The sequence below is a fragment of the Arthrobacter sp. E44 genome, assembly GCF_041877125.1.
GTDB lineage: Bacteria > Actinomycetota > Actinomycetes > Actinomycetales > Micrococcaceae > Arthrobacter.
Genome location: NZ_JBHDJA010000030.1, coordinates 1 through 42,991 on the forward strand (window position 1 = coordinate 1; position 42,991 = coordinate 42,991).

At 68.0% G+C, this 42,991-nt stretch carries 37 protein-coding genes; 13 read left to right on the plus strand and 24 right to left on the minus strand.

The features are described 5' to 3' along the window. Nucleotides 1-178: 178 nt before the first annotated feature. The 3 genes from ACETK3_RS19320 to ACETK3_RS19330 all read right to left on the minus strand — a co-directional run bounded on the left by ACETK3_RS19320 (nt 179) and on the right by ACETK3_RS19330 (nt 3,370). Nucleotides 179-1,036, minus strand: a complete 858-nt coding sequence (locus ACETK3_RS19320; protein ID WP_237429985.1) for a DUF1524 domain-containing protein — start codon at nt 1,034-1,036, stop codon at nt 179-181. Between the two features lie 211 nt (nt 1,037-1,247). Continuing rightward, nucleotides 1,248-2,282 carry a TerC family protein gene (locus ACETK3_RS19325; RefSeq protein WP_237429984.1) on the minus strand — a complete coding sequence of 345 codons (1,035 nt, stop codon included), beginning with the start codon at nt 2,280-2,282 and terminating at the stop codon, nt 1,248-1,250. 218 nt (nt 2,283-2,500) lie between these two features. Beyond that, nucleotides 2,501-3,370, minus strand: a complete 870-nt coding sequence (locus ACETK3_RS19330) for a DUF1295 domain-containing protein (RefSeq protein WP_237429983.1) — start codon at nt 3,368-3,370, stop codon at nt 2,501-2,503. A 136-nt stretch (nt 3,371-3,506) separates the two neighbouring features. Between ACETK3_RS19330 and ACETK3_RS19335 the strand changes: the two genes are divergently transcribed. Genes ACETK3_RS19335 through ACETK3_RS19345 form a run of 3 tightly spaced genes read left to right on the plus strand, consistent with a single transcriptional unit; the run spans nt 3,507 to nt 6,261 of the window. After that, on the plus strand, nt 3,507-3,968 hold the full coding sequence (locus ACETK3_RS19335) for a MarR family winged helix-turn-helix transcriptional regulator (RefSeq protein ID WP_237429982.1): 462 nt from the start codon (nt 3,507-3,509) through the stop codon (nt 3,966-3,968). Continuing rightward, nucleotides 3,965-5,833 carry a long-chain fatty acid--CoA ligase gene (locus ACETK3_RS19340; RefSeq protein WP_237429981.1) on the plus strand — a complete coding sequence of 623 codons (1,869 nt, stop codon included), beginning with the start codon at nt 3,965-3,967 and terminating at the stop codon, nt 5,831-5,833. The genes ACETK3_RS19335 and ACETK3_RS19340 overlap by 4 nt, the downstream gene beginning before the upstream one ends. Next, nucleotides 5,830-6,261 carry a DUF2177 family protein gene (locus ACETK3_RS19345; protein WP_237429980.1) on the plus strand — a complete coding sequence of 144 codons (432 nt, stop codon included), beginning with the start codon at nt 5,830-5,832 and terminating at the stop codon, nt 6,259-6,261. Before ACETK3_RS19340 ends, ACETK3_RS19345 begins: the two co-directional genes overlap by 4 nt. Here the strand turns inward: ACETK3_RS19345 and fdhF are convergent. The 5 genes from fdhF to ACETK3_RS19370 form a co-directional block, all read right to left on the minus strand. Continuing rightward, on the minus strand, nt 6,212-9,010 hold the full coding sequence (fdhF, locus tag ACETK3_RS19350) for a formate dehydrogenase subunit alpha (RefSeq protein WP_373993419.1): 2,799 nt from the start codon (nt 9,008-9,010) through the stop codon (nt 6,212-6,214). The two genes, ACETK3_RS19345 and fdhF, sit on opposite strands and share 50 nt — an antisense overlap. Beyond that, entirely contained in the window at nt 8,967-10,727 is a 1,761-nt protein-coding gene (locus ACETK3_RS19355; protein WP_373993420.1) for an NAD(P)H-dependent oxidoreductase subunit E, read from the minus strand. The genes fdhF and ACETK3_RS19355 overlap by 44 nt, the downstream gene beginning before the upstream one ends. 223 nt (nt 10,728-10,950) lie before the next feature. Beyond that, nucleotides 10,951-11,094, minus strand: a complete 144-nt coding sequence (locus tag ACETK3_RS19360; protein WP_236801333.1) for a hypothetical protein — start codon at nt 11,092-11,094, stop codon at nt 10,951-10,953. Between the two features lies 1 nt (nt 11,095). Continuing rightward, nucleotides 11,096-12,481, minus strand: coding sequence for an OFA family MFS transporter (locus ACETK3_RS19365; RefSeq protein ID WP_236801332.1), 1,386 nt, complete (start codon nt 12,479-12,481; stop codon nt 11,096-11,098). Between the two features lie 173 nt (nt 12,482-12,654). After that, a complete protein-coding gene (locus tag ACETK3_RS19370; RefSeq protein WP_237429977.1) occupies nt 12,655-13,464 on the minus strand; it encodes a slipin family protein in 810 nt (269 codons plus the stop codon). Nucleotides 13,465-13,625: 161 nt separating this feature from the next. On the opposite strand from ACETK3_RS19370, the gene ACETK3_RS19375 reads away from it, so the two are divergent. Next, nucleotides 13,626-15,302, plus strand: coding sequence for an FAD-binding dehydrogenase (locus ACETK3_RS19375; protein WP_237429976.1), 1,677 nt, complete (start codon nt 13,626-13,628; stop codon nt 15,300-15,302). 215 nt (nt 15,303-15,517) lie between these two features. Here ACETK3_RS19375 and ACETK3_RS19380 read toward each other — a convergent pair whose 3' ends face one another. Next, nucleotides 15,518-16,018, minus strand: a complete 501-nt coding sequence (locus ACETK3_RS19380; RefSeq protein ID WP_237429975.1) for a GNAT family N-acetyltransferase — start codon at nt 16,016-16,018, stop codon at nt 15,518-15,520. A 60-nt stretch (nt 16,019-16,078) separates the two neighbouring features. Here ACETK3_RS19380 and ACETK3_RS19385 point away from each other — a divergent pair, with 60 nt between their 5' ends. Then, on the plus strand, nt 16,079-16,969 hold the full coding sequence (locus ACETK3_RS19385) for a potassium channel family protein (RefSeq protein ID WP_236821431.1): 891 nt from the start codon (nt 16,079-16,081) through the stop codon (nt 16,967-16,969). Between the two features lie 44 nt (nt 16,970-17,013). Further along, nucleotides 17,014-17,520, plus strand: coding sequence for a DinB family protein (locus ACETK3_RS19390; RefSeq protein ID WP_237429974.1), 507 nt, complete (start codon nt 17,014-17,016; stop codon nt 17,518-17,520). 38 nt (nt 17,521-17,558) lie between these two features. Here the strand turns inward: ACETK3_RS19390 and ACETK3_RS19395 are convergent, their stop codons facing one another. Together ACETK3_RS19395 and ACETK3_RS19400 are read right to left on the minus strand one after the other, a co-directional pair. Next, nucleotides 17,559-18,476, minus strand: coding sequence for a CPBP family intramembrane glutamic endopeptidase (locus tag ACETK3_RS19395; RefSeq protein ID WP_373993421.1), 918 nt, complete (start codon nt 18,474-18,476; stop codon nt 17,559-17,561). A 16-nt stretch (nt 18,477-18,492) separates the two neighbouring features. Then, on the minus strand, nt 18,493-19,542 hold the full coding sequence (locus ACETK3_RS19400) for a LuxR C-terminal-related transcriptional regulator (RefSeq protein ID WP_236801324.1): 1,050 nt from the start codon (nt 19,540-19,542) through the stop codon (nt 18,493-18,495). A 181-nt stretch (nt 19,543-19,723) separates the two neighbouring features. Between ACETK3_RS19400 and ACETK3_RS19405 the strand changes: the two genes are divergently transcribed. Then, the gene (locus ACETK3_RS19405; protein ID WP_373993422.1) at nt 19,724-20,158 is read left to right on the plus strand and encodes an ester cyclase; all 435 of its coding nucleotides are present in this window, start codon (nt 19,724-19,726) and stop codon (nt 20,156-20,158) included. A gap of 84 nt (nt 20,159-20,242) precedes the next feature. Here the strand turns inward: ACETK3_RS19405 and ppsA are convergent, their stop codons facing one another. The 5 genes from ppsA to ACETK3_RS19430 all read right to left on the minus strand — a co-directional run bounded on the left by ppsA (nt 20,243) and on the right by ACETK3_RS19430 (nt 26,608). Further along, on the minus strand, nt 20,243-22,672 hold the full coding sequence (gene ppsA, locus ACETK3_RS19410; RefSeq protein WP_373993423.1) for a phosphoenolpyruvate synthase: 2,430 nt from the start codon (nt 22,670-22,672) through the stop codon (nt 20,243-20,245). Between the two features lie 146 nt (nt 22,673-22,818). Further along, nucleotides 22,819-23,652, minus strand: coding sequence for a pyruvate, water dikinase regulatory protein (locus ACETK3_RS19415; RefSeq protein WP_236801321.1), 834 nt, complete (start codon nt 23,650-23,652; stop codon nt 22,819-22,821). 9 nt (nt 23,653-23,661) lie between these two features. Then, entirely contained in the window at nt 23,662-24,300 is a 639-nt protein-coding gene (locus tag ACETK3_RS19420; RefSeq protein WP_373993424.1) for a lactate utilization protein C, read from the minus strand. Next, complete coding sequence (locus ACETK3_RS19425; protein ID WP_236821424.1) at nt 24,300-25,808, minus strand: LutB/LldF family L-lactate oxidation iron-sulfur protein; 1,509 nt, start codon at nt 25,806-25,808, stop codon at nt 24,300-24,302. Before ACETK3_RS19425 ends, ACETK3_RS19420 begins: the two co-directional genes overlap by 1 nt. Beyond that, nucleotides 25,805-26,608 carry a (Fe-S)-binding protein gene (locus ACETK3_RS19430; RefSeq protein WP_236821423.1) on the minus strand — a complete coding sequence of 268 codons (804 nt, stop codon included), beginning with the start codon at nt 26,606-26,608 and terminating at the stop codon, nt 25,805-25,807. Before ACETK3_RS19430 ends, ACETK3_RS19425 begins: the two co-directional genes overlap by 4 nt. Before the next feature lie 196 nt (nt 26,609-26,804). On the opposite strand from ACETK3_RS19430, the gene ACETK3_RS19435 reads away from it, so the two are divergent. From ACETK3_RS19435 to ACETK3_RS19455, 5 genes are all read left to right on the plus strand, one after another. Further along, on the plus strand, nt 26,805-28,553 hold the full coding sequence (locus tag ACETK3_RS19435) for an L-lactate permease (protein ID WP_373993425.1): 1,749 nt from the start codon (nt 26,805-26,807) through the stop codon (nt 28,551-28,553). An 82-nt stretch (nt 28,554-28,635) separates the two neighbouring features. Beyond that, the gene (locus tag ACETK3_RS19440) at nt 28,636-29,388 is read left to right on the plus strand and encodes a FadR/GntR family transcriptional regulator (protein WP_373993426.1); all 753 of its coding nucleotides are present in this window, start codon (nt 28,636-28,638) and stop codon (nt 29,386-29,388) included. 17 nt (nt 29,389-29,405) lie between these two features. Beyond that, nucleotides 29,406-32,234 (plus strand): FAD-binding and (Fe-S)-binding domain-containing protein, encoded by a 2,829-nt coding sequence (locus tag ACETK3_RS19445; RefSeq protein WP_373993427.1) that lies wholly within the window; start codon nt 29,406-29,408, stop codon nt 32,232-32,234. A gap of 105 nt (nt 32,235-32,339) precedes the next feature. After that, nucleotides 32,340-32,978 carry a hypothetical protein gene (locus ACETK3_RS19450; RefSeq protein ID WP_236801314.1) on the plus strand — a complete coding sequence of 213 codons (639 nt, stop codon included), beginning with the start codon at nt 32,340-32,342 and terminating at the stop codon, nt 32,976-32,978. Continuing rightward, nucleotides 32,971-33,132: a hypothetical protein gene (locus ACETK3_RS19455; protein WP_236821420.1), complete on the plus strand. Its 162-nt coding sequence runs from the start codon at nt 32,971-32,973 to the stop codon at nt 33,130-33,132. The genes ACETK3_RS19450 and ACETK3_RS19455 overlap by 8 nt, the downstream gene beginning before the upstream one ends. 4 nt (nt 33,133-33,136) lie before the next feature. Here the strand turns inward: ACETK3_RS19455 and ACETK3_RS19460 are convergent, their stop codons facing one another. From ACETK3_RS19460 to ACETK3_RS19480, 5 genes are all read right to left on the minus strand, one after another. Next, on the minus strand, nt 33,137-33,439 hold the full coding sequence (locus tag ACETK3_RS19460; protein ID WP_236801312.1) for a hypothetical protein: 303 nt from the start codon (nt 33,437-33,439) through the stop codon (nt 33,137-33,139). Between the two features lie 208 nt (nt 33,440-33,647). Next, nucleotides 33,648-34,748 (minus strand): DUF2891 family protein, encoded by a 1,101-nt coding sequence (locus ACETK3_RS19465; RefSeq protein WP_373993428.1) that lies wholly within the window; start codon nt 34,746-34,748, stop codon nt 33,648-33,650. 32 nt (nt 34,749-34,780) lie between these two features. Next, nucleotides 34,781-35,752, minus strand: coding sequence for a DUF979 domain-containing protein (locus ACETK3_RS19470; RefSeq protein WP_373993429.1), 972 nt, complete (start codon nt 35,750-35,752; stop codon nt 34,781-34,783). Next, nucleotides 35,749-36,462, minus strand: coding sequence for a DUF969 domain-containing protein (locus tag ACETK3_RS19475; protein WP_373993430.1), 714 nt, complete (start codon nt 36,460-36,462; stop codon nt 35,749-35,751). The genes ACETK3_RS19470 and ACETK3_RS19475 overlap by 4 nt, the downstream gene beginning before the upstream one ends. Before the next feature lie 210 nt (nt 36,463-36,672). Continuing rightward, a complete protein-coding gene (locus tag ACETK3_RS19480) occupies nt 36,673-37,350 on the minus strand; it encodes a GntR family transcriptional regulator (RefSeq protein WP_237429960.1) in 678 nt (225 codons plus the stop codon). Nucleotides 37,351-37,418: 68 nt separating this feature from the next. Here ACETK3_RS19480 and ACETK3_RS19485 point away from each other — a divergent pair, with 68 nt between their 5' ends. Then, the gene (locus tag ACETK3_RS19485) at nt 37,419-38,402 is read left to right on the plus strand and encodes a prenyltransferase/squalene oxidase repeat-containing protein (protein ID WP_237429959.1); all 984 of its coding nucleotides are present in this window, start codon (nt 37,419-37,421) and stop codon (nt 38,400-38,402) included. A gap of 6 nt (nt 38,403-38,408) precedes the next feature. Here ACETK3_RS19485 and ACETK3_RS19490 read toward each other — a convergent pair whose 3' ends face one another. Genes ACETK3_RS19490 through ACETK3_RS19500 form a run of 3 tightly spaced genes read right to left on the minus strand, consistent with a single transcriptional unit; the run spans nt 38,409 to nt 42,590 of the window. After that, nucleotides 38,409-40,157, minus strand: coding sequence for a biotin carboxylase N-terminal domain-containing protein (locus ACETK3_RS19490; protein ID WP_237429958.1), 1,749 nt, complete (start codon nt 40,155-40,157; stop codon nt 38,409-38,411). Further along, nucleotides 40,150-41,829, minus strand: coding sequence for a 5-oxoprolinase/urea amidolyase family protein (locus ACETK3_RS19495; RefSeq protein WP_237429957.1), 1,680 nt, complete (start codon nt 41,827-41,829; stop codon nt 40,150-40,152). The genes ACETK3_RS19490 and ACETK3_RS19495 overlap by 8 nt, the downstream gene beginning before the upstream one ends. 2 nt (nt 41,830-41,831) lie before the next feature. After that, nucleotides 41,832-42,590: a LamB/YcsF family protein gene (locus ACETK3_RS19500; protein WP_237429956.1), complete on the minus strand. Its 759-nt coding sequence runs from the start codon at nt 42,588-42,590 to the stop codon at nt 41,832-41,834. Nucleotides 42,591-42,991: the final 401 nt, after the last annotated feature.

Here is a 42,991-nt window from a genome sequence, read left to right on the forward strand (position 1 = left end):
CCCAAGAACTCAACAGCCGACCACGCAAAACGCTCGGCTGGGACACCCCAGCCGAGCGTCTGCGTGATCTACTAATGACCACATAACACCAGCAGTGTTGCAACGACCCCTAGAAACCGCCGGCCGGGTGCCGCCGTCGGCCGTTGCGCACACCGGACGGTAGTGGTTACCAGGCCGCTTATCCCTCGCAGGCCACCCCGTCGCCGTCGCCGTCCAGCCCCGAGCGGTACCCCGGGGAACCCGCATAGAGCGGGGCTGCTCCCGCTGCCACCGCCTCGGCACAGTTGGCGTAGTAGACGGTGGTGGATGCAGAGGCGGGCGCGACGGTGGTCGGTGCCGGCTGGCCGGGGCAGCCGGCCAGGATGCCGGCGATTGCGTCGTGCTCGGCCTGCGTCACCCACAGGCTGTAACGCGCTTTCACGGAAACCTGCCGCGCCACGTACTCGCACCGGAAGGCCTTGGCGGGCGGCAGCCACGTGGCGGCGTCGCCGTCGCCCTTTTGCTGGTTGGTGGACCCATCCGTTGCCTGCAGGTTCAGCGGGTCGTTCGCAAACGCCGTCCGCTGCTCCGTGGTCAGCTGCTGGGCGCCCTTCTGCCAGGCGTCGCTGAGGGCCACCACGTGGTCGATCTGCACAGCGCTGCTGGTGGTGGTGCCACGGACGAAGTTGATGACGGTGCCCGTGTAGGGATCCGCGAGTACCCCGGCCTTGACCGTGCAGGGGACGCTGTTGACGTAGGTGATGTCGGTAAGGTCCCGGTTGAGGATGTCGTTCCGGGTGTCGCAGCCGTTCTGGTCCACGTCCGCCCATGTGGGCCCGAACAGCGACCGCTCATACCCCGTCTTGGGCGCGCGGCCCTTGACGGGGAGGGTCTGCAGCAGGTCCACGGCCTGGACCGTTGCGGCGGTGGTGCTGTCCGCGGCAACAGCAGGCAGGTGTCCGCCGAAAAGGGCCAGCAACGCGGAAAGGACGACGGCGGCGCTCCAGCGGGTGCCGGACGCAGGCGCGGTGGTGGGCAAGGACGCGTGGCTGGACATGCAGTTCCCCCGGATTGTGCACGAAAAGTTTGGTGCGTCAGCCCCGATTACGCTGACGCCACGAAAGAGCCTAGCGGCCAGAATCCGCTGAGGTTGACGGTTTCAGCGCAACTGGGGCAATCCTTCCCGACTCCTGCGCTTAAGCTGCGACGGCGGCACCCAACCCGGGTGCCGCCGTCGTCCGTCCTGCATAGTTAGAGCCAGCCAGTGGCTACCGCGGCGTGCGAGCCGTGGAGTCGGTGTCCTCCTGAGTTACCTCAGGGTGGACAGCTTCGCTGGCGCCCAGCCCGCCGCGGGTCTTGGCCAGGCTGGCCACCGTGGCCACCAGGATGGTTGCGCCGATGAAGAGCAGCGAGAGCCAGATGGGGATCTCCGGCACCCACAGGAGCGGCTGGCCGCCGTTGATGAACGGGAGCTCGTTGACGTGCAGGGCGTGGAAGAGCAGCTTCACGCCGATGAACGCGAGGATCACGGCCAGGCCCTGGGCCAGGTACACCAGGCGCTCCAGCAGTCCGCCGATGAGGAAGAACAGCTGGCGCAGGCCCATCAGGGCGAAGGCGTTGGCGGTGAAGACGATGTAGGCCTCGCTGGTGAGGCCGTAGATCGCGGGGATCGAGTCGACGGCGAAGATCAGGTCCACGAACCCGATGGCGATGATGGTGAGCATCATCGGCGTCACGAAGCGCTTGCCGTCCAGCTTCACGGTGAGCCGGTCCCGGTGGTAGTCCGGAGTGACAGGGAGGACGCGGCGGACCAGCTGCATGAATTTGCCGTCGGCCGGGTTGGCGTCGTGGCCGCCGAAGGCCTGCTTGTAGGCGAGGAAGAGCAGCAGGGCGCCGAAGATGTAGAACACCCAGGAGAAGTTTTCGATCAGCGTGGCCCCGATGGCGATGAACCCGCCGCGCAGGACCAGGGCGATGATGATGCCCACCATCAGCACTTTTTGCTGGTACTTCTTGGGAACAGCGAAGCCCGTCATCACGATGAGGAAGACGAAGAGGTTATCGACTGACAGGGCTTTCTCGGTGAGGTAGCCGGCGAAGTACTCGCCGCCGAACGTCCATCCCGAGACCACGCCGATGCCGACGCCGAACAAAAGGGCGAGTCCGATGTAGAACGCGGACCAGCGGGCGGATTCGCCGATGGACGGCTCATGCGGCTTGCGGACGTGGGCGAAGAACTCGTAAACGAAGAACAGAATGGTCACCGCGAGGGTGATGATCCAGACCAGGGGTGTTACCTGCATGTGGGTACTCCAAGGGTAGGCGCTGACATTGACGCCAAGGTCTCCTCCGCCCGGTGAAAACCGGAGCCGGTGGCCCGGGATGCATCGCTGCATCCGTATTGACGGGCCAACCACAGACGGGAGTACTCCCCTTGATGGGTTAAATCGTACCTGAACAACGGGCGACGGCGGCACCCGGTTCCGGAGTCCGCCGTCGTCAATCCCTGTTTGGGAAAGCCCTACTTCAGTTTTGGTACCAGCACAGGGGTGTTCTTCTTGTAGGCCTCGTAGTCGGCCTGGCCGCCCCACTTCTTGTCCGCCTTTTTCTCAAGGGGCGGCACGCCGCTGCCCTTGATCAGGAGCAGGGCCACGAACACCGGGGAAATCAGTGCCGCCCACTGCCAGCCCTGGAGTACTGGCAGTGCGATGATGGCCACGCCCACCCAGAGCGTGATCTCTCCGAAGTAGTTGGGGTGGCGGGACTTGGACCACAGGCCGGCGTTGATGAACCGGCCCTTGTTCGCGGGGTTGTCCTTGAAGCGGGTCTTCTGCACGTCGGCCACGGTCTCGATGCTGATGCCAACCAGCCACACGAGCAGGCCCACCCAGAAGAAGCCGTCCAGGCCGACTTTCTTGTCCGAGGTGATGGCCACCCAGGCAAGCGCCGCGGTGAGCACCACCCAGAGGCCCTGGAGGGTCCAGGTATTCAGGAAGCGGAAGAAGTCCGGCTTGAGCTCATCGAAGCGGTCGTCCTTGCCGTGCTTGCTGATCCGCAGGAACAGGAAGCTGCCCAGCCGCCCGGCCCACAGCACTACCATGGCCGCCAGCAGCAATCCGCGTGCGTCCACCCCCGGGGACGCCAGCACCAGGAACACAGTGATGGAGATGTAGGTGAGGGCGCCGGTGAGGTCGTAAAACTTCTCCGTCTGCGCCTTGAAGGACGGAATAAACACCAGCCACTGGATGACGAACGCGATGGCAACCCCCAGCGCGAAGACGGGCCACCCGGCGATCCTGGCTCCGCCCTGGCTTCCGGCGAGGGCGATGAGCACCGCCACCACCACGGCGATAACGGTACTGATGAGTGCCTTGCGGCTCTTGTCGTTCACGGACAGGTTCCTTTCCCCTGGCCGGCCGCGCGCTGCTGCACGACCGGTCCCAACCGCGCCTGCTAGTCTTTCTTGTATTCAAATGAATTTGATGACTAGAGGACAATAACTACTATAAGGCTGCTGAGGAGGAACCATGGCCCCGCCGCCCTACCACCCCGCCGCGTCCGCGCTCCAGGCTCTATTCGACCTCGCCAACGAAACCGAGCGGGAAGTGGCCCGCTGCCTGCACCTGAACCTCACCGACTACCGCGCACTCTCGGCGCTGGCCCAGTCAGGGGCAGTCACCGTCGGCACCCTTGCCGAAAAGCTGGGCGCCACCGCTGCCACCACCACCGCCATCGTCGGACGGCTGGAAGCGCGCGGTTACGTCGAACGGCTTCGCTCGGAGGAGGACCGGCGGCACGTGCATGTCAGCGCCACCCCCGCGGCCACCAAGGACATCATGGACCTGATGCGCCCCCTCATGGACGCCACCAACCAGCACCTCGAGGCCCTCCCCCGCGCCCGGCAGGACGCCGTCGGGGACTTCCTCAACATCGCACTGAACCTCATGCAGGACCACCTGCACTCCCTTTCCGAGAAGGACACCCCTTGAGAGAGTTCACCTCCCCGCCGCTGGCCGACCTGTCCGGGCACCGGAACGCCACGGACCTGCTGATGCACCGCTTCCGCATCTCCCCGGACCACGTCGCCTTCGAGGTCCGGGCCGGCGGGGCCCCCGTCACCGATCCCTGGCGACAGGTGACCACCCGGCAGTTCGTGGACGAAGTCCGCGCCCTGGCCAAGGGCCTGATCGCCGCCGGCCTGCAGCCCGGCGATTCGATGGCCATCATGTCCCCCACCCGCTATGAATGGGCGGTGGCGGACATGGCAGCGTGGTTCGCCGCCGCCGTCGCGGTTCCCATCTACGAAACCTCCGCCCAGCCGCAGGTGACCGCCGTCCTGGAAGACGCAGCCGTGCGCCTGGCGATCGCCGGCACCGCCGCGCACGCCGCCCTGCTGGAGCAGGGCTTCGCCGGGAACGGCGCGGCGAACTTGGGCGTCTGGACCATGGATGCACGCCCCGGCGCCGACCTGGCAGCCCTGGTCCAGGGCGGCGCGGACGTGCCGGACGGCGACGTGGAGGAACGCCGCCTGCTGCACGACCTCGATTCGGTGGCCACCATCGTCTACACCTCCGGCACCACCGCAGCCCCCAAGGGCGCCCTGATCACCCACCGCAACTTCGTCGGCCAGATCCTCAACGTGGGCGCCGCCTACACCAGCGTGGTCCGCGAGGACGGCAACACCATCATCTTCCTGCCCATGGCGCACGTCCTGGCCCGCGGCCTGCAGCTGATCTGCGTGGCCAACGGTATGCGCATCGCGCACCTCTCCGACCCCCGCGACGTGGTGCCCGCCCTCGGCGCGCTCAGGCCCACGTTCCTGGTGGTGGTCCCCCGCGTCCTGCAGAAAATCCAGGCCTCCGCAGCCGCCGCCGCGGCGCAGAAACACCTGGGCCGCGTGTGGGCGTTGGCGCCGCGCACGGCCGTGGAGTGGGGCCGGTTTGCCGAAGCGCACGACGCCGATCCCTCCCTGAGTGCCCCGCGCGGCCTGCGGGTGCGGCGCGCGGTGTTCGACCGGCTTTTCTACGCCCGCCTCCGGGCGCTGGTGGGCGGCCGACTGGACTGCCTGCTCTCCGGCGCCGGCGCCCTGGACGCCGACCTGTCCCTCTTCTTCCGCGGCCTGGGCCTGCCCGTCATCGAAGGCTACGGGCTCACGGAGACCACTGCCCCGCTCACCGGCAACCTGCCCGGCGCCATCCATTCCGGAACGGTCGGCGTGCCGATGCCCGGCACCACCGTGCGGATCTCGGACCAGGGCGAAGTGCTGGCCCGCGGCGTGGGAGTCTTCGCCGGATACCGCCGGGCATCAGACAACGACGGCGCTTTTGTGGACGGCTTCTTCCGCACCGGCGATCTGGGCTCCCTGGACTCCGGCGGCCGGCTCACCCTCAAGGGCCGGATCAAGGACGTGATCGTCACCGCGGGCGGCAAAACCGTGACCCCCTCCATCTGGGAAGGCTACGTGGAGGGCGACCCCCTGGTGGCGCACGCCGTCATGGTGGGCGAGGGCAAACCGTACCTGGGCGGGCTGGTGCTGCTGGACCCGGAGTCCGTGGCGGCCTGGGCCGAGCGGGAGGGCATCGCCGACCTTGCCGGGCTGCGGATCCCCGATGACGGCAGCGCGGTCCAGATCGAGGACGAGCGGCTGCTGGGTGTGGTGGGCAAAGTGGTCACTGCCGCGAACGCCCGACTGGCCCGGTCGGAACAGGTGCGAAAGTTCGTGCTGCTGCTGGCTGACCTCAACGAGTCCCACGGGCTGGTCACCCCTACCATGAAGCTCAAACGGGCCGTCTTCACAGAACGCGCCCGCCATTTCGTGGAAAACCTCTACACCGACGCAAGGAGCACAGCGTGAGCCCCCGCACTAGGAACTGGCTGACCGCCTACGCAGTCACCGCCTTGATCTTCGCCGTGCTGGACGTGGCGTGGATCCTGCTGGTGGCCAACCCGTTGTACCAGGGCCAGATCGGCGGCCTGCTGGCGCCCAAGGCGAACCTCCTGGGCGCGGTGCTGTTCTATGTCATTTTCGTGGCGGGGATGGTGCACTACGGCGTCCGTCCAAACGCCCAGGACGTCTCCGTGCGGCAGCGGGTCACGGGGGCGGCACTGTTCGGGTTCTTCACCTACGCCACGTGGGCGCTCACCGGGTTTGCCGTGCTGAAGGACTTCACCGCGCTGGTGGCCGTGACGGACATCCTCTGGGGCGCCGCGGCATGCAGCCTGGTCACGTGGATTACCGCGACGGTCCTCCGCCGGCGGATCGGGAAGACGCAGCCAGCCTGACCGCGGTCACCTTGTACTCCGGGCAGCCGGTGGCCTCATCCCCCACCGGCGAGGTGAGTCCGTTGACCGCGGCGCCGGGGAAGTGGAAACCGGCGAACACCTGGCCCGGTTCCACGTCGTCACTGATCTTCACCTGAAGCACCGCCTCCCCGTGCCTGCTCGCCACCCGGACGGCGTCTCCGTCGCCCACGCCCAGCGCCGCGGCGTCGCCCGGCCCGACGTCCACCGTCTCCCGGCCCAGCAGGCGCAGGTTGGCGGTGCGCCGCGTCATGCTCCCCGAGTTGTAATGCTCCGCCCTGCGCCCCGTAATCAGCAGGAACGGGAACTCCCCGTCGCACTCCTCGCCGGGCGGAAGATAAGGCCTGGCGGCCAAATGGGCCAGCCCGTCCGGCGTCGCGAAGCCGTCCTCGTAAAGCCGGGGCGTACCGGGGGAATCCGGGGATCCGCACGGCCAGTGCAGCGGCCCTTCACGGTCCAGCCGGGAGTGCGTGACACCGCCGAACAGGGGCGCCACGGCGGCGCACTCCGCCATGGCATCCGCGGGCGATTCGCAGCCTAGGCCCGCCCCCATCCGGTCCGCGACGGCGTGCAGCACGGCAAAGTCCGTGCGGACACCTGCAGGGGGTACAACGGCTTCCCGGACCCGCTGGAAGCGCCGGTCAAAGTTGACGAACGTTCCCTCCTTCTCCAGCCATGCCGCCACAGGGAATACGACGTCGGCGGCCGCGGCGGTATCGGACAGGAACAGGTCGTTGCAGATCACCAGCGGGCAGGCCTCCAGCGCGGCGCGGACGGCGGTGCTGTCCGGGTCCGTGGTGAGCACGTCCTCGCCGATGATCCAGAGTGCCTGGAGCGCCCCGGACCGGGCGGCGGCAAACATTTGCGGGGTCCGAAGCCCGGGCCGGGCAGGCACTTCAGCCTGCCAGGCGGCCGCGCACCGGTGCCGCGCGGCAGGGTCGCCGACCTTCTGGTACCCGGGCAGCAGGTCCGGCAGGGCCCCCATGTCCGAAGCACCCTGGACGTTGTTCTGTCCCCGAAGCGGGTTCACACCGCCTCCGCCGCCGGGGCCCACAGCTCCGCGCAGGACTGCGAGGTTGGACAGTGTCCGGACACCGTCCGTGCCGTGCAGGTGTTCGGTCACGCCCAGCCCGTAGAAGATGGCCGGCGCCGCTGCCTGCCCGTAGAGCCGCGCCGCCTGCACCAGGTCCTCCGCCGGCACCCCGCTGATCGCTGCCACCCGGTCCGGTGGGTAGTCCTCCAGCAGCCCCCGCAGTTCCTTATAGCCGGTGGCGTGCGCCGCCAGGAACGCGGAATCAGTCATCCCCTCCCGTACCAGGACGTGCGCCAGTCCGTTGAACACAGCGACGTTGGTTCCCGGCCGGGGCCGGAGATGGACGTCCGCGTGCCGTGCGAGGTACGTCCGCCGGGGATCCACCACCACCAGGCGCGCTCCGCCCATGACCCGTTGGAAGATGCGTGAGCCGACTACGGGGTGTGCCGCCGTCGGGTTCGCACCCACTAGCAGGATCGCGTCACAGGCATCCAGGTCATCGAAGGGGTTGGTCCCGCCGCCCAGGCCGAAGGCGGCAGCCAGGCCGGTGGCCGAGGGGGCGTGGCAGAGACGGGAACAGTTGTCCACGTTGTTGGTTCCCATGACGGCGCGGGCAAACTTCTGGGCCAGGTAGTTCTCCTCATTCGTGGCCCGTGCCGATGAGATCAGGGCGAATCCGTCCGGGTCTGCGTCCCGGACTGCGGTAAGCCTGCCAGCCACGAACCCGATGGCCTCGTCCCAGGTTGCGGGAGTCAGCGTCCCGTTCCGCCGGATCAGGGGCGTGCTGAGCCGCTCCGCTGAGTTGAGGAACCCGTGGGCAAACCGGCCTTTGACGCAGGCATGTCCCCGGTTGAGGGACCCGTTCATGGCCGGCTTGACGGTCATGATGCTGCTGCCCCGGGTGGCCACCTCCAAAGTGCAACCGACGCCGCAATAGCCGCACGTCGTCGTCCGCTGTTCGCTGGGTGCCTGTTCACTGGGTGCTTGTTCGCTGGGTGCTTGTTCGCTGGGTGCTTGTTCGCTGGTTGTCCGCTGCAGGTCCAGCAGCCCGGGCTCCGAGAGGGCCCCCGTGGGGCAGGTGTCCACGCAGGCGCCGCAGGAGACGCAATCGGATTCCGCCCACGGGCCACCCGTCCCCGGCGCCACCACGGTCCCGGCTCCCCTGCCCACCAGGGTGAGGGCGAACGTGCCCTGGATCTCCGCGCAGGCGCGCACGCACCGGCCGCAGGCAATGCAAAGGTCGCGGTCCAGCTTGACGTAGGGGTGGGAGTGGTCGATGCCGCGGACCGGGAGCAGTACGGCCCCCGCCGGGGCGTGCACACCGTACTCCGCACACTCCCGGGCCAGCTCACTCCGGTCCGCCTCCGGCCCACCTTGGTATGCGTCCAGCGCCTTGGGCGGCAGTCCCGCCACAATGGCTTCGAGTGCCGCCCGCCGGTCCGGCCGGGAGGCTTCCACCGCGATGACAAGCCCGTCCTGGGCAGGTGTGCTGCAGGCTGCCGCGAGGCCGCGGCCGGCCACTTCCACCAGGCACGTCCGGCACGAGGCCACAGTGCTGAGCCGGTCATCGTGGCACAAGGTGGGAATCGCCAGGCCGGCGGCGCGCACGGCGTCGAGCAGGGTTGCGCCGTCCGTCACGTCCACCGGGTGCCCGTCAACGGAGAGCCTCTGCCGTCCACCCGGAAAGTCCGTAGACACGGGCGAGGCTTCGCACCGCAGCCGGGACGCGGCGTCCGAATGCGCACAGGCTGCCCACTGCCATGGTGCGCAGCACGTGGTTGCGTTGCGCGCCGCCGTCGTCCCCCTGCTGCGGGTCTTCCGGCAGGCCGGCCAGCGCCCGCCCGCGCCACGTGCCCACCCTGCAGGGCGAACACTGCCCGCAGCTCTCCTCCGCGGCGAAGTCCCAGAGGTTCTGCAGCACCTGGGTGCCGGTCAGCCGGTCATCGAAGGCGACGATTCCCGCGTGGCCCAGGGCTGCCCCATGCCGGGACAGGGCGGCTTCGCTCAGCGGGATATCGAGGTCGTCAGGGCCAAGGAAACCGCCCAACGGACCGCCTATCTGCAGGGAGCGCAGGGTGGCGCCGTCACGCAGTCCGCCCCCGAGGTCCTCCACGATCCTCCGGACGGGCGTGCCGATCTCCACCTCATAGGCGCCGGGCCGGAGGAACCGCTCGGACAGGCATGCCAGCACCGTCCCGGACTCGGTTGCAGTTCCCATCTCCGCGTACGCGGCACCGCCGTGCTGCATGATCCACGGGACGGCGCAGAGTGTCTCCACGTTGTTCACCACGGTGGGCCTGCCGTGCAGCCCGTGTGCTGTGGGGAACGGCGGGCGCGGCCGCACCACGCCGCGCAGTCCCTCAAGCCCGTTCAGCAGGGCGGTTTCCTCGCCGGACACGTAGAACCCGGCGCCAACCGCCACCCGGATGTCCAGCCGCGTTCCACTACCTGCCACGTCGGGGCCAAGGTGGCCGGCTTCCCGAGCCGCAGCCAGCGCCTCCCGCAGCCTGGCCGCGGCACGGGGATACTCGGAGCGGACAAAAACGATTCCCGTGTCCGCGCCGACGGCGTAGCAGGCCAGTGCCAGGCCCTCCAGGACGCGGTGCGGGTCCTCTTCCATCAGGAGCCGGTCGGCAAAGGAGCCCGGGTCCCCCTCGTCACCATTGGCCACAACCACCCGGGGCGCAGGGTGCTCAAGCGCAGCCCGCCATTTCGCGGCGGTACGGAAGCCTGCCCCACCCCGTCCCCGCAGTTGCGCCGCTTCCACTTCTGCCAGCACATCCCCGGGGGCTGCGGAGGCTGCGATGGCCGGCCATACCGACCACGGCTGCGCTTCTCCCAGCACCCCGGCCGTCACCACGGGCACCCGGCTGTTGCTCGCCACCGGGATGGGCGGAGCGGTCCGCGGAGCTTGGTGCGTCAGTTGAGCTGCCAGGTCCGGCCCGGCGTGTGCCTCCGCGCCGTCCAGCGCTGCCGGCCCCGAATAGCAGAAGCCCAGGCAGTGCACCGCCTGGAGCGAGACGGAGCCATCCCTGGCCCGGCTCCCGGCCTCCACTCCGAGTGCCGCCTCCACGGTGGCCAGGTGCGTCCCGCCGGTTGCCGCGAAGCATGCCGCGGCGGAGCACGCCCGCACGTGCCTGTTGCCGTGGGGCACTGCGAAGTCCGCGAAGAAGGACGCCGGGCCTTCCACGGCCGCGGCGGGAAGGCCCAGGGTGCGGGCTATCCCGCTGGCGGTCCCCGGGCCACCCTCGGGGCCGAGCCCGGCAGCGTCCGTGCCGGCCATGGATTGCCGCAATGAGTCCGGGACGCGGGTGATTTCACGCCCAAAGCGGGCGGCATACCGCCGGAACGGATCGTCCGTGGTCCAATCCCCTGTGCCATCGGTTGGGGAGCCCGGCTGCCGGGGTTCCTGCATGACCCCAACCCTCGTCGCTTCGGAGCAGCCCGGGGAAGGGTCCAAAGTCCCCGCCCGCATGTGGAGCGCGGACTGGTGCACCCGGCCCCTGCTGTCGTGCCCGGCGTCACTCCCGCGCACAGACTGGCCCAGTTTTCAGGAGGAAACCGCTGAAATTCAGCGGCCCCACGGACGTTCGTCCCTGAAAACTGGGCCAGTGTGACGCGCAGGCAAGCGTAGCGGGCTATCCGAAGAGTGCCGCCACCTGGGTCAGTGTCTGGAAGACGCCGTAAGCCAGCGGGATCCCTACCAAAGCCCAGCCCAGGATTAGCCGGCCGGTGGACCGCTTGACCGGCTGGGCGCCGGGGGTGTGTGCAGTGCTGCTCATGTCAGGCCTCCATGGAAGATGTGTGCCGCTCGGGGCGGGGTTCGTGGAATCGGGCATCGACGGGTTTGACCAGCAGGTTGGCAATGAAGCCGATCACCAGCAGTGCCACCATGGTCAGCAGCGCGGGCTGGTAGGACGCGGCGTTCAGCTGGCCCGGCTTGCCCTGCGCGTCGAGGATCGAGTTGACGATCAGCGGCCCGGCGACCCCGGCCGCGGACCATGCGGTGAGCAACCGGCCGTGGATGGCGCCCACCTGATAGGTCCCAAACAGGTCCCTCAGGTAAGCAGGGACTGTGGCGAAGCCGCCGCCGTAGAAGGAAATAATGACGAACGCCAGTGCCACGTACAGGAAGGTCGAGGTGGAGCCGGCCAGCGCCAGGATGATGTACAGCACGGCGCCGACGCCCAGGTACATCATGTAGATCCGCTTGCGTCCGGTGACGTCGGAGGTGGCGGACCAGGCGAAGCGTCCGGTCATGTTGCCGATGGACAGCAGCCCCACGAAGCCGGCCGCGACGCTGGCGGTCACCAGGGACTTGCCATCGGACTGCCGGAAAAAGTCCTGGATCATGGGCGCTGCCTGCTCCAGGATGCCGATGCCCGCGGTGACGTTGCAGAACAGCGCCACCCACACCAGCCAGAACTGCCGGGTCTTGATGGCGTTCTTCGCGGACACGTTATCCGTGGTCACCAGCTTTGCCGCCTTGACCTTGGCGGGGTCGAACCCGGCGGGCCGCCACCCCTCCGCAGGCACCCGGATGGTGAACGCACCGAAGAGCATGTACACGAGGTAGACGGCGGCGAGGGTCAGGAAGAGCTTGCCCACGGCATCGCCGCTGGCAACCCAGCCCTGCGCACCGGAGTTGGGGTCGTATGCCTTGAGCAGGGCCTGGGATACCGGGCTGGCGATCAACGCACCGCCGCCGAAGCCCATGATCGCCATGCCGGTGGCCAGGCCGGGCCGGTCCGGGAACCACTTGATCAGCGTGGACACGGGCGAGATGTAGCCGATGCCCAGGCCGATGCCGCCCACCACGCCGTAGCCCAGGTACACCAGCCAGAGCTGGCGGGTGAAGATGCCCAGCGAACCGATCAGGAAGCCGCCCACCCAGAACATGGCGGCGGTGAACATGGCCTTGCGCGGGCCGTTGGTGTCAACCCAGGTGCCCATGATCGCGGCGGAGAGGCCCAGCATCACGATGGCAATGGAGAAGATGACGCCGACCTCGGTGAGGCTGGCGCCGAAGTGCTTGACCAGCGCGGTCTTGTACACGCTGGTGGCGTAGGCCTGCCCGATGCACAGGTGGACGGCGAGCGCGGCGGGCGGCACCAGCCAGCGGTTGAAGCCCGGCGGGGCGATGGAGTGGTCACGGTCCAGGAAGCCCATGGTTTGATTCCCTTTGCTTGTGGAAGACGTCAATGTCTGATCGGGCCAGAGGCCAAAGGCCTTGGTTGAGCCCGGCCCGTTGCCTTCGGCAATCATGATCCAAATCATCAGCAAACGTACTGTTGGCGCGCCGAGCGGCGGGTTTTTTGTGCCGAGCGGCGTGCAGGCGAAAGTCAGGCCGCCTTGACGGGTGACGTGCTGCCGGTGGATGCCGCCTGGCCTTCGCGGGCCAGGAAGGCGGAGAGCTCGCCAATGGTGCTCATCAGCGGGGCGGGGAAGACGACCGTGGTGTTCTTGTCCACGCCGATCTCTACGAGGGACTGCAGGTTTCGAAGCTGCAGTGCCAGCGGGTGGGCCATCATGGTGTCGGAGGCGTCACCGAGGGCTGTTGCGGCGATCGCTTCGCCTTCGGCGGCGATAATCTTTGCCCTTTTTTCGCGTTCCGCTTCGGCCTGGCGGGCCATGGCACGCTTCATACTTTCGGGCAGCTGGATGTCCTTCAGCTCCACCAGCGTGACCTCGACGCCCCATTCGACGGTAAGTACATCAAGGATTTCCCTGATGTCGGCGTTGATCCTCGCGGTCTCCGACAGGGTCTGGTCCAGGGTGTGCTGGCCTACGACTTTCCGCAGCGTGGTCTGGGCGATCTGGTCGATGGCCGCGGCCACGTTCTCGATCGCGACGACCGACTTCACGGCGTCCACCACCCGGTAGTAGGCCACCGCGGAGACGTCCACGCTCACGTTGTCCTGGGTGATGATGCCCTGGGACTGGATGGGCATGGTGACGATCCGCAGGCTGACCAGCTGCAGCCTGTCGATCACCGGGATGATGAACTGCAGGCCAGGTTCCCGAACTCCGATGACTCTGCCAAGCCGGAAGAGCACGCCCTTTTCGAACTGACGCACGATCCGGACCGCCATCCTCGCGACGATGAGCAGCAGGATGACCAGGACGATGACAATCAATGTGGTGGGGTCCATAAGGATCCCCTCCTGAATTGCTGGCGGGACCTGCCGGAACCGGGCGGCGCCGTGACAGATGTCCCGGCTCCATTCTCCCACCAACCTTGAAAGGGAGAGCTTCAAACCTGCTGTAGTTTGATGCTGAACTCTCACTTACCAACAACCGGGGCAGGGATCGCATGGACGCGGACGTCATCATCATCGGCTGCGGCCTGGCGGGGCTGGTGGCCGTTAACGAGCTGGTCCGCGCGGGCAAGCGGGTGGCCGTCGTGGAGCAGGAGAATGAGGCCAACCTGGGTGGGCAGGCGTTCTGGTCCCTGGGCGGGCTCTTCCTGGTGGACACCCTGATGCAGCGCCGCCTGGGCGTGAAGGATTCCTTCGAGCTGGCGTGGCAGGACTGGCAGGGATCGGCACAGTGGGACCGGCTGTCCGGCCGCCTTCCCGAGGACGAGTGGGCCCGCCAGTGGGGCCGCGCGTACGTCGAGTTCGCCGCCGGGGAGAAGCGCGCCTGGCTGCAGCAGCAGGGCATCCGGTTCACGCCGCTGGTGGGCTGGGCCGAGCGCGGAGACGGCAGGGCCGGCGGCCACGGCAACTCAGTCCCCCGCTTCCACGTCCCGTGGGGCACCGGCACCGGCGTCTCCGAGCCGTTCGCTGACAAGGCCCGCGAGGCGGCTTCGTCGGGCAGCGTCCGGTTCTTCTTCCGGCACCGGGTGGACGGTTTAACGTACGACGGCGGCACGGTCACCGGGGTGCGGGGCTCGGTACTGGCACCGGACGCATCCCCGCGCGGGGTGTCCTCCACCCGGGAGGTGGTTGGCGGATTCGAGCTGCAGGCGCAGGCGGTGGTCATCGCATCCGGCGGGATCGGCGGCAACCATGACCAGGTGCGCCGCTGGTGGCCGGAGCGGCTGGGGACGCCGCCGCAGAAGATGGTCACCGGGGTGCCGCAGCACGTGGACGGGCGGATGCTGGACATCGCGGACCAGTCCGGCGTCCGGCTGGTAAACCGGGACCGCATGTGGCACTACACGGAGGGCATCCAGAACTGGAACCCCATCTGGCCGGACCACGCCATCCGGATCCTGCCGGGCCCGTCCTCCCTGTGGTTCGATGCGCTGGGCCGGCGGCTCCCCTCCCCCGGCCTGCCGGGCTACGACACCCTGGGCACCCTGAACCTCCTGCGAACCACCGCCGACATCCAGCAGTACGACCATTCCTGGTTCATCCTCAACCAGCGCATCATCGAGAAGGAGTTCGCCCTCTCCGGCTCCGAGCAGAACCCGGACATCACCAACCGCGACCTCAAGCTGCTGCTCCGGACCCGGCTGGGCCGGGGCGCCGGCGCCCCGATCGAGGCGTTCAAGGAGCACGGCGCGGACTTCGTGGTGGCGGACGACCTGGCGGATCTGGTCCGCGGGATGAACGGGCTGACGGAGGAGCCGCTGCTGGACTACGCGCAGCTCCGGCGGCAGATCGGGGAGCGCGACGCCGAGGTCCGGAACCCCTACTCCAAGGATGCCCAGGTGGCAGGCATCCGCAACAGCCGCCGCTACCTGGGCGACCGGCTCTTCCGGACCGTGAAGCCGCACCGGATCCTGGACCCCGCCGCGGGGCCGCTGATCGCGGTGCGGCTGCATGTGGTCACGCGGAAAACCCTCGGCGGGATCCAGACCAACCTGTTCGGCCAAGCGCTCGGGCACGACGGCGTTGCCATTCCCGGCCTCTACGCGGCAGGTGAGGCAGCCGGCTTCGGCGGCGGCGGCGCCCACGGCTACAACGCGCTTGAAGGCACCTTCCTGGGCGGCTGCATCTTCACCGGCCTCACCGTGGGCCGGAGCCTGGCCGCCGCGCTCTGACCTCACCCCGGCTGGCCTGCCCGGCACCCAGGCCGAACGTCCTCACTTCCCGCGAACTCAACCGCACCTACGGCACGGACGCGGCGCCCGCCGTCGTCCATAACCCGCGAGATGGCAGTTCGCAGCAATGTTCCTGTGAAGCACTGCCGTGAACTGTCATCTCGCGTTGGGCGCGCACTGCCGCCGTCGTACGCTGCTCCCGACGCCTCCTGCTGCTACGGCTGCGCCCGCCGCACCAGCCGGACTTCGGGCAGTTCCTCCCATTCGGGCGGCAGGGTGTTGCGCTTGCCGTCCGGCCGGAACCCCTGCTTCCGGTAGAAGGCCAGGGCGCGGGGATTGTTTTCCAGCACCCACAGGTAGGCCGGGCCGGAGCCGACGGCGGCACTCACCAGGGCTGCCCCCAGCCCCGTTCCGTAGGTGCGCCGGAGGGTGTAGATGGAGTACAGCTCCAGCGCTTCGGGGGCGTCGTCCTCCCGGCCGGGGCCAGCGTCCGCGTAGCCCATAAGCTGGTCGTTGCCGTCGAAGGCAAGGATCCGCGGCTCATCCCTGGCCAGGAACGTCCGCCGCCGCACCACCCGCTCCGGGATGCTGGCCCTGCGCCGCGCGAAGAAATCCGCCGACAGCAGGTGCGGGTAGCACTCCTCGTGCGCCTGCGTCTGCATGAGCACCACTGCCTCGGCGTCCTCCGGCGTGGCCTGGCGAAGTCGAAAGTCCATGGCGCCAGCCTAGCCAGCGGGCCGGCGTTCCCGCGCCATCCTGCGCACTTAGGATGAGGCATGGACTTTGAAGGCGTGCTTTTCACGGTGGTGGGCTTAGCGCTGATTCTGCTGATGATCGCCGATGTCTTCATGACGCTGCTGTACCCGCATGGCTCCGGTCCGGTGGGCCGGACCATCATGCGGGTGTTCTGGCGGGTGTCGAGGAAGGTCCGGGGCGGGGCCTCCTCCGTCGCCGCGCCGATGGCCATGGCAGCCGTCATCGCGGCGTGGGCTGCCCTGGCTGCGGTGGGCTGGGCGCTGCTGTACCTTCCGCACCTGCCGGCCGGTTTCTCCTACTCGGCGGACATTCCCCGGCAGGCCGACTTTGCCGAGGCGCTCTACGTTTCGCTGGTGGCCCTTTCCACCGCGGGGTTCGGCGAAATCGTGGCCATCCATCCGGTCCTTCGGCTGGTGATGGCATTCCAGGCTGTTGCGGGTTTTGGCCTGCTGACCGCCACGGTCTCCTGGATCCTGCAGACCTACCCGGCGCTGAGCAGGCGCCGCGCGCTTGCCCACCAGCTGAACCTGTTCCGCGAGGCAGCCGGTCCGTCCGGCATTGCCTCGCTGGAGGCCCGGCACGCTGCGGGACTGTTGGAGTCGATGGCGGAGAACGTGGCCTCCGTGAGCATTGACCTGTTGTCCTTCAACGAGACCTATTACTTCCATGAGGTGGAGCAACGGGGGTCGCTGCCGGCCACGCTTGCCTACGCCCACCAGCTGGCGTCGGAGGCCCAGGGCAGCGACAACGCCGAGCTTCGGTTCGCCGGGCGGATGCTCTACGCGGCGTTGGAGGACCTGGCCGAGGTGCTGCGCGGGAAGTTCGGCCACGAGGGAAGCACCTCCTCCGACGTGTTCGACCACTACGAGCTCCACCACCGGCACCGGCGGCCGCCGGAGCGGCGAAAGTGAGGTGGCTGCCTCCAGGGCGCTGCCCGCCTTGCTAGGGTCTGCCTATGGCACCCCAATTCCACTCGATGGACGACGTCATCAACGAACCCGAGCGCGTGCAGTTCGAGTTCTTCCTGGACGAGCACCGGGCCGCGCTCAACGAATGCCTGGACGGCCTGATCGAGGAGCAGGCGCGGCGCTGGCTGGTCGCCTCCCGCACCACGCTGCTGGGACTGGTGAAGCACGCCACCTTCGTGGAGAAGGTCTGGTTCGATGAAGCCTTCACCGGCCGCCCGCGCAGCGAGATTGGCATCCCCGCCACGCCGGACGAGTCATTCATCCTGCACGACGACGACACGATCGATTCGGTCCGGGCGGCGCATCGGGAAGCCTGCGCCGCCTCCCGTGCCGCAGCCGCCCCGCTGAATCTGGACAGCGTGGTGACTGGCAACCGACGCGGGCCAGTCCCGCTTCGCTGGGTCTACCTGCACATGCTGCACGAGCTGGCCCAGCACTGCGGCCACGCGGACATCCTGCGCGAACAGATCCTGGCGGAGCACGGCGCGGCCTGAAGCGGAGGCGGCGGCCGGCACCGCACGCGGCCCGCAAGCTACCTCCGCCTGTGCGGTGCCCTGTGATGTGACCGGACGTTGATGGGCAGGAAACGGCGGCGGCCGGTCATCTCGCCGCGGCTCGTCAGTGCCACGGCGGCGACCGCCACCCACGTTGCGGCGGCCTGGCCCCACGGGTATACCTGCTGGGGAACTCCGGGGGTCAGCGGGTTAAGGATGAACTGGAAGGCCGCCAGGCTCGCGTGCATCAACGCCGCCACAAGCACACTCCCCGTATGTTCGTAGACCCAGACCATCAGCACCCGGTAGGCCGTCAGCTGGCCGACGAGCACCGAAACCACCCAGAGCGACATGAAGATTGCCAGCGGCACCCCGCCGTTTGTCCCGCCGCCACCCCAATAGCTCACGAAGAAGTGCCAGACACCCCAGAGCACGCCCACCAGCAGCCCGGTCCACAGAACGCTGTAATGCTGCCTGGCCTTGGGAATGGCAAACCCGGTCCACCCGATCTCCTCAAGAAATCCAGCCGCCAGACCGATGGCGAGCGCCATCAGGATGGTTCCTGCCTTATCCGGCTCCGTGACAAACCGCGGCGCATAATCCAGGGAAAACAGCCACAGCACCAGCACGGGGACCGCCAACGTCACCGGCGCCACCAGCAGTGCGTAGAGGTACCATCTCCCGTCAACCCGCCAGACACGCAGCCGCGACCAGAGGTCCCGGTACCCTGCCCGTCCCGACACGATTCCCGTCAGAACCAGGCTGGCAGCAGCTGGTCCCAGCAGCATGGCCGGCACCGTCACGGGAACGGTGGGCTGGAACTGCTCCGGCGTGGGTGACAAGCCGCCGGTGACGGCCCACACGGCCAGCACAATTGCGCCCCAGGACAGGAAGAAGGTCACGCCGAAATACCACGGCAGCGGGTGCCTGCGCACCGATTCCGTCAAGGCATTCATGAAACCTCCCCGCCTTTCAGGCTACGAGCCGGGCCACCAACTCCCCCCGGCTGCCAACGCCGACTTTTTCGAACACGGACTTCAGGTGGTCGTGCACGGTGTGCGGGGAAATGAACAGGTGCCGGGCGATCTCCGCGGTCGGGTTTCCGGACAGCACCTCCAGGCAGACGTCCCGCTCGCGGGCAGTCACCCCGTACGCCATCAACAGCAGGCCGGCGAGCTCGTGGGTGGTGGCGGGTTCCACAGTGACCACCATCTGCTCCGGATCATCGCCGGTAATCAGCCGGCTGGCCTGCAGCATCACCCAGTTGTTCCCGGCATCGCGCATCCTGGCCCGTGCCGTGCCGGACGCCGCGGCATGCGCCTGCGCGACCACCGCATACAGCGTCTGGCTGAAGCGGCCGGGCGCCACGTCCTCCACCCCGGCCAGCCAGGAGGCGGCGGCGAGCGTAGCGGCGCGCAGGTCACCGTGCAGCCCGGCCAGGACAATGACGGGCCCGACGGCGGCCGGCCCGGTGGGGTGCCCCACCCGGACAACCGCCCGGGTGGCCGCAGCCAGGGTTGCGGTCACGGCGGCCAGGAACTCCACCTCCCGGTCGGTAAAGTCGGGGCCGCCTTCGCGGAAGATGCTGCCCACTCCCCAGCACGCCTCGTCCACCCGGAAGGCGGCACGCAGCTCATGCTCCAGGCCGAGCGGCCTGAGCAGGTCGTTGATCCGGACACTGCGGACCACATCCCGGTGCGGCGCATCCGAAATCCTGGCGACGGGACGCTGGCGCCGCAGCAGCTCGACGAACGTGTTGGGTTCCCGGCCCGTGTACTCGGACTGGGCAAACCGCATGAAGTACTCCTCAAACTGGTGCCCGCCCACCGGCCACGGCTGCCAATTGGTGATGGAGGTCATCGCCATCGAGTCGGGGTCGACGCCGGCCCAGCACCCCTGCTCGAACGGCACCGCCCGCTGCACAACGGCAAGCGCCGCGGCATAGAGGTCCGCCAAGTCCATTCCGCCGACGGCCATGGCAGCGATCTCCCGCCGGGCACGCTCCGCGCGCTCCTCCCACATACCTCCAGTATCGTCCCGGCCGCCATTGCAGCAATCCCCTATTTTGGGGGTTCCCGCAGCACCCCGAAACCCCCATCGAGGGGGTCGCCGTGGTGCGTGCCGCCGTCGTACTTTTCCTTCACGGACGCCGCGCGGGACGCGACGCTTCGGGGACTCATCCCAAGGACCAAAGGAGGCTGAAATGGGACAGGCAAGGGATGCCATGTACCGGTTAATGGCTGCCATGGCGGCAAAAGACATTGAGGACCTGTCGGATTGCTTCGCCACTGACGCCGTGCTCCGGACTCCGGACCAAGGCGAAATCAGCGGCAGGGAGGCGATCGCGGACTACTTCCACCACTTCTGGGAGGCGATGCCGGACGTCAGGTACGAGCAGTCGGCAAGGCATGAGGCCGGGGACGTGGCCATCGTCGAGGGTTTCGTGACGGGCACGAACACCGGGTCGCTGGGCCTGCCCACCGGCGGGACCCTGCCCGCCACCGGAAAGCAGGTCCGGGTGCGAAGCTGCGACATTGCCAGGGTCCAGGCAGGCCTGATCGCGGAACACCACGCCTACTTCGACCAGATGGAACTCCTGGGACAGCTGGGACTGCTCCCTGAACCATCCAACCAGTGAGGACCAAGCAGCAAGGGCGGCCCCGTCACGGCCTTTCGGCTGTGGCGGGACCGCCCTTGGCAGCTGCGGGCTACTGGTTGTAGGTCAGGCTGCACCGGCGGCGGCAACCGCCGCGCCGTTGGAGGCAGCTTCGTGAGCATCAGACGCGCCGGCGAGCCGGATCCAGGTGTCCACCACGGTGTCCGGGTTCAGGGAGACGGAGTTGACGCCTTCCTTGACCAGCCATTCGGCGAAGTCGGGGTGGTCGCTGGGGCCCTGGCCGCAGATGCCCACGTACTTTTCCCTCGCCCGGCAGGCCTTGATGGCCATGCTGAGCAGCTTCTTCACGGCCGCGTCCCGCTCGTCGAAGCTGTTGGCCACGATCGCCGAGTCCCGGTCCAGGCCCAGGGTCAGCTGGGTCATGTCGTTGGAGCCGATGGAGAAGCCGTCGAAGTACTCCAGGAACTCGTCGGCGAGCAGCGCGTTGGACGGCAGCTCGCACATCATGATCACCTCGAGGCCGTTCTCGCCGCGGCGCAGCCCGTTCTCGGCCAGCAGTTCGATGACGCCCTGCGCCTCGTCCAGGGTCCGCACGAACGGGATCATCAGCTTGACGTTGGTCAGGCCCATCTCGTTGCGGACGAAGGACAGCGCCTCGCACTCAAGGTCGAAGCAGTCCCGGAAGGACGGCTCCAGGTAACGGGACGCGCCACGGAACCCGATCATCGGGTTTTCCTCGTGCGGCTCGTAGGCGGGGCCGCCGATCAGGTTTGCGTACTCGTTGGACTTGAAGTCGGACATGCGCACAATCACCGGTTCCGGCGCGAAGGCGGCGGCGATGGTGGCCACGCCCTCGGCCAGCCGTTTGATGTAGTACTCGCGGGGGCTGGCGTAGGCGCTGATGCGCTGCCGGATTTCAGCGGCCACATCCTCCGGCTGGCTGTCTAGGTTCAGCAGGGCCTTGGGGTGGATGCCGATCTGCCGGTTGATGATGAACTCCAGCCGGGCCAGGCCCACGCCGTGGTTGGGCAGCTGCGCGAAGGTGAACGCCTGCTCCGGCGTGCCCACGTTCATCATGACCTTAACGGGAGCTTCGGGCAGGTTGGTAATACCGGTTTCCTCCACGCTGAAGTCCAGCAGGCCCTGGTAGATGACGCCCGTCTCGCCATCGGCGCAGGACACGGTGACCTCCTGGCCGTCGGACAGGGTATCGGTGGCGTTGCCGGTTCCGACGACGGCGGGAATCCCCAGTTCGCGGGCGATGATGGCTGCGTGGCAGGTGCGTCCGCCCCGGTTGGTGACGATGGCGGAGGCGCGCTTCATGATCGGTTCCCAGTCGGGGTCGGTCATGTCCGCCACCAGCACGTCGCCGGTCTGGAAGGAGGCCATCTGGTCGATGGCGGTGAGGATCCGGACCTTGCCGGCGCCGATGCGCTGGCCGATGGCACGGCCTTCCACCAGCACGGGGCCGCTCTCGTTCAGGCGGAACCGGCTCATGCTGCCGGGGGCCCGGCGTGACTGCACGGTCTCCGGACGGGCCTGCAGGATGTACAGGCCGCCGTCGATCCCGTCCTTGCCCCACTCGATGTCCATCGGGCGGCCGTAATGCTTCTCAATGGCGACGGCGTGGCGCGCAAGCTGCTCCACGTCGTCGTCCGTGAGGCTGAAACGGGCGCGCTGGGACTCCTCCACCGGCACGAAATCGATGGTGCGGCCGATCTCGCTGCTGCTGGTGTACGTCATCTGCAGGGCCTTCTCGCCCAGCCCACGCTTGAGGATCGCCGGGCGTCCGGCCGCCAGGGCAGGCTTGTAGACGTAGAACTCGTCCGGGTTCACGGCGCCCTGCACCACGGCCTCGCCCAGGCCGTAGGAGGAGGTGACGAAGACCGCGTCCTTGAAGCCGGATTCGGTGTCCATGGTGAACATGACGCCGGAAGCGCCGACGTCGGAGCGCACCATCCGCTGGATGCCCGCCGAGAGTGCCACCTCGGCATGTTCAAACTTGTGGTGCACGCGGTAGGCAATGGCGCGGTCGTTGTAGAGCGAGGCGAAGACGTCCTTGATGGCCTGCAGGATGTTCTCGATGCCGCGCACATTCAGGAAGGTCTCCTGCTGCCCGGCGAAGGAGGCATCGGGAAGATCCTCCGCGGTGGCGCTGGAGCGGACGGCCCAGGACAAGTCCTCGGAGCCGGCGTGCTTGTCCACCAGCTGCTGGTACGCCTCGCGGACCTGCGCCTCGAAGTCCGGCAGGAAGGGCGTCTCGCGGACCAGGGTCCGGATCTCCTGGCCGGCTGCGGCGAGGGCGGTCACATCATCGGTGTCCAGCCCCACCAGCCGGTCGGCGATCTTCTGGTCCAGCCCGGAATCGGACAGGAACCGGCGGTAGGCGTCGGCCGTGGTGGCGAAGCCGTCCGGGACCTGGACGCCGGCGGAGGTCAGGTTCTGGACCATCTCGCCCAGGGAGGCGTTCTTGCCGCCCACCTTGTCCAGGTCCTTGAGTCCGAGTTCAGAGAACCACAGAACGTCTGTCGTCATGTTTACTGCTCCTTTGCAGAGGGTGGCGTAGGCGTGGCCGGCCGTTCACGGTAGTGCCGGCCGGAAGGAAAACCCTGCTAACAATTTCAGGTCTGCAGCGGAGTTTCCACATCATGTGGGCTACGCCACGTTTGTGAAATCGGGGGCTAATGCTTCAGGTTCATCCGCTGCAGGATGGTGGCCGCCATCTCCTCCACGGAGACGGTGGCCGAGTTCAGGTACGGGATTCGGTGCGAGACATACAGCTGTTCGGCGCTGCGCAGCTCAAACCCGCACTGCCGCAGGGACGCATACGGCGAGCTGGGCCGGCGTTCCGTGCGGATCTGGCTCAGGCGCAGCGGGTTGGAGGACAGGCCAAAACACTTCGACACAAAAGGCCGCAGCGGTTTGGGCAGCCCGTCCCGCTGGAAGTCCTCGTCCACCAGCGGAAAGTTCGCGGCGAAGATTCCGTGCTGCAGCGCCAGGTACATGGTGGTGGGCGTCTTGCCGCACCGGGACGGGGCCACCAGGATCACCTGGGCCTTCTCCAGCGCACGCAGGCTCTGGCCGTCGTCGTGCTCCATGGCATACTCCACCGCCGCCATCCGGGACTGGTAGCGCGCGGCGTTCCCCAGCCCGTGCGCCCTGCCGGGTTCGCCGCTGGCCGGGTGTCCGAGCGCCTCCTCCAGGACTCCCACGTGGGTGCCGATCAGGTCCACCATGGCGCCCTTGCATCCGGCCAGGATCTGCCGGATTTCGCTGCTCACCGCGGTGGAAAAAACCAGCGGTCGCGGCCCGGTGGCGGCCAAGGCGTCGATGGTCCGCACCACGGACCGCGCCTGCTCCTCGGTGGTAATGAAGGGGATGGTCACGCGGTCAAAGTTGTCCACCGGGAACTGGGTGAGCAGCGTATTGCCCAGCGTTTCCGCGGTGATGCCGGTACTGTCCGAGAGGAAGTAGACAGGCCGCAGGGCAGAAGTGTTCAGAGCAGCAGTGGTCATGGAAAAACTCTAGCGGGCAATGATGACATCCAGCCTGCGGGGGCCGTGGACCCCCTCCACGCGTTCCAGCTCGATGTCGCTGGTGGCACTCGGTCCGCTGATCATGGTGATGGGCCGGGTCCCGTCGATCCGGCCCAGCGCCTCGGGCAGGATGCCGGCGATATCCGCGGCCTTGACCACGCAGACGTGGTGGTCGGGGACCAGGCTGATGGCGCGGCGCCCCTGGCTGGCGCTGCCGTCCAGGATGATGGTTCCCGTCTCGGCCACGGCCACCGCGCTGCCGGTCACCACGGCGTCCGTGCCGTCCAGGTCGGCCACGCTGAGCGGTTCCGCCGGGGAGTCGACACGACGGCGGGACCCGCCGGTGCCGGCGTCGTCCATCGCTGCCAGCCAGCCGCCGTCGAGCCCTTCCGGGACGACGTAGCTGCGCGCCCCCTCAAGGAGCGAGGCAATCGTGGCCGGCACCTCGGCGGCGGGCACCACGGCCACCTGCGCCTTGTAGTCCACCAGCCGGTCCACCAGGAGGTCAACGAGGCCGTCGGCGTCCATGCCTGATGCGGCCCGGTACTCCCGGGGGATCTGCGGCGCCTCGGGGCTGTCCTGCAGCGCGGAGCGGATCCGCGAGAGGATGTCTTCGCGTGCACTCATTACTGGGTTTCCTTTTCGTCTCGTGACGGCGCGGGCGACTTATGCTCCTTGGCCCACCAGTCCCGGAAGGACTGGGCCGGGGGCGCCGGGATGTCGCGGCTCTGGGTCCAGCCGCCGGCGATGCCGGGCAGTTTCTTGATCTTCTTGTCGCGTCCGGCGGCGAGCCGGCCCAGCGGCAGTCCTTTCTCCACCAGGCCGAGGTGCTTGCCGGAAGACAGTGCCCAGGAGGCCGCCTTCATGCCCACGTCCATCTGGCTGGGGACCTTCTTCGTCCCGCGCTTGCTGTCCACGTCCACGCTGCGCAGGTGCACCAGGATGTCGGGGATGTTGATCTTCACGGGGCAGGCGTCGTAGCAGGCACCGCACAGGGAGGAGGCGTAGGGCAGGGAGCTGTTTTCCTCCGCCTGGATGCCGGTCAGCAGCGGGGAAAGGATGGCACCGATGGGGCCGGGGTAGGTGGAGCCGTAGGCGTGCCCGCCCGTCCGCTCGTATACGGGGCAGACGTTCATGCAGGCGCTGCAGCGGATGCAGTGCAGCGCCGAGCGGCCCATTTCATCCGCGAGCGCAGCGCTGCGGCCGTTGTCCAGGAGCACCAGGTGCACATTCTGCGGCCCGTCACCCTCCGTGACGCCGGTCCACAGTGAGGTGTACGGGTTCATCCGCTCCCCGGTGGAGGACCGCGGGAGCAGCTGCATGAACACTTCCAGGTCCTGCCAGGTGGGCAGCAGCTTCTCGATGCCCATCACCGTGATCAGCGTTTCCGGCAGGGTGAGGCACATGCGGCCGTTGCCTTCGGATTCGACGACGGCCAGGGTGCCGGAATCTGCGAGGGCGAAGTTGGCCCCGGACACAGCCACCTTGGCGGTGAGAAACTTGCGGCGCAGGTGCTCGCGGGCGGCCATGGCCAGGACGGGCGGATCGTTGGTGAGTGCCGGATCGGCTCCGGGCATCTCGCGGAGGAAGATGTCCCGGATTTCGGTGCGGTTCTTGTGGATGGCCGGCACCAGGATGTGGCTGGGCTTGTCGTGGTCCAGCTGGACTATGAGCTCGGCGAGGTCCGTTTCGAAGGCCTCGATTCCCTGCTCCTCGAGGTACTCGTTGAGCCCGATTTCCTGCGTGGCCATGGACTTGACCTTGACCACTTCGGTTTCACCGGTCGCCCGGACCAGTCCGGCCACGATTTCGTTGGCCTCCCTGGCGTCGCGGGCCCAGTGGATCACGCCGCCGCGGGCGGTGAAGTTTTTCTCGAACTCCTCCAGCAGCTCGGGCAGCCTGGCCATTACCGACTCCTTGATGGCGGAGCCGGCATCGCGCAGCTGCTCCCAGTCGGGCAGTTCGGAGACCACGGCCTGGCGCTTGTCGCGGATGGTGTGCGTGGCATGGCCAAGGTTGGCCCGCAGCTGGGCGTTGCCCAGTTCGCGGTGCGCCGCCTTGGGAAAGGATTCGCCGGCGAACAGGTTGCCGGAGCCGAAGGCCGGAAGCGCGGGCATTCCCAAAAAGGTGGTCATCGGAGGGCCTTTCCGGTAGAGACGCGGACTTCGCCGGTCACGGACGCCGGTTCTTCCATGGTGCTTGCGAGGATTTCCGCCAGGTGGAGGGTGGTGGTGGAGCTGCCCTGCCGGGAGAGTCCGCCGCCGATGTGCATCAGGCAGGAGGCGTCCCCGCCGGTGCAGAGTTCGGCGCCGGTGGCTTCGACGTTGGCCGCCTTGTCCTGGAGCATGGCCGAGGAAACATCGGCGTTTTTCATGGAGAACGTGCCGCCGAAGCCGCAGCACTGGTCCGCCTCGGGCAGGTCGGCAAGGTCGATCCCCTGCACGGTCCGCAGCAGGCGGGACTGCCTGTCCCCGAGCCGCAGCAGGCGCATGCCGTGGCAGCTGGGATGGTAGGTGACCCGGTGCGGGAAGTAGGAGCCCAGCTGGGCGCCGGCGTCGGTCACGCCCAGCACGTCCACCAGCAGTTCGGACAGTTCGTAGGTTTTGGCGCCGACGGCGGTGGCGCGGGCTTCGAGCGCGGCGTCACCGCAGGAGCGGGCCACCATGGGGTGCTGGTGCTTGACCGAGGCAACGCAGGAACCGGACGGGGCGACGGCGACGTCGTAGTCCGCGGTGTCAAAGGCGGCGACGTGGTTGGCCACCACGGGGACGGCTTCTTTGAGGTAGCCGCTGTTGACATGCATCTGGCCGCAGCAGGCCTGGCCCTCAGGGAACACCACGTCGTGTCCCAGGCGCTCCAAAATCTTGACGGTGGCCTTCGCCGTGGCCGGATACATCGCATCCACAATGCAGGTGGCGAACAAGGCAATTCTCATGGCGGCCTTCCGGGAAGGGGTAGGGATGTTCGTATGGTCTGACCACAGTAGAACACGTGATACCAGCCACTTTCAACCCCGGACCCGGTGGTGAAGCGGCTCACACCAACCGGGAATTGTGGGCTACACTTCCGTGGTCGGACCATTGTGGTCTGACCAAACACGACCCCAACACCCCTCAACGTGGAGGAACTCTGTGGACCACTTCACCCCCAGCACTGACCCGGTGCTGAACAGCGTTGCCTGGTCGGCCATTGTCGCCCTGCTGCCGCTGCTGACCTTCTTTCTCCTGCTCGCCGTCGCCAAGACCAAAGCCCACGTGGCCGGCGGATTTGCCCTGCTGGTGGCCCTGATGGTGGGCATCCTGGCGTTCAAGATGCCGGCCGGCCTGGCGCTCCTGTCCGCAACCCAGGGCGGCGTTTTCGGCGCCTTCCCTGTGCTGTGGATTGTGGTCATGGCCGTCTGGCTCTACCAGGTGACGGTGCTCAGCGGCCGCTTTGAGGACCTCCGCCGGGTCTTCGATGTCATTGGCGGCGGCGACGTCCGCCTGCAGGGTGTCCTCATCGCCTTCTGCTTCGGCGGGCTGCTCGAAGCCCTTGCCGGGTTCGGCGCGCCGGTGGCCATTACCGCCACCATGCTGCTGGCCCTCGGCCTTCCTCCGTTGCGGGCAGCCGCCGCCGTGCTGGTGGCCAACACCGCTCCGGTCGCCTTCGGCGCAATGGCCATCCCGATCACTACCGCCGCCGGACTTACCGGGCTGCACGCGACGGACATCGGCGCCATGGTGGGCCGCCAGGCACCGCTGCTGGCAACTTTCGTCCCGCTGATCCTGCTCTTCATCCTGGACGGACGCAAGGGCTTGAAGGACTGCTGGCCTGCCGCTTTGGTCGTCGGATTTTCCTTTGCCGCAGCGCAGTTCCTCTGCTCCAACTTCTTCTCGTACGAACTCACCGACATCATGGCCTCATTGGTCGGCCTGGGCGCGGCTGTCCTGTTCTTCCGGTTCTGGAGGCCCCGCGGCACGGCGGCAGCGCGTGACCGGCTGGGCGTGGCCGCGGAGTCCGTGGCCGCCGTCGGTGCCACGGCTGGTAACGGCGGCCCGCGAAGCGCCCGTTCAGGCAGCGCGGCCACCGTGGAGGCGGCCGAGCGCGAAAGCCTCACCCCGGCACGTACCTGGCTCGCGCTGTTTCCCTACTTCCTGGTCATTGTGGTGTTCGGTATCGCCAAACTGTGGAAGCTCGGCGTCGACCTTCCTGCCGCCCTCGCCGCCACCGACGTAAAGATCCCGTGGCCGGTCCTCCACGACGCCCTGGTCAGCGCCGACGGCAAGCCGCTGTCCTCCACCGTCTACGTCTTCCAGTGGCTGTCCAGCCCCGGCACGCTCCTGCTGATCACCGGCCTGATTGTGGCGGTCGTCTACGCCCGCTTCGATGACCGCGGCCGCTTCCCCATGACGGTAGGCAACGCCGTGGCCGAAATCGGGCGGACCATCTTCAAGATGCGATGGGCCGGCCTCACCATCATCACGGTGCTTGCCCTTGCCTACGTCATGAACAACTCCGGCCAGACGGTCTCGATCGGCGTGTGGCTGGCCGGCACCGGAAGCTTCTTCGCGTTCCTCTCCCCCGTGCTCGGCTGGCTGGGCACGGCCGTGACCGGTTCGGACACCTCCGCCAACGCACTGTTTGCCAAGCTGCAGCAGACCGCGGGCGTGAATGCGGGCATCGACCCGACCCTGCTCGTGGCCGGCAACACCGCCGGTGGCGTGGTGGGCAAACTCATCAGCCCGCAGAACCTCGCCATTGCCGCCACCGCCGTGAACCTCGACGGCCAGGAGTCCGTCCTTCTGCGTAAGGTAGTCGGATGGAGCGTGGGGTTGCTTCTGGTGCTGTGCACCATCGTCTACCTGCAGTCCACCCCAGTCCTGGGCTGGATGCTCCCCTAGCCAGTACCCGCGGCCACTTCCCGCGCAAAACCGGAGTGCGGGTCCACTCGGGGCCCGCACTCCCCCACCCAGAGGATCGCCCGTGACAACCCCCGCAGCCGGAGCAGCTCCCCGCCCTCGAACCCACGACGCACTGCTGAAAGACATTGAAGCGGACCTGCGCGCCGGCAAGATCAAGGTCGGCGACCGGCTCCCGGGCGAACGGACCCTGGCGGAAAGCTACGGAATCTCCAGGGCATCAGTGCGGGAGGCCATCCGGATCCTTGACGCCATGGGCGTGGTCCGCAGCTCGGTGGGGTCCGGCCCCACCTCCGGTGCCATCGTCGTTTCCGATCCGTCCGCCGGGCTCTCCTCCGCGCTCCGGCTGCATGTTGCCAGCAACCGCCTGCCGGTCGAGGACATTGTCCAGACCCGCATCCTCCTGGAAACCTGGGCTGCCCGTGCAGGTGCAGAGCGTGAGGGTGGCGACACGGAGCGCGAACAGGCGGCCCAGCTGCTGGAGGCCATGGACCACCCTGAGGTGGACCGGGCAGCCTTCCACGAGCTGGATGCCCGGTTCCACGTGGCGCTGAGCTCGCTCGCGGGCAACGAGGTGATGGCCACCATCATGGAGTCCCTCAGCGGTTCGATCGTCGACTATGTCAAGGGTTCCATGGACGCCATGGAGGACTGGCCGGATGTCCTGGAAGTCCTCCGCACCCAACACCACGGAATCTTCGATGCCGTCCAGTCCCGGGACGGCGAACTCGCCGCGCGCCTGCTGCGCGAGCACATCGAATGGTTCTACCAGCGGGCAGGGGACGCCAAGACGCCCCGGCCCCACACCATCACCTAAGTTTTTTGGAGTTACGCATGCGAACAGCAACGGCAGGAGCCGAATCCCCCATCGAACAGCTGGGGCTGGATACCGTCAGCACGCGGGACCTGGACCGCCATGCCATGGCCCACGACGCCTCGCACTACCTCCTCGTTCCCCAGGGGGTGGCCACTCCTCGCAATGCCGCCGACGTCGGCGCCCTGCTGCGGCGCAGCCGGGAGCTTGGGGTTCCCGCCACCTTCCGGTCCGGCGGCACCAGCCTGTCGGGCCAGGCCCTGAGTGACAGCCTGCTGATCAACACCCGCCAGCATTTCCGCGGCGTCGAGGTGCTCGACGGCGGCGCCCGGGTCCGTGTGCAGCCCGGCGCCACCGTGCGCAGCGTCAATGCCCGGCTGGCCGCCTTCGGGCGTAAGCTCGGGCCGGATCCCGCCAGCGAAATCGCCTGTACCGTGGGCGGGGTCATCGCCAACAACTCCTCCGGGATGGCGTGCGGCACCGAGTTCAACACCTACCGGACGCTGGAATCAATGGTGCTGGTGCTGCCCTCGGGCACGGTCATCGACACCGCCGACGCCGATGCCGACCGGCGGTTGCGTGAGCTGGAACCGGAACTCCACGAAGGGCTGCTGAGGCTGCGCCGCCGGGTCCTGGGGAACGACGAGTCCGTCCGCATCATCCGGTCACTGTTCTCGATGAAGAACACCATGGGCTACGGCGTGAACTCCTTCCTGGATTACGAACGCCCGGCCGATATCCTGATGCACCTGATGATCGGCAGCGAGGGGACCCTCGGCTTCGTGGCCGAGGCCGTCTTCCGCACCGTCGAGGTCAAACCGGCCGTTGCCACGGGGCTCCTGGTCTTCAACACCCTCGATGCGGCAACGGCCGCCCTGCCGGACCTGGTTGCCACCGGCCTTGCCACCATCGAACTCATGGACGCGGCAGCGTTGAAGGTGGCCCAGGCTGCCGCCGACGCCCCCGCTGCGATCAGTACCCTGCCGGTCCAGGGACACGCCGCGCTGCTGGTGGAACACCAGGGCTCGGACGCCGCCGAGCTGTCCGGCAAGCGCGCAGGCTCGCAGCCGCTGTTCGACTCGCTGGACGTGGCCGCGCCCTTCATGCTGACCACGGACCCGAAAGACCGGGCAGCCCTCTGGCACGTCCGCAAGGGCCTGTACACGGCGGTCGCCGGCGCACGCCCCTCGGGAACCAACGCACTGCTGGAGGACATCGTTGTCCCGGTTCCCGCCCTCGCGGGCACCTGCGGCGAACTGACGCGGCTCTTCCACGAGCACCATTACAAGGAATCGGTGATCTTCGGGCACGCGAAGGACGGGAACGTCCACTTCATGCTCAACGAGCGCTTCGACGATCCGGCCCAGCTGCTGCGCTACCAGGCCTTCACCGACGAGATGGTGGACCTGGTCCTCGGCGCGGGCGGTTCACTCAAGGCCGAGCACGGCACCGGGCGCATCATGGCGCCCTTCGTCCGCCGCCAATACGGCGACGAGCTCTATGCGGTCATGCAGGAAATCAAGCGGCTGATCGACCCGCCCAACCTCATGAACCCGGGCGTGCTGCTCGCCAACGAACCACTCTCCTACATCGAGAACCTGAAGGTGGCCCCCACCGTCGAGGAGGAAGTGGACCGCTGCGTCGAGTGCGGGTACTGCGAACCGGTCTGCCCCAGCAAGGACATCACGCTTACTCCGCGCCAACGCATCGTGCTTCGGCGCGACATTGCTGCCGCTGAGCAACGCGGCGACCACGCCCTCGCCGCCAACCTGCGCAAGGACTATGACTACGACGGCGTGCAGACCTGCGCAGCGGACGGCATGTGCGTCACCGCCTGCCCGGTGCTGATCAACACCGGGGACCTGGTGCGGCGGCTGCGCAAGGAAAACGCCAACACCGTCGCGGCGGCCGGCTGGAACAAGGCCGCCGAAAACTGGGGCACCGTGACCGCCGCCGGCGGGCTGGCCCTGACTGTAGCCAAGGCCATGCCGGCGCCGCTGCCAAAGGCCGCGACCGCCGTCGGCCGCGCCCTGCTGGGCACGGAAGCGGTGCCCGCCTACTCCACCGTGCTGCCCGGCGGGGGTTCCAGGCGCAGCGCGCGGCCGGACCCGGACAGCGTCGCCGTGTTCTTCCCCGCCTGCATCGGAACGATGTTCGGCCCGGCGGATGCTGCAGGCGGCGCCGCGAAGGGCTCGGCCCAGGCCTTCCTGGACCTCTGCGACCGCGCCGGCGTGCCGGTCACCGTTCCGGACGGCATCGAGAGCCTGTGCTGCGGCACGCCGTGGAAGTCGAAGGGCTTTTCCCAGGGCTACGAGGCCATGAGCTCCAAGGTCCTGGACCAGTTGTACGAGGCCAGCGGCCGGGGCGAGCTGCCGGTGGTGTGCGACGCCGCGTCCTGCACGGAGGGCCTGGACACGATGAAGCGCCTTGCGGCTGCGGGCGAGGAGCGGTACGCCGGGCTGCGCTTTGTTGACTCGGTGGAGTTCGTTCACGAACACGTACTTGGGAAGCTCACGGTGACTGCCCCGCTGGGTTCCATCGCCCTGCATCCCACGTGCTCATCCACGCAGCTGGGGACAAACCCGGCCCTGCTTGAGATCGCGGGGGCTGTCACGGACGATGTGTTCGTGCCGCTGAACTGGGGTTGCTGCGCGTTCGCGGGCGACCGCGGCCTGCTCCATCCGGAACTGACCGACTCGGCCACGGACCGGCAGGCCCGCGAGATCAACGAGCGGCAGTTCGACGCCTACGCCTCCACCAACCGCACCTGCGAGCTGGGGATGTCCAAGGCGACCGGCCGCTCCTACCGCCACCTGCTGGAAATCCTCGAGGAGGCAACCAGGCCTTGAGGCATCCCCGCTAGACTGGCCGGGCAAGGACGGATTGGGGGATCCAGGGCGGCACTGCCGCTTGTTCCGCTGGTCGGTCGCAGCCAACGGACCCAAGGACCACCGATGACGTTCTTCCAGGACTTTCCCGTCCCTCCCCTGCCGCCCCGGCCGCGGGGAACCAGGCACGTCCCGCCCCCTTGGGTGGCTGCACCCGCCTACGAACTGCCTGCCGTTGTCCATCTGGGCAGGTTCGTGAGCCGGACGCCGGGAATGGTGGTGGCAGTCAAGGGCGCCGAGGTGTTCTCTACCGGGTGCCTGTTCAGCCTGTCCTGGCTCTTCCGCCGGACCGATCAATCCGATGAGGACTGGGACGATTTGCAGCCGCTGTTCTTCCAGCCCGGCAGGGGCATCCGTGGCAGTGGCCGGCAGGGCGGACTCCTGTTCGGCGTCGAATTTCCCGATGGTTCAAAGGCCAGCACCGGCAGCCAGGTACCCTACGGGTCATTGGAGCCGGGCACCAATCCGGAGCCTCCCGTCCTCGCCCTGAACGGCGGCGGGGGCGGCGGGGGCGATGCGGAGTTCTCCGGCAGCGGCACGCTCTGGCTGTGGCCGCTGCCGCCTGCCGGCGACCTGCGGCTGGTTGCCCAATGGACCGACTTCGGCCTGCAGGAAACGTCCATCATGCTCGACGGCGGGACCTTGCGTCAGGCGGCCGCGTCCGCTCAGCCGTACTGGCCGGAGGAGGAGCGCACTGATGGGTAACGCGACCGGGCTTGTCCTGCTTGCGCTCTTCGGCGCGGTCTTCTTCTACATCCTGTACGGCGTGGTCCGCGCCGCGGTCCGCGACGGGATCCTCCAGGCGGATGAGCGGCGCAGACGGCGTGCAGCGGACGAGCCGGAACGGCTCGGCGGTTAGCTGGTCAGCAGGCGCCTACGACGTCCTCTTGTTCCGCAGCCTCTTCCGACAGCGCGGACACGATGCTGCCGTAACCCTGCACGAACATCCGCCGGCCCTGGCCCTCGTCGGTCCATACCCAGATGATGGAGTAGTCGGAGGTCACGGCGTCAACGACGCCGGTGCCGGCCAGGGTTCCCTCGGCGAAGCGGACCCTGTCCCCCACCGCCAGCCGCGGATGCCTGGCCCGCTTCCTTCGAGGCCTGGGCGTGGCTGCTTTCCCTGCCATCGCAGGGTCTGACGGGCAGGTGCTGGTGTGCTGGCGCATCGGCTTCCTCTGGCTCGCGGGCGGACGGTCAGCTCATTACAACCCTGCCCGCTGCTCCCAGGTCACGCCCCAGAGTGGTGCAGCAAGACTAACGCGGCGGTACTCCCGGATGCACAAACAGCCCCCTCGGAACGGAGTATGACTGCTCCGTTCCGAGGGGGCCGTTGACGCCGGCGGACCCCACAAGGGATACACCGGCAGGAAAGAATCAGTCCAAATCCGCCATGGATCCCAGCGCGTCCCAAGCGAAGCTGGCCAGCCAGTGGGTGGACATGAAGTCGCCGCTCTCCAGCCCGTGGAGTCCGGCTTTCAGCAGCGGATCCAGCGCCTCGACCAGGACAGCAGCGGCGGCGGAAGCCTCGGCGCTGCCGGATTCCCGAAGCGTGGCGATGATCCGGGCAACCTGCCCGGCCCGGGTCAGGTTCAGCCCGTGCAGGTGCACCAGGTAGCCGTCGGTTTCATCGGTGACGCTTACCGGCTGCAGGATGCGCGACTCCGCGGAAAGCCCCGGGAGGAACCCGGCGAACCACTCGGCGAACTCGTCCGCGGACAGCACGCGGCGCATCAGGTCCGCCTCGCTGAGTCCGGCGGACAGGAAATCCTGGCCGCTGAGCTCCCAGTCGCCCGGCCAGTCGCGGTCGTTACCGAACCATCCACGTGCCGCTTCCTCGCACGCCTTTGCAGCATCAACGCGGCCCAGTGACCGGAACGCGTCCAGCATGTAGCCCACGCCGAATGCGGCGTTGGTGTGCAGCCCGTGGCGCACGGGGTACTGGGCCTTCTGCATCCACGCAGCGCTGAGGTCCGCCACGGCATCCACCAGCGGTTCCAGCGCAGTGCCCCACTCACGCAACTGCGCATCGGCGGACGCAGAGCACGTCGCGGCCAGCCGCATCAGCCATGCCCAGCCGTAGGGCCGTTCCCAGGACGGATTAGCCAGCAGGTAGTCCCGCTCCACGGCCAGCTTGGCTGGCGTGAGGTTGGCGCCCAGGGCTTCCCGGAGCGACGCCTCTGTGGGGCCATCCACCCAGGCCGCCGGGCCGCCGTCGGACACTCCTTCCGGTGCAGCCCCGCCAAGGGGTGACCCGGGGGTGCCGCCCAGCAGGCTGGCCCCCAGCCAGTGCATGTGCACGCAGGAGTGCCAGTCGAAGGAGGTGTAGAACGCGGGGTGAATTTGCTCCGGAATGGGCCGGTCCTCGGCTGACACCTGCGTGTGGTGCGCCGAGTGCGGGTAGGGCTCGGAGAGGTTGCCCAGCACCACGGCCGCGTAGTCCGGGGCCGCCTGTACGCGGAGGTCGTTGTCCATCATGCTCCTTAGAAAGCCGGGGTCAGCGAAGAGGTTTAGTGGAAGGCCAGGAAGTACATCAGGGCGATGTTCACCGCCAGCAGCGGGATGGCCGTGCCCACCTGCGCCGTGATGACGCCGTACTTGTTCTTCATCTCCAGCAGCGCGGACGGCACCAGGTTGAAGTTGGCGGCCATGGGGGTGCAGAGCGTGCCGCAGAAGCCCGCCAGCATGCCGATGGCGAAGATGATGGCCGGGTCGCCGTGGAACGTCTCCACCAGCACAGGCCAGCCGATCGCCGCGGTCATGATGGGGAAAGCCGCGAAGCCGTTGCCCATGAGCACCGTGAACAGGAACATGCCGATGCAGTAGACCAGCACGCCGGCGATCAGTGAGCCCTTGGGCAGCAGGCCTGAGGCCAGGTTGCCCACGGCGGTGCCCACGCCGGCTTTGGTGAAGAGGATGCCCAGCGTGGTGAGCATCTGCGGCAGCAGTGCAGCCCAGCCGATGGATTCCAGGATGCGGCGGCTTTCGAAGATGGGCGTCGCCGGGTTCTTCGGCTTGAGGATGAGGAGCGCGACGACGACGGCGGCCACGGCGCCGATGGCCAGGGCTACCAGCGTGGTGTTCTTGGGGTCGAGCAGCGGGGTGCCGCCGAAGTTCAGCACCGGTGCGGCCAGCACCAGGATCACGGTCACCAGCGGCAGCGTCAGGGCCGGGATGAACAGCTTGTTGCCGAAGCGCTTGGCGTAGGACTCCCGCTCGGCGCCGGTGGACGTGCGGTGCTTGCCGTGGCCCAGCAGGCCGGTGGATGCCAGGACCACCAGGACCAGGACGGCGACGCCCAGGATCCAGGCGGGCGCGGTTCCTGCCTGGACCCAGGTGCTGTAGAAGAAGCACAGGCCCAGCAGGCCCCAGAAGGCCGAGCTGCCCCAGCGGCGGGGGTGGTTGGTGTCGGCGGCGATCAGCGATGCCCACGCGACGAACAGAATGCCGACCAGCCAGTAAACGGCTTCAACGTTGATCATTTGGCTTCTCCTGCAGTTTCCTTCTCGGCGGTGAGCTCAAACTCGCGGTATTCCTTGTCCAGTTGCTTGTCCAGGCGCAGCAGCCGGAAGCCGTGGATAAGGAAGGCGGCGATGGCGGTGGGGATGGCCCAGAGCGCCAGCTGGAGCGGTTCCAGGTGCAGGTGGTAGGTGGTGTCCACGAACGTGGTGATCAGCAGGATGGAGCCGACGGCCACGAACACGTCCTCGCCGAAGAACACACCAACGTTGTCGGCGCCGGCGGAGTGGCCCTTGATCTTCTCGCTGATCTTTTCCGGCACGTGGCCGTAGCGGCGCAGCGCTGCGCCCTCCGCCATGGGGAACACCAGCGGGCGGACGGTCTGTGCATGGCCGCCGATGCTGGTCAGGCCCACGGCGGCGGTGATCTGGCGGACGGCCAGGTAGCCGATCAGGACGCGCCCGGCGGTCAGCTTGGCGAGCCGGCCGATGAGGGTTTTGGCCTGCTCCTGCAGCCCGAAGAACTCGATGATGCCCACCACCGGCAGCACCGCCACGAAGATGGTGACGGACCGGCTGCTGGCGAAGCCGGTGCCGAACGAGTCGAGGATCTGTGCGGGGTTCATCCCGCCCAGCAGTGCGGTGACGATGCCGGCGACGGTGACGACAATCAGGGGGTTCAGGCGGATGGCGAAGCCAACGATCACCAGCAGCACCCCGATGAGTACAAGCATGACTATCCCTTCCCAGGGGACCCGTGAAGGGTCTTTCAAAATGGGGGCCGGCGCGTCAGTGAGGTTGGTCAGTTGGTGATGACGGCGCCGAGGGGCGGGAGCCCCGGTGCGTTGGAACTGCAGAGTTAAGTGAGCTGCAGAACAACGGTGTGATCTAAAGCATAGCTTTTTGTTCAACAATCCTGCAACCCCTTTTGAGAGGGGCTTGATTCAGCGGCCGACGGCGTCCAGCAGCTGGGCTTCGGCGCGGTCCAGGTAAGTGGCCAGGAAGTCCGCTGCCGCGGCTTTGTCTCCCGCCTCCAGCAGTTCCACGATGTGCGCGTTGTCCTCCACGTAGGGCTCATGGAAGGCCGGGTTGGCGGCCATGGAGTGGAACACGAGCCGCATCTCGGCCAGGACCTGTTCCATGAGGCTGTTGAGCCGCTCGCTGCCGGCCCGGTTCACGATGGCACGGTGGAAGTCCTGGTTGGCGCCGGCCATTCCGGGGATGTCCCCTTCCGCGGCGGCAGCCCTGGCCGCCTTGATGATGGTCGGCAGCGGCTCGATGGAGGTCTCGCCGGACCACAGCACCGCGGCCGGTTCCAGGAAGCGGCGCACCCGGTAGATTTCGCGGATGTCGTCCGGGGTGGGGTGGGCCACGAACACGCCGCGGTTGGGGATGCGGGTGACGATGTGCTCGGCATGCAACGCCGTGAACGCCTCACGCAGGGTATTGCGGGACACGCCAAGGGCCTCGCGGAGGGCTTCCTCCGCGAGTTTGGATCCGGGCTTGAGCAGGCCGGCCTCGATCCGGCTGCGCAGCTGGGCGGCCACCCAAAGGCCGGTCTCGGCGTGCTTTGTGGTCCTGGCCTGGGCTTGGAGATCGGCCAGTACCTCGTCAAACGTCATGGCACCACGATAACGGCAGGGCACCGGTCCCCTGTCCGCACCGGAGGGATTCCGCCATCATGGTGAGCATGACGTGGCTTGACGGCCTGCGTTTCGACCCGATCGCCCCGCTGCTGTCGAGCGGGCACCCCGCGGTGCGCTCCTGGGCCGTCCGTGAGTTGGCCTCCAGGCCGGCAGGGCTGCCACCCGCCCGGGCACAGACGCCTGACGAGGCAATCTGGGATCTGCCGATCCCCCGCAGGATCGTGCGGCGCCAGGCGGCGAACGGGTCCTGGACCTATCCGGGAAGACGGCCCCGTGCCAGCACCGATTACGACCTGCTGGAGACCTACCGGCAACTCGGGTTCCTCGTCGACATGTTCGGGTTCACGCACCGGCATCCGGCTCTCGCCGGAGCCGCCGGCTATGTGCTCGCACACCAATCCGCCCAAGGTGATCTCCGCGGAATCTACGGCAACCAGGTGTCCCCCAACTACACTGCGGCCCTCATCGGGCTCCTGAGCAAAGCGGGGTACGGTGAGGATCCGCGCGTGGAACGGGCGTTCGACTGGCTTGAGGCGTCGCGGCAGGACGACGGCGGCTGGGCACTTCCGCTCCGTACGCGGGGTAGGAAACTTGACGCCCTCGACGAGCCGCAGACCATCGCCGGCGACCCGGCGCAGCCGTTCTCGCATCTGATCACCGGGATCGTGCTCAGGGCATACGCGGCACATCCCGGGCACCGCGAAAGCACCTCCGCACAAAAGGCTGCGGAATTGCTGGCGGCCCGCTTCTTCGAGCCGGACGCCTATCCGGACAAGGGCCGGGCCGCCGACTGGACCGAGTTCAGCTTTCCTTTCTGGATGACAGACCTCGTTTCCGCCCTCGACGCCATCAGCATCATCCGGCCCGGGTTCAGGTCGGACGAAACCGACCAGGCGCGCGACTGGCTGGCCGCACACCAGGAACCGTCCGGCCTCTTCACCGGCCACCTGCTCCGGGACAGGTTCCACGACCTCCAGCTCTGGTTCAGCCTCGCAGTGTGCCGCGTGTTTGCGCGGATGCCCTTGTGAGGTGCGTCAGGAAATGGTGGTGAGCACCTGCCCGGGCCCGACGGCGTCTCCGGCGGCAGCGTACAGCTCACCGAGGGTGCCGGCACGATGGGCGGCCACGGCGGTCTCCATCTTCATGGCCTCGAGCACCAGCACCGTCTCCCCCTCCTCAACGCTGGACCCCGGCGCCGCCAGCCACTTCACCACGGTGCCGGCCATGGTTGCCAGCAGGTCGCCGTCGTTCTTCTCCGCCTGGGTCTCCGCGTGGCTCTCCGGAGCGTCCGCAGACCGGCGGCCGCCGCCGTCGAGCAGCGAATCCAGCAGCGCCTTGGGCAGCCCCAGCTCCATCCGCTTGCCGTCCACCTCGATGCCGATGGTCCGGCGGGGTTCCTCCGGAGCGGCGGGGCTGAACGCCGGATCCGCGTCGAGGGAGGTGGTGAACTCGTTTTCGATCCAGGTGGTGTAGACCCCCAGGGCATCCGTGCCGGTGAAGTCCGGGGCATCCACCACCGCGCGGTGGAAGGGCAGCACGGTGGCCAGGCCGCCGATGCGGAACTCGCGGAGGGCACGGCGGGCGCGACGGAGGGCCTGCTGCCGGTCGGCGCCGGTGACCACCAGCTTGGCCAGCAGGGAATCGAACTGTCCGGGCACCACGGACCCCGCGCGGACCCCGGTGTCCAGGCGGATCCCCGGTCCGGTTGGCACCTCAAACTCCGTTACCGCGCCTGGGGACGGCAGGAAGCCGCGGCCCGGATCCTCAGCATTGATGCGGAACTCGAAGGCGTGGCCGCGGGGTTCCGGATCCGCCAGGATGGGAAGCTTCTCCCCTGCCGCGATGGCCAACTGGGCGGCCACCAGGTCCACGCCCGAGGTTTCCTCGGTGATGGGATGCTCCACCTGCAGGCGGGTGTTGACCTCCAGGAAGCTGAGGAAGCCGCTGCCGTCCAGCAGGTACTCCACGGTACCCGCGCCGACATAGCCTGCCTCACGGCAAATGGCCTTTGCCGAGGCATGGATTTCCGCGCGCTGTTCGGGGGTGAGGAACGGCGCAGGAGCCTCTTCCACGAGCTTCTGGTGGCGGCGCTGCAGCGAGCAGTCCCGCGTGCCCACCACCACCACGTTGCCGTGCGTATCCGCGATGACCTGGGCCTCAACGTGGCGGGGCCGGTCCAGGAACTTCTCCACGTAGCATTCGCTGCGGCCAAAGGCCGCCAGGGATTCGCGGACGGCGGAGTCGAAGCTTTCCTCGATGTCGGCCAGGTTCCGGACCACCTTGAGGCCGCGGCCGCCCCCGCCGAAGGCGGCCTTGATGGCCACCGGCAGGCCCACCTGTTCGGCGAAGGCGCGCACCTCTTCAGCACTGTCCACCGGACCGTCGCTGCCCGGAGCCAGCGGGGCGCCGGCGCGGACCGCCACCTCGCGGGCGCTGACCTTGTCGCCCAGCAGCCGGATGGTTTCCGGGGAGGGGCCGATCCAGGTCAGGCCGGCATCCATGACGGCCTGGGCGAAGGCGGCGTTTTCGGACAGGAAGCCGTAGCCGGGGTGGACGGCGTCGGCGCCGCTCTTCGCCGCGACGGCCAGGATCTTTTCGATGTCCAGGTAGGTCTCCTGGGGCTTGGATCCTGCCAGCGAGTAGGCCTCCGTGGCGGCTTGGACGTGGAGCGCGTCGGCGTCGGGGTCCGCATACACGGCCACGCTTTCCAGGCCTGCGTCGTCGCAGGCCCGGGCGATCCGGACGGCGATTTCGCCGCGGTTGGCAATGAGGACTTTACGCATGGGAGCTTTCCTTAAGTGTTTCGGGCAGTGCTGCCGAAGGTGGTGCAGCGGCGAACCGCACGGTGGTGCCCGGCGGAAGTTGGGCGGCCTTGTCCAGGTCCGCGTGGACGACGACGGCAATCACCGGATAACCGCCTGTCACCGGGTGGTCGGAGAGGAAGAGCACGGGCTGCCCTTCGGGCGGCACCTGCACGGCGCCGCGGACGGTTCCTTCGCTGGACAGTTCGCCGTCGCGGCTGCGGCTGAGTGACTGGCCCTTCAGTCGCAGGCCGATGCGGTTGGACTGCGGCGTCACGGTCCACTCCTGTTTGAGGAAGTCCTGCAGGGTTTCGGAGCTGAACCAGTCCTGCCTTGGTCCGGGAACCACCCGAAGCACGGTGGCCTGGTCCGACTCCGGGAGGGGTGACACCTCCGGGTGGCCCACCACGCTGCCCGGATTGGCCGGCTCCACGGGCAGGACGGTGCCGGCCTCGAGCAGATTAGGGCCAACGCCTGACATGGTGTCCGTGGAACGGCTGCCCAAGGCTCCAGGGCCGCCGATTCCGCCGCGGACCCCCAGGTAGGACCGCAGCCCCCTCGTCGCGTTCCCTACTTTGAGCATCTCCCCCGCCAGCAGCGCGAAGGGGGCGTCGCACTCTGGGTGCCGTGCCGGCGTCGTGCCTCCTTTGCTGGCCGGCGTGATCTCCAGCGGAACCTCCGCGCCGGTCACGGCAAGGACCTGGTCGGTGAGGGCTTCCAGCTCGAGTCCGCCGAAGAGGAGTTCGATTCCCGCTGCGCCTTCGCGGTTGCCCACCAGGCGGTTGGCGCGGCGCAGGGCTCCGCGGTCCATTGCGCCGGCGCTGCTGACGCCCAAGGACGCGAAGCCGGGGCGGCCCAGGTCCTGGATGGTGGCCTGCAGGCCTGGCTTCCGGACGATGAGGCCCGCGCCTTCTCCTGCCGGGAACTCCTCTTCTGCCGGCTGGTCTTCTGCCGGCTGGCGGGTTTCTGCCTGCTGCCCCGCCGTCACAATGGCCTGGGCCCGGACCGCGTTGAACCTGACGGTATCGCCGGGCCGGATCAGGGCGGGGTCCTCCCGTCCGAGGTCCCACATCACGGCGTCCGTGCGGCCGATCAGCTGCCAGCCGCCCGGTGACTGCCGCGGGTAAACCGCCGAATAGGCACCGCCCAGGGCGACGGCGCCGGCGGGCACAGCGGTTCGGGGTGACCGGCGTCGGGGAACCTCCAGGCTGGGGTTTTCGCCGGTGAGGTAGGCGAAGCCCGGTGCGAAGCCAGCGAAGGCGGCAGTCCAAAGCTGGCCTGTATGGGCGGCCACCACTGCCTCACGGCCCAGGCCGGTGAGCGACGCGACCTCGTCCAGGTCCTCGCCGTCGTACACCACATCGATGGTAACCAGCGCGCTCTGGATTTCCGCAGGCGCGTCGAGGTCAAGGCCGCGGACGTGCGCGGCAAGAGCCCCTATAGCCTGCGATGATTCCGCGGTGACCAGGACTGTGGCGGCGGCAGCAATGACGTCGATTTGGCCCGGCTGCGGGTGTGCGGTCAACTGGGCCTGGAGGCTGAGCACGGCGTCGAGGGACGAGAGCTCAATCAGGATGGCCCGGTCCCCTGCGGGGCGGATGCCGGTTACTTCCGCATGCGTGGCCTTACTGGCCTGCTGCTGGATGGCGGTCATGGCTAGGCGAAGCTTTGGATCTGGATGCCGGCGTTCTCCAGCGCGGAGCGGACGGCGGCAGCCATCGCCACGGCGCCGGGGGTATCGCCGTGCAGGCAGATGCTTTCGGCCTTGACAGGGACCAGCGATCCGTCGGTGGCACGGACCACGCCGTCGCCGGCCAGGCGCAGGACATGTTCGACGACGTCATCAACCTCATGCAGCACGGAGCCGGCTTCCCGCCGGGAGACCAGGGTGCCGTCCGGGTTGTAGGCACGGTCAGCGAAGGCTTCGGCGACGGTCCGCAGCCCGGCGGCGTCGGCCTGGCGCTGGATTTCGGAGTTGGGGAGAACCATGAGGGGGAGGGTGGGGTCCACGGCGAGGATGGCGGCGACGACGGCGCCGGCCTGCTGCGGGTGGTTCACGATCGTGTTGTACAGGGCGCCGTGGGGCTTGACGTAGCGTACGGCGGTCCCGGCGGCGAGAGCCACGGCCTGGACGGCGCCGATCTGGTAGACGACGTCAGCAGTCAACTCTGCGGGGGTCATGTCCACGAAGCGACGGCCGAATCCTGCCAAGTCCCGGTAGCCCGGGTGGGCGCCGACGGTGACGCCGGCCTTCACGGCTGCCTGGCACGTGGCCATAATGCCCACAGGGTCGCCAGCGTGGAAGCCGCACGCCACGTTGGCACTGGACACGCTTTCAAAAATGGCGGCGTCATCGCCGAAGGACCAGTTCCCAAAGGACTCGCCGACGTCGCTGTTCAGGTCGATGCTGGGCATTGTGATCTCCGTCTCGGATTGGTGTCCTTCAAGAATGCCCTAAAAACTCAGATTGTTCAACAATCCGCAGCCCCTATTTCCTACTCTCCCCCGACGCCCGCTCACTTTTGGCAGGTTTTCCCCCGACGCCCGCTCGCTTCTGGCGGGTTCTCCCCCGACGCCCGCTCACGTCTGGCAGGTTCTCCCCCGACGCCCGCTCACGTCTGGCAGGTTTTCCCCCGGCCCCCGCTCACATCTGGCAGGTTCTCCCCCGGCCCCCGCTCACGGGGCATGGACAGAGGTGAGCGGGGGTTGATCGTTTACCGGCTCTTCGCGGTTCGTGGGGAAATGGATCCCTGGAATGAGCGTCATGCCGCCGTCCTGACGGCACTTCTCAAGAGAATAACCGATTTGTAGTTGGC

Excerpts from the sequence above, each read along its gene's own strand:
- ACETK3_RS19360 (WP_236801333.1), bottom strand. The coding sequence starts at position 11,094 with ATGAGCAGCACTGCACACACCCCCGGCGCCCAGCCGGTCAAGCGGTCC.
- ACETK3_RS19335 (WP_237429982.1), top strand. The coding sequence starts at position 3,507 with ATGGCCCCGCCGCCCTACCACCCCGCCGCGTCCGCGCTCCAGGCTCTA.
- ACETK3_RS19395 (WP_373993421.1), bottom strand. The coding sequence starts at position 18,476 with ATGAATGCCTTGACGGAATCGGTGCGCAGGCACCCGCTGCCGTGGTAT.
- ACETK3_RS19460 (WP_236801312.1), bottom strand. The coding sequence starts at position 33,439 with ATGCGCCAGCACACCAGCACCTGCCCGTCAGACCCTGCGATGGCAGGG.
- ACETK3_RS19405 (WP_373993422.1), top strand. The coding sequence starts at position 19,724 with ATGGGACAGGCAAGGGATGCCATGTACCGGTTAATGGCTGCCATGGCG.
- ACETK3_RS19455 (WP_236821420.1), top strand. The coding sequence starts at position 32,971 with ATGGGTAACGCGACCGGGCTTGTCCTGCTTGCGCTCTTCGGCGCGGTC.
- ACETK3_RS19390 (WP_237429974.1), top strand. The coding sequence starts at position 17,014 with ATGGCACCCCAATTCCACTCGATGGACGACGTCATCAACGAACCCGAG.
- ACETK3_RS19370 (WP_237429977.1), bottom strand. The coding sequence starts at position 13,464 with ATGGACCCCACCACATTGATTGTCATCGTCCTGGTCATCCTGCTGCTC.
- ACETK3_RS19420 (WP_373993424.1), bottom strand. The coding sequence starts at position 24,300 with ATGAGTGCACGCGAAGACATCCTCTCGCGGATCCGCTCCGCGCTGCAG.
- ACETK3_RS19430 (WP_236821423.1), bottom strand. The coding sequence starts at position 26,608 with ATGAGAATTGCCTTGTTCGCCACCTGCATTGTGGATGCGATGTATCCG.
- ACETK3_RS19415 (WP_236801321.1), bottom strand. The coding sequence starts at position 23,652 with ATGACCACTGCTGCTCTGAACACTTCTGCCCTGCGGCCTGTCTACTTC.
- ACETK3_RS19320 (WP_237429985.1), bottom strand. The coding sequence starts at position 1,036 with ATGTCCAGCCACGCGTCCTTGCCCACCACCGCGCCTGCGTCCGGCACC.
- ACETK3_RS19450 (WP_236801314.1), top strand. The coding sequence starts at position 32,340 with ATGACGTTCTTCCAGGACTTTCCCGTCCCTCCCCTGCCGCCCCGGCCG.
- ACETK3_RS19385 (WP_236821431.1), top strand. The coding sequence starts at position 16,079 with ATGGACTTTGAAGGCGTGCTTTTCACGGTGGTGGGCTTAGCGCTGATT.
- ACETK3_RS19470 (WP_373993429.1), bottom strand. The coding sequence starts at position 35,752 with ATGATCAACGTTGAAGCCGTTTACTGGCTGGTCGGCATTCTGTTCGTC.
- ACETK3_RS19380 (WP_237429975.1), bottom strand. The coding sequence starts at position 16,018 with ATGGACTTTCGACTTCGCCAGGCCACGCCGGAGGACGCCGAGGCAGTG.
- ACETK3_RS19375 (WP_237429976.1), top strand. The coding sequence starts at position 13,626 with ATGGACGCGGACGTCATCATCATCGGCTGCGGCCTGGCGGGGCTGGTG.
- ACETK3_RS19365 (WP_236801332.1), bottom strand. The coding sequence starts at position 12,481 with ATGGGCTTCCTGGACCGTGACCACTCCATCGCCCCGCCGGGCTTCAAC.
- ACETK3_RS19500 (WP_237429956.1), bottom strand. The coding sequence starts at position 42,590 with ATGCCCAGCATCGACCTGAACAGCGACGTCGGCGAGTCCTTTGGGAAC.
- ACETK3_RS19325 (WP_237429984.1), bottom strand. The coding sequence starts at position 2,282 with ATGCAGGTAACACCCCTGGTCTGGATCATCACCCTCGCGGTGACCATT.
- ACETK3_RS19490 (WP_237429958.1), bottom strand. The coding sequence starts at position 40,157 with ATGCGTAAAGTCCTCATTGCCAACCGCGGCGAAATCGCCGTCCGGATC.
- ACETK3_RS19480 (WP_237429960.1), bottom strand. The coding sequence starts at position 37,350 with ATGACGTTTGACGAGGTACTGGCCGATCTCCAAGCCCAGGCCAGGACC.
- ACETK3_RS19495 (WP_237429957.1), bottom strand. The coding sequence starts at position 41,829 with ATGACCGCCATCCAGCAGCAGGCCAGTAAGGCCACGCATGCGGAAGTA.
- ACETK3_RS19475 (WP_373993430.1), bottom strand. The coding sequence starts at position 36,462 with ATGCTTGTACTCATCGGGGTGCTGCTGGTGATCGTTGGCTTCGCCATC.
- ppsA (WP_373993423.1), bottom strand. The coding sequence starts at position 22,672 with ATGACGACAGACGTTCTGTGGTTCTCTGAACTCGGACTCAAGGACCTG.
- ACETK3_RS19425 (WP_236821424.1), bottom strand. The coding sequence starts at position 25,808 with ATGACCACCTTTTTGGGAATGCCCGCGCTTCCGGCCTTCGGCTCCGGC.
- ACETK3_RS19485 (WP_237429959.1), top strand. The coding sequence starts at position 37,419 with ATGACGTGGCTTGACGGCCTGCGTTTCGACCCGATCGCCCCGCTGCTG.
- ACETK3_RS19445 (WP_373993427.1), top strand. The coding sequence starts at position 29,406 with ATGCGAACAGCAACGGCAGGAGCCGAATCCCCCATCGAACAGCTGGGG.
- ACETK3_RS19465 (WP_373993428.1), bottom strand. The coding sequence starts at position 34,748 with ATGATGGACAACGACCTCCGCGTACAGGCGGCCCCGGACTACGCGGCC.
- ACETK3_RS19400 (WP_236801324.1), bottom strand. The coding sequence starts at position 19,542 with ATGTGGGAGGAGCGCGCGGAGCGTGCCCGGCGGGAGATCGCTGCCATG.
- ACETK3_RS19355 (WP_373993420.1), bottom strand. The coding sequence starts at position 10,727 with ATGCAGGAACCCCGGCAGCCGGGCTCCCCAACCGATGGCACAGGGGAT.